The organism is Arthrobacter sp. 10N418 (genome assembly GCF_056394725.1).
In genome coordinates this window covers 1-56,113 of record NZ_JBFTIK010000015.1, presented here as the reverse complement: position 1 = coordinate 56,113, position 56,113 = coordinate 1, and the positions used below count along the sequence as shown (strand labels likewise).

General features: G+C 66.1%; 57 protein-coding genes. 32 read left to right on the top strand and 25 right to left on the bottom strand.

The features are described from left to right. Window positions 1-53: 53 nt before the first annotated feature. Complete coding sequence (lepA, locus tag AC1DCZ_RS13350; RefSeq protein ID WP_476975013.1) at window positions 54-1,907, top strand: translation elongation factor 4; 1,854 nt, start codon at window positions 54-56, stop codon at window positions 1,905-1,907. Between the two features lie 45 nt (window positions 1,908-1,952). Further along, the gene (hemW, locus tag AC1DCZ_RS13345; RefSeq protein ID WP_476975012.1) at window positions 1,953-3,191 is read left to right on the top strand and encodes a radical SAM family heme chaperone HemW; all 1,239 of its coding nucleotides are present in this window, start codon (window positions 1,953-1,955) and stop codon (window positions 3,189-3,191) included. 78 nt (window positions 3,192-3,269) lie between these two features. Here the strand turns inward: hemW and AC1DCZ_RS13340 are convergent, their stop codons facing one another. Beyond that, window positions 3,270-3,689 (bottom strand): DUF4870 domain-containing protein, encoded by a 420-nt coding sequence (locus AC1DCZ_RS13340; RefSeq protein WP_476895575.1) that lies wholly within the window; start codon window positions 3,687-3,689, stop codon window positions 3,270-3,272. A 128-nt stretch (window positions 3,690-3,817) separates the two neighbouring features. Beyond that, window positions 3,818-4,669: a DUF3097 domain-containing protein gene (locus AC1DCZ_RS13335; protein ID WP_476975011.1), complete on the bottom strand. Its 852-nt coding sequence runs from the start codon at window positions 4,667-4,669 to the stop codon at window positions 3,818-3,820. 310 nt (window positions 4,670-4,979) lie between these two features. Here AC1DCZ_RS13335 and hrcA point away from each other — a divergent pair, with 310 nt between their 5' ends. The 3 genes from hrcA (at window position 4,980) to AC1DCZ_RS13320 (ending at window position 7,996) form a co-directional block, all read left to right on the top strand. Next, a complete protein-coding gene (gene hrcA, locus AC1DCZ_RS13330; RefSeq protein WP_476975010.1) occupies window positions 4,980-5,993 on the top strand; it encodes a heat-inducible transcriptional repressor HrcA in 1,014 nt (337 codons plus the stop codon). 87 nt (window positions 5,994-6,080) lie between these two features. Further along, window positions 6,081-7,211 (top strand): molecular chaperone DnaJ, encoded by a 1,131-nt coding sequence (dnaJ, locus tag AC1DCZ_RS13325; RefSeq protein ID WP_476975009.1) that lies wholly within the window; start codon window positions 6,081-6,083, stop codon window positions 7,209-7,211. 2 nt (window positions 7,212-7,213) lie between these two features. After that, complete coding sequence (locus AC1DCZ_RS13320) at window positions 7,214-7,996, top strand: 16S rRNA (uracil(1498)-N(3))-methyltransferase (RefSeq protein ID WP_476975008.1); 783 nt, start codon at window positions 7,214-7,216, stop codon at window positions 7,994-7,996. A gap of 78 nt (window positions 7,997-8,074) precedes the next feature. Here AC1DCZ_RS13320 and AC1DCZ_RS13315 read toward each other — a convergent pair whose 3' ends face one another. Next, window positions 8,075-8,950, bottom strand: coding sequence for a GerMN domain-containing protein (locus AC1DCZ_RS13315; protein WP_476975049.1), 876 nt, complete (start codon window positions 8,948-8,950; stop codon window positions 8,075-8,077). Window positions 8,951-9,461: 511 nt separating this feature from the next. On the opposite strand from AC1DCZ_RS13315, the gene AC1DCZ_RS13310 reads away from it, so the two are divergent. From AC1DCZ_RS13310 to AC1DCZ_RS13290, 5 genes are all read left to right on the top strand, one after another. After that, complete coding sequence (locus AC1DCZ_RS13310) at window positions 9,462-10,550, top strand: PhoH family protein (RefSeq protein ID WP_476975007.1); 1,089 nt, start codon at window positions 9,462-9,464, stop codon at window positions 10,548-10,550. Next, entirely contained in the window at window positions 10,547-11,020 is a 474-nt protein-coding gene (gene ybeY, locus AC1DCZ_RS13305; protein ID WP_476895569.1) for an rRNA maturation RNase YbeY, read from the top strand. Before AC1DCZ_RS13310 ends, ybeY begins: the two co-directional genes overlap by 4 nt. Further along, window positions 11,017-12,360: a hemolysin family protein gene (locus tag AC1DCZ_RS13300; RefSeq protein WP_476975006.1), complete on the top strand. Its 1,344-nt coding sequence runs from the start codon at window positions 11,017-11,019 to the stop codon at window positions 12,358-12,360. Before ybeY ends, AC1DCZ_RS13300 begins: the two co-directional genes overlap by 4 nt. After that, window positions 12,344-13,303 carry a GTPase Era gene (era, locus tag AC1DCZ_RS13295; protein ID WP_476895567.1) on the top strand — a complete coding sequence of 320 codons (960 nt, stop codon included), beginning with the start codon at window positions 12,344-12,346 and terminating at the stop codon, window positions 13,301-13,303. Before AC1DCZ_RS13300 ends, era begins: the two co-directional genes overlap by 17 nt. Before the next feature lie 120 nt (window positions 13,304-13,423). Beyond that, on the top strand, window positions 13,424-14,992 hold the full coding sequence (locus AC1DCZ_RS13290; protein WP_476975005.1) for an LCP family protein: 1,569 nt from the start codon (window positions 13,424-13,426) through the stop codon (window positions 14,990-14,992). A gap of 39 nt (window positions 14,993-15,031) precedes the next feature. On the opposite strand, the gene AC1DCZ_RS13285 is transcribed toward AC1DCZ_RS13290, so the two are convergent. Beyond that, window positions 15,032-16,984 (bottom strand): M13 family metallopeptidase, encoded by a 1,953-nt coding sequence (locus AC1DCZ_RS13285; protein ID WP_476975004.1) that lies wholly within the window; start codon window positions 16,982-16,984, stop codon window positions 15,032-15,034. Between the two features lie 252 nt (window positions 16,985-17,236). Here AC1DCZ_RS13285 and leuA point away from each other — a divergent pair, with 252 nt between their 5' ends. The 3 genes from leuA (at window position 17,237) to AC1DCZ_RS13270 (ending at window position 20,693) form a co-directional block, all read left to right on the top strand. Further along, complete coding sequence (gene leuA, locus AC1DCZ_RS13280; RefSeq protein WP_476895564.1) at window positions 17,237-18,976, top strand: 2-isopropylmalate synthase; 1,740 nt, start codon at window positions 17,237-17,239, stop codon at window positions 18,974-18,976. A 98-nt stretch (window positions 18,977-19,074) separates the two neighbouring features. Next, window positions 19,075-19,827: a DNA repair protein RecO gene (recO, locus tag AC1DCZ_RS13275; RefSeq protein ID WP_476975003.1), complete on the top strand. Its 753-nt coding sequence runs from the start codon at window positions 19,075-19,077 to the stop codon at window positions 19,825-19,827. A 62-nt stretch (window positions 19,828-19,889) separates the two neighbouring features. Next, window positions 19,890-20,693, top strand: coding sequence for an isoprenyl transferase (locus AC1DCZ_RS13270; RefSeq protein WP_476975002.1), 804 nt, complete (start codon window positions 19,890-19,892; stop codon window positions 20,691-20,693). A 22-nt stretch (window positions 20,694-20,715) separates the two neighbouring features. Here the strand turns inward: AC1DCZ_RS13270 and AC1DCZ_RS13265 are convergent, their stop codons facing one another. Continuing rightward, the gene (locus AC1DCZ_RS13265; RefSeq protein WP_476975001.1) at window positions 20,716-21,708 is read right to left on the bottom strand and encodes an alpha/beta hydrolase; all 993 of its coding nucleotides are present in this window, start codon (window positions 21,706-21,708) and stop codon (window positions 20,716-20,718) included. 9 nt (window positions 21,709-21,717) lie between these two features. Next, window positions 21,718-23,424 carry an FAD-binding dehydrogenase gene (locus tag AC1DCZ_RS13260; protein WP_476975000.1) on the bottom strand — a complete coding sequence of 569 codons (1,707 nt, stop codon included), beginning with the start codon at window positions 23,422-23,424 and terminating at the stop codon, window positions 21,718-21,720. 116 nt (window positions 23,425-23,540) lie between these two features. On the opposite strand from AC1DCZ_RS13260, the gene AC1DCZ_RS13255 reads away from it, so the two are divergent. After that, complete coding sequence (locus AC1DCZ_RS13255; protein ID WP_476974999.1) at window positions 23,541-24,614, top strand: quinone-dependent dihydroorotate dehydrogenase; 1,074 nt, start codon at window positions 23,541-23,543, stop codon at window positions 24,612-24,614. A gap of 105 nt (window positions 24,615-24,719) precedes the next feature. Here the strand turns inward: AC1DCZ_RS13255 and AC1DCZ_RS13250 are convergent, their stop codons facing one another. Then, entirely contained in the window at window positions 24,720-25,319 is a 600-nt protein-coding gene (locus tag AC1DCZ_RS13250) for a DUF3043 domain-containing protein (RefSeq protein WP_476974998.1), read from the bottom strand. Window positions 25,320-25,424: 105 nt separating this feature from the next. On the opposite strand from AC1DCZ_RS13250, the gene AC1DCZ_RS13245 reads away from it, so the two are divergent. From AC1DCZ_RS13245 to AC1DCZ_RS13225, 5 genes are all read left to right on the top strand, one after another. Next, window positions 25,425-26,855 carry a M20/M25/M40 family metallo-hydrolase gene (locus tag AC1DCZ_RS13245; RefSeq protein ID WP_476974997.1) on the top strand — a complete coding sequence of 477 codons (1,431 nt, stop codon included), beginning with the start codon at window positions 25,425-25,427 and terminating at the stop codon, window positions 26,853-26,855. A gap of 181 nt (window positions 26,856-27,036) precedes the next feature. Further along, the gene (locus AC1DCZ_RS13240; protein ID WP_476895556.1) at window positions 27,037-27,426 is read left to right on the top strand and encodes a HesB/IscA family protein; all 390 of its coding nucleotides are present in this window, start codon (window positions 27,037-27,039) and stop codon (window positions 27,424-27,426) included. A gap of 198 nt (window positions 27,427-27,624) precedes the next feature. Further along, the gene (gene ctaC, locus AC1DCZ_RS13235; RefSeq protein ID WP_476974996.1) at window positions 27,625-28,497 is read left to right on the top strand and encodes an aa3-type cytochrome oxidase subunit II; all 873 of its coding nucleotides are present in this window, start codon (window positions 27,625-27,627) and stop codon (window positions 28,495-28,497) included. A gap of 10 nt (window positions 28,498-28,507) precedes the next feature. Continuing rightward, complete coding sequence (gene ctaD, locus AC1DCZ_RS13230; RefSeq protein WP_476974995.1) at window positions 28,508-30,229, top strand: aa3-type cytochrome oxidase subunit I; 1,722 nt, start codon at window positions 28,508-28,510, stop codon at window positions 30,227-30,229. Beyond that, window positions 30,226-30,627: a cytochrome c oxidase subunit 4 gene (locus AC1DCZ_RS13225; protein WP_476895553.1), complete on the top strand. Its 402-nt coding sequence runs from the start codon at window positions 30,226-30,228 to the stop codon at window positions 30,625-30,627. Before ctaD ends, AC1DCZ_RS13225 begins: the two co-directional genes overlap by 4 nt. Before the next feature lie 135 nt (window positions 30,628-30,762). Here AC1DCZ_RS13225 and AC1DCZ_RS13220 read toward each other — a convergent pair whose 3' ends face one another. Further along, complete coding sequence (locus AC1DCZ_RS13220) at window positions 30,763-31,068, bottom strand: HPr family phosphocarrier protein (RefSeq protein WP_476974994.1); 306 nt, start codon at window positions 31,066-31,068, stop codon at window positions 30,763-30,765. Window positions 31,069-31,248: 180 nt separating this feature from the next. On the opposite strand from AC1DCZ_RS13220, the gene AC1DCZ_RS13215 reads away from it, so the two are divergent. Next, complete coding sequence (locus tag AC1DCZ_RS13215; protein ID WP_476974993.1) at window positions 31,249-32,040, top strand: GntR family transcriptional regulator; 792 nt, start codon at window positions 31,249-31,251, stop codon at window positions 32,038-32,040. Window positions 32,041-32,210: 170 nt separating this feature from the next. Here AC1DCZ_RS13215 and qcrB read toward each other — a convergent pair whose 3' ends face one another. From qcrB to ctaE, 4 genes are all read right to left on the bottom strand, one after another. Next, window positions 32,211-33,890, bottom strand: coding sequence for a cytochrome bc1 complex cytochrome b subunit (gene qcrB / locus AC1DCZ_RS13210; protein WP_476974992.1), 1,680 nt, complete (start codon window positions 33,888-33,890; stop codon window positions 32,211-32,213). Further along, window positions 33,868-34,938: a cytochrome bc1 complex Rieske iron-sulfur subunit gene (gene qcrA, locus AC1DCZ_RS13205; RefSeq protein ID WP_476895549.1), complete on the bottom strand. Its 1,071-nt coding sequence runs from the start codon at window positions 34,936-34,938 to the stop codon at window positions 33,868-33,870. Before qcrA ends, qcrB begins: the two co-directional genes overlap by 23 nt. A gap of 98 nt (window positions 34,939-35,036) precedes the next feature. Then, window positions 35,037-35,825 (bottom strand): cytochrome bc1 complex diheme cytochrome c subunit, encoded by a 789-nt coding sequence (gene qcrC, locus AC1DCZ_RS13200; RefSeq protein WP_476895548.1) that lies wholly within the window; start codon window positions 35,823-35,825, stop codon window positions 35,037-35,039. Window positions 35,826-35,908: 83 nt separating this feature from the next. Next, window positions 35,909-36,547, bottom strand: a complete 639-nt coding sequence (gene ctaE / locus AC1DCZ_RS13195) for an aa3-type cytochrome oxidase subunit III (RefSeq protein WP_476974991.1) — start codon at window positions 36,545-36,547, stop codon at window positions 35,909-35,911. A gap of 148 nt (window positions 36,548-36,695) precedes the next feature. Between ctaE and trpD the strand changes: the two genes are divergently transcribed. Next, window positions 36,696-37,757, top strand: a complete 1,062-nt coding sequence (gene trpD / locus AC1DCZ_RS13190; protein ID WP_476974990.1) for an anthranilate phosphoribosyltransferase — start codon at window positions 36,696-36,698, stop codon at window positions 37,755-37,757. Between the two features lie 97 nt (window positions 37,758-37,854). Here trpD and AC1DCZ_RS13185 read toward each other — a convergent pair whose 3' ends face one another. Together AC1DCZ_RS13185 and AC1DCZ_RS13180 are read right to left on the bottom strand one after the other, a co-directional pair. Beyond that, window positions 37,855-38,136, bottom strand: a complete 282-nt coding sequence (locus tag AC1DCZ_RS13185) for an Lrp/AsnC family transcriptional regulator (protein WP_476895544.1) — start codon at window positions 38,134-38,136, stop codon at window positions 37,855-37,857. A gap of 99 nt (window positions 38,137-38,235) precedes the next feature. Beyond that, window positions 38,236-38,673: a DUF3054 domain-containing protein gene (locus tag AC1DCZ_RS13180; protein ID WP_476974989.1), complete on the bottom strand. Its 438-nt coding sequence runs from the start codon at window positions 38,671-38,673 to the stop codon at window positions 38,236-38,238. A gap of 125 nt (window positions 38,674-38,798) precedes the next feature. Here AC1DCZ_RS13180 and AC1DCZ_RS13175 point away from each other — a divergent pair, with 125 nt between their 5' ends. After that, window positions 38,799-40,979, top strand: a complete 2,181-nt coding sequence (locus AC1DCZ_RS13175; protein ID WP_476974988.1) for an elongation factor G-like protein EF-G2 — start codon at window positions 38,799-38,801, stop codon at window positions 40,977-40,979. Window positions 40,980-41,006: 27 nt separating this feature from the next. Here the strand turns inward: AC1DCZ_RS13175 and AC1DCZ_RS13170 are convergent, their stop codons facing one another. Next, the gene (locus AC1DCZ_RS13170) at window positions 41,007-41,486 is read right to left on the bottom strand and encodes a DUF6278 family protein (RefSeq protein ID WP_476974987.1); all 480 of its coding nucleotides are present in this window, start codon (window positions 41,484-41,486) and stop codon (window positions 41,007-41,009) included. Between AC1DCZ_RS13170 and AC1DCZ_RS13165 the strand changes: the two genes are divergently transcribed. The 5 genes from AC1DCZ_RS13165 to AC1DCZ_RS13145 all read left to right on the top strand — a co-directional run bounded on the left by AC1DCZ_RS13165 (window position 41,485) and on the right by AC1DCZ_RS13145 (window position 44,210). After that, window positions 41,485-42,285 (top strand): glycoside hydrolase family 16 protein, encoded by an 801-nt coding sequence (locus tag AC1DCZ_RS13165; protein WP_476974986.1) that lies wholly within the window; start codon window positions 41,485-41,487, stop codon window positions 42,283-42,285. The two genes, AC1DCZ_RS13170 and AC1DCZ_RS13165, sit on opposite strands and share 2 nt — an antisense overlap. Before the next feature lie 183 nt (window positions 42,286-42,468). Next, window positions 42,469-42,996: an META domain-containing protein gene (locus AC1DCZ_RS13160; protein WP_476974985.1), complete on the top strand. Its 528-nt coding sequence runs from the start codon at window positions 42,469-42,471 to the stop codon at window positions 42,994-42,996. Between the two features lie 169 nt (window positions 42,997-43,165). Then, entirely contained in the window at window positions 43,166-43,798 is a 633-nt protein-coding gene (locus AC1DCZ_RS13155; protein WP_476974984.1) for a cation efflux transmembrane domain-containing protein, read from the top strand. After that, window positions 43,795-44,013, top strand: a complete 219-nt coding sequence (locus AC1DCZ_RS13150; protein ID WP_476975052.1) for a hypothetical protein — start codon at window positions 43,795-43,797, stop codon at window positions 44,011-44,013. Before AC1DCZ_RS13155 ends, AC1DCZ_RS13150 begins: the two co-directional genes overlap by 4 nt. After that, window positions 44,004-44,210, top strand: coding sequence for a YkvA family protein (locus AC1DCZ_RS13145; protein WP_476975048.1), 207 nt, complete (start codon window positions 44,004-44,006; stop codon window positions 44,208-44,210). The genes AC1DCZ_RS13150 and AC1DCZ_RS13145 overlap by 10 nt, the downstream gene beginning before the upstream one ends. Window positions 44,211-44,342: 132 nt before the next feature. On the opposite strand, the gene AC1DCZ_RS13140 is transcribed toward AC1DCZ_RS13145, so the two are convergent. The 4 genes from AC1DCZ_RS13140 to AC1DCZ_RS13125 form a co-directional block, all read right to left on the bottom strand. After that, window positions 44,343-45,149, bottom strand: a complete 807-nt coding sequence (locus AC1DCZ_RS13140; RefSeq protein ID WP_476974983.1) for a phosphotransferase enzyme family protein — start codon at window positions 45,147-45,149, stop codon at window positions 44,343-44,345. Beyond that, complete coding sequence (locus AC1DCZ_RS13135; RefSeq protein WP_476974982.1) at window positions 45,142-45,807, bottom strand: cysteine hydrolase family protein; 666 nt, start codon at window positions 45,805-45,807, stop codon at window positions 45,142-45,144. Before AC1DCZ_RS13135 ends, AC1DCZ_RS13140 begins: the two co-directional genes overlap by 8 nt. 271 nt (window positions 45,808-46,078) lie before the next feature. Beyond that, a complete protein-coding gene (locus AC1DCZ_RS13130; protein WP_476974981.1) occupies window positions 46,079-46,672 on the bottom strand; it encodes a TetR/AcrR family transcriptional regulator in 594 nt (197 codons plus the stop codon). Next, window positions 46,665-47,489, bottom strand: a complete 825-nt coding sequence (locus AC1DCZ_RS13125) for an alpha/beta fold hydrolase (protein ID WP_476974980.1) — start codon at window positions 47,487-47,489, stop codon at window positions 46,665-46,667. The genes AC1DCZ_RS13130 and AC1DCZ_RS13125 overlap by 8 nt, the downstream gene beginning before the upstream one ends. Window positions 47,490-47,629: 140 nt before the next feature. Between AC1DCZ_RS13125 and AC1DCZ_RS13120 the strand changes: the two genes are divergently transcribed. Beyond that, entirely contained in the window at window positions 47,630-48,184 is a 555-nt protein-coding gene (locus tag AC1DCZ_RS13120) for a cysteine hydrolase family protein (RefSeq protein ID WP_476974979.1), read from the top strand. 53 nt (window positions 48,185-48,237) lie between these two features. Here the strand turns inward: AC1DCZ_RS13120 and AC1DCZ_RS13115 are convergent, their stop codons facing one another. From AC1DCZ_RS13115 to AC1DCZ_RS13095, 5 genes are all read right to left on the bottom strand, one after another. Then, window positions 48,238-49,488 (bottom strand): MFS transporter, encoded by a 1,251-nt coding sequence (locus AC1DCZ_RS13115; protein WP_476974978.1) that lies wholly within the window; start codon window positions 49,486-49,488, stop codon window positions 48,238-48,240. After that, window positions 49,481-50,398: a helix-turn-helix transcriptional regulator gene (locus AC1DCZ_RS13110; protein ID WP_476974977.1), complete on the bottom strand. Its 918-nt coding sequence runs from the start codon at window positions 50,396-50,398 to the stop codon at window positions 49,481-49,483. The genes AC1DCZ_RS13115 and AC1DCZ_RS13110 overlap by 8 nt, the downstream gene beginning before the upstream one ends. Window positions 50,399-50,503: 105 nt before the next feature. After that, the gene (locus AC1DCZ_RS13105) at window positions 50,504-52,954 is read right to left on the bottom strand and encodes a phosphoketolase family protein (protein ID WP_476974976.1); all 2,451 of its coding nucleotides are present in this window, start codon (window positions 52,952-52,954) and stop codon (window positions 50,504-50,506) included. A 134-nt stretch (window positions 52,955-53,088) separates the two neighbouring features. Continuing rightward, window positions 53,089-53,511, bottom strand: a complete 423-nt coding sequence (gene arfB / locus AC1DCZ_RS13100; protein ID WP_476974975.1) for an alternative ribosome rescue aminoacyl-tRNA hydrolase ArfB — start codon at window positions 53,509-53,511, stop codon at window positions 53,089-53,091. 81 nt (window positions 53,512-53,592) lie between these two features. After that, window positions 53,593-54,015, bottom strand: coding sequence for a hypothetical protein (locus AC1DCZ_RS13095; RefSeq protein ID WP_476974974.1), 423 nt, complete (start codon window positions 54,013-54,015; stop codon window positions 53,593-53,595). A gap of 195 nt (window positions 54,016-54,210) precedes the next feature. On the opposite strand from AC1DCZ_RS13095, the gene AC1DCZ_RS13090 reads away from it, so the two are divergent. Continuing rightward, the gene (locus AC1DCZ_RS13090; RefSeq protein WP_476974973.1) at window positions 54,211-54,429 is read left to right on the top strand and encodes a hypothetical protein; all 219 of its coding nucleotides are present in this window, start codon (window positions 54,211-54,213) and stop codon (window positions 54,427-54,429) included. 172 nt (window positions 54,430-54,601) lie between these two features. On the opposite strand, the gene AC1DCZ_RS13085 is transcribed toward AC1DCZ_RS13090, so the two are convergent. Next, the gene (locus AC1DCZ_RS13085) at window positions 54,602-55,243 is read right to left on the bottom strand and encodes a GntR family transcriptional regulator (RefSeq protein ID WP_476975047.1); all 642 of its coding nucleotides are present in this window, start codon (window positions 55,241-55,243) and stop codon (window positions 54,602-54,604) included. Between the two features lie 4 nt (window positions 55,244-55,247). Here AC1DCZ_RS13085 and AC1DCZ_RS13080 point away from each other — a divergent pair, with 4 nt between their 5' ends. From AC1DCZ_RS13080 to AC1DCZ_RS13070, 3 genes are read left to right on the top strand one after another with little or no spacing between them, the layout of a single operon-like run. After that, window positions 55,248-55,421, top strand: coding sequence for a hypothetical protein (locus AC1DCZ_RS13080; RefSeq protein ID WP_476974972.1), 174 nt, complete (start codon window positions 55,248-55,250; stop codon window positions 55,419-55,421). Then, complete coding sequence (locus tag AC1DCZ_RS13075; RefSeq protein ID WP_476974971.1) at window positions 55,402-55,761, top strand: beta/alpha barrel domain-containing protein; 360 nt, start codon at window positions 55,402-55,404, stop codon at window positions 55,759-55,761. The genes AC1DCZ_RS13080 and AC1DCZ_RS13075 overlap by 20 nt, the downstream gene beginning before the upstream one ends. Further along, window positions 55,676-55,960: a bifunctional 4-hydroxy-2-oxoglutarate aldolase/2-dehydro-3-deoxy-phosphogluconate aldolase gene (locus tag AC1DCZ_RS13070; RefSeq protein ID WP_476974970.1), complete on the top strand. Its 285-nt coding sequence runs from the start codon at window positions 55,676-55,678 to the stop codon at window positions 55,958-55,960. Before AC1DCZ_RS13075 ends, AC1DCZ_RS13070 begins: the two co-directional genes overlap by 86 nt. Window positions 55,961-56,113 lie beyond the last annotated feature (153 nt).

Genomic DNA, 56,113 nt, shown 5'->3' with positions numbered 1-56,113 from the left:
GGCGGATCGCCGCCCGCGCAGAGCCGTGGAAATGCCAACAGTAAGGACCCTGCGTGTCTCCCATGGCCCGCACCGCCCCGGTGCCCGCCGCAACAGATCCGGCCATCATCCGGAACTTCTGCATCATTGCGCACATTGACCACGGCAAGTCCACGCTGGCGGACCGGATGCTCCAATTCACCGGCGTCGTCCAGTCCCGTGACATGAAGGCCCAGTACCTGGACCGCATGGACATTGAGCGCGAACGCGGCATCACCATTAAATCCCAGGCCGTCCGCATGCCATGGGAGCTCGACGGCACCAGTTACGCGCTGAACATGATCGACACACCCGGGCACGTCGACTTCACCTATGAGGTCTCCCGCTCACTCGCGGCCTGCGAAGGTGCGATCCTGCTGGTTGACGCGGCCCAGGGCATCGAGGCCCAGACCCTCGCCAACCTGTACCTGGCGATGGAAAACAACCTCACGATCATCCCGGTCCTGAACAAAATCGACCTCCCGGCAGCCCAGCCCGAGAAGTACGCGGCGGAGCTCGCCAACCTGATCGGCGGCGACCCCGACGACGTGCTCCGTGTCTCCGGCAAGACGGGCATGGGCGTCGAAGTCCTGCTCGACAAGATCGTCCGCGACCTGCCGGCCCCCGTGGGCGACCCGGACGCTCCGGCCCGGGCCATGATCTTTGACTCGGTCTACGACACGTACCGCGGTGTGATCACCTACGTCCGCGTAGTCGACGGAATGCTGCACCCCCGCGAACGCATCCAGATGATGTCCACCCGCGCCACGCACGAGCTCCTCGAGATCGGTGTCAGCTCCCCGGAGCCCACCCCCTCCAAGGGCCTCGGCGTCGGCGAAGTCGGCTACCTCATCACCGGTGTGAAGGACGTCCGCCTGTCCAAGGTGGGCGACACCATCACCAATCTTGCCAAGCCGGCCACCGAGTCCCTTCCCGGCTATGCCGACGCCAAGCCGATGGTCTTCTCCGGCCTGTACCCGCTGGACGGCACCGACTACCCGGTGCTCCGGGATGCGCTGGAGAAGCTGATGCTCAACGATGCCGCGCTGGTGTATGAGCCCGAGACGTCCGCCGCGCTGGGATTCGGCTTCCGGGTCGGATTCCTAGGCCTGCTGCACCTGGAAATCACCCGCGAGCGGCTCGAGCGCGAGTACAACCTGGACCTGATTTCCACCGCCCCCAACGTGGAATACGAGGTGACGCTGGAGGACAAGAAGGTTGTCCACGTCACGAACCCCAGCGAATACCCGACCGGCAAGATCGCTGAAGTGCGAGAGCCGATGGTGGCCGCCACCATCCTTGCGCCGAACGAGTTTGTCGGCGCCATCATGGAGCTGTGCCAGAGCCGGCGCGGCGTCATGGGCGGCATGGACTACCTCTCCGAGGACCGGGTGGAAATCCGGTACCGCCTGCCGCTGGCGGAAATCGTCTTCGATTTCTTCGACATCCTCAAGTCCAAGACCCGCGGCTACGGGTCACTGGACTGGAAGGCCGACGGCGAGCAGGTCGCCGACCTCGTCAAGGTGGACATCATGCTCCAGGGCGAGCAGGTCGACGCCTTCTCAGCCATCACGCACCGCGACAAGGCCTACGCCTACGGCGTGATGATGACCGGCAAGCTGCGCGAACTGATCCCCAGGCAGCAGTTCGAGGTGCCCATCCAGGCCGCCATCGGCTCCAGGATTATCGCCCGTGAAAGCATCCGCGCCATCCGCAAGGACGTCCTCGCCAAGTGCTACGGCGGTGACATCACCCGAAAGCGCAAACTGCTGGAAAAGCAGAAGGAAGGCAAGAAGCGCATGAAGATGGTGGGCCGCGTCGAGGTGCCGCAGGAAGCCTTCATCGCCGCCCTCACCACGGACGAGTCCAAGGACAAGGCCAAGAAGTAGCGGTGCCAGCAATGATTGTTGCCACAACACCGGCGGGCCGGGCCCGTGCCTAGCGTTCTTCCCCTGGGAGACCCGGCGCCGCCGGACGGGCTGCTGCCAGCGCAGGCGCGCGAGGGCGCCGGTCAACGTGCCTTCGGGCTGTACGTGCACATCCCGTTCTGCGCGGTCCGCTGCGGGTACTGCGACTTCAACACCTACACCGCCACCGAGCTGGGCGGCGGGGCCTCCCAGGACGCCTACGCCGCCACAGCGATCGCGGAAGTTGCTTTCGCTGCCCGGGTCCTGAAGGAAACTGGCCTGCCCGAACGGCCGCTCAGCACAGTCTTTTTCGGCGGTGGCACGCCCACGCTGCTCCCAGCCGAGGACCTCGCCGGCATCCTCACCGCCGCCATCGCGGCGTGGGGACTGCAGCCCGGCGCCGAGGTGACTACGGAGGCCAACCCGGATTCCGTCACCCCCGAGTCCCTGCAGCTGCTGGCTGACGCCGGATTCACCCGGGTGTCCTTCGGCATGCAATCGGCCGTTCCGCATGTCCTGAAGGTCCTGGACCGCACCCACACCCCCAGCCGGGTGCCCCAGGTGGTCCAATGGGCGCGGGACGCAGGGCTCGCAGTCAGCCTCGACCTGATCTACGGGACCCCGGGGGAGTCACTGGCCGACTGGCGCTGCTCGCTCGAGACCGCCCTGTCCTACAACCCGGACCACATCAGCGCCTACGCCCTGATTGTCGAGGACGGCACCAAACTGGCCGCGCAGATCCGCCGCGGCGAAGTCCCGGGAATCGACGACGACGACCACGCCGCCAAGTACGAGCTCGCCGACGAACTGATCACCGCGGCCGGGCTCGCCTGGTACGAGGTCAGCAACTGGTCGCGGACGCCCGGGCAGGCCTGCCGGCATAACCTCGCCTACTGGCGGGGGGACGACTGGTGGGGCATCGGGCCGGGTGCGCACTCCCACGTCGGCGGCGTGCGCTGGTGGAACGTCAAGCACCCCACCGCCTACGCCAACCGGCTCGGCGCCGGCGTCTCGCCCGCCGCGGGACGCGAAACGCTCGACAGCGAAACGCGCAACGTGGAACGGGTCATGCTTGAGGCCCGGCTGAACACGGGACTGGACATCCCGAGCCTCGGCGGCCTGGGCGACACCGGCAGGCACGCCGTGGCGGGGCTGATCGCCGACGGACTCGTGGACCCCGCCGCGGCTTTCAAGGGCCGGCTGGTCCTCACGCTCAAGGGCCGGCTGCTGGCCGACGCCGTGGTCCGCAGGATCCTGCCGGACTAAGGCGCAAAGAACCGGCCGTTGCCCCCGTGGGGGCAACGGCCGGCTCTTGCCTTGGGAGCGGCGCCGTGGAGTCCGCCCCTACTTGATCCAGCGCAGGTTGAACTCGTAGCGGTGCGGCTGCCCGCGGTTGACGTGGATGCCCGCGGCCACCGAGAAACAGGTGACGGCGATCCAGATCACCGTGGCGAGGACCGCGAACAGGTTGCCGACCACGGGGATGAAGACGAGGAGATTGGCGAGCACTGCCGCGATCGTCGGGGGCAACGTGAAATTGAGGGCTTCCTTGGACTCCTGCGCCGTGAAAGGCCCGCGGTCCTTGAAGATCAGGTAGATCAAGAGCGAGGGAACACAGCCCAGGATGCCGCCGAAGTGTGCCAACGTGGCCCACTGCCGGTCCTCGCTGGCCGTCAGCGGCAGCGCATTTGCGGGAACGCCATGGTACGGGGGCTGGCCATGGCTGGCCTGGTTGCCCGTGCGTTCGCGTTCGTTCTCTGCCACGGTAAGTCCTTCGGATTGCGGTGATGCGTTGCTGCCTGGAAGCGCCGGTGCCGCGCAGGATGTACGGCTCCGTTTCAAGAATACTTGCTCTGGCCCCTAAATGATGTTCGGTGCCGCGTCGTGGATCCCTACGGCACGGTGAGGAAGTCGATGACCTCTTCGACCCGGCCGAGCAGGGACGGCTCCAGGTCGGCGTAGCTGCGCACGGCGCCCAGGAGTTTCTGCCAGCCGAGCCCGATGTCCTCCTTTGTGGTGTGCGGCCAGCCGAACGCCGTCAGGATGCCGGTCTTCCAGTCCATCCCGCGGGGAATAACCGGCCACTCCCCGATGCCCAGGATCGCGGGCCGAATAGCCTGCCAGACGTCCACGTAGGGGTGGCCCACGATCAGCACATTGCCCGCCGCGCCGGGGGAGGCCATGACGGCGTCGGCAATCCTGGATTCCTTCGAATTCGGGACGAGGTGGTCCACCAGGACGCCAAGCCGGCGCCCCGGGCCGGGCCGGAACGCTGCAACCGCTGCAGTGAGGTCATCAATGCCGTGCAGTGGCTCGACCACGATGCCCTCGACCCGGAGATCGTCGCCCCAGACCTTCTCTACGAGTTCGGCGTCGTGCTTGCCTTCCACCCAGATCCGGCTGGCCTTGGCCACCTGCGCACGCTGGCCCTCCACACGGACCGAGCCCGACGCCGTGCGGCCTGCTCCGGCGCCCGGTGCCGCACCCCGTGGAGCCGGCGGCATGAGCCGCACGGGCTGGCCCTCCAGCAGGAAGCCGAAGCCCAGGCGGAAGGACCGCGACTTGCCCCGCCGATCCTCGAGCGCCACAACATGCATGCCGCCGGACTTTTCGACCCGGGTGACGGCCCCGACCCACCCGGACTGCACATCCTCGAGCACCATGCCGCGTTCCACAGGGACCTCCGGCAGCTGGGTCTTGGCGGGGGCGGACATGTCCTGGGGTCCCCAGTTCTGGTACGACATCTCTTACACACAGCTTTGCACTCGGAATGTACGGCGGTCAGTGAAACCATCCGGGGACGCGCGGCGTACGCCGCGCGACGGGATGCGCTGCCAGCGCCGCTGCGTCCCCCGTGCCCGGAGCGCTGTGCCCGGAAACACGGATCCGGGAGCAACGCCTGGAGCGAATCCAATGCTAACAACGCGGCGAGTCATATTAGACTGGTTAGCACTTAGGCATGTCGAGTGCTAACCGTAGGCCGCCCGCCAGGTGCGGCGCGGGGCAGGCGCCGCACGCCAGACCGGATGCTGGACCGACGATTGGAGGCGGAGCGTGAGCGAACCACGCAAACTCGAAGTGCTGCGCGCAATCGTGGAGGACTACGTCCATTCCCGTGAACCCGTTGGCTCCAAGGCGCTGGTTGAACGGCACCACCTTGGCGTGTCCAGCGCCACGATCCGCAACGACATGGCGGCGCTGGAAGATGAGGGCCTCATCACAGCACCGCACACGAGTTCAGGGAGAATCCCTACGGACAAGGGCTACCGGCTCTTTGTCGACCAGATTTCGGCCGTCAAGCCCCTCTCCCATGCGGAACGCCGCGCCATCCAGGCGCTGCTCGAGGGCTCGGATGACCTCGACGACGTCCTTGACCGGACTGTGCGGCTCCTGTCGCAGCTGACCAACCAGGTCGCCGTCGTGCAGTACCCGCTGCTCAGCCGCGCCAAGGTCCGGCACGTCGAATTCGTGCTGCTGGCCCCCAGGAAGGTGCTGGCGGTTTTGATCGCGGACACCGGGAAGGTCGAGCAGCGGGTCATCGACGTCGGCCAGGACCTCCCCGACGAGGCGCTCTCGGAGCTGCGTACCCGCTTCCTGGGCATCCTGTCGGGGCTGCCGCTGAACCTGCTGCCCCAGTCCCTGCAGGCCGTCGTCGCCAGCTGCCCGCCAGTCCGGCGCGGCGCCGCCCAGGCCCTGGCCCGAGGCCTGGAGGCCCTCGCCACGAGCAGCCGCGAAGAGCGCATGGTCATGGCCGGCACCGCCAACCTTGCCCGCTCCAACGTGGATTTCCCGCTGAGTATCGGCCCGGTCCTGGAAGCACTCGAGGAGCAGGTGGTGATGCTCCGGCTGCTCAGCGAAATGGCCGAGGATCCGCGCGGCGTCACCGTGAGCATCGGACGGGAGAACCCCTACGACGGCCTTGCCGAGGCTTCCGTGGTGGCCACCGGGTATGGCCCGGACGCCACAGCCAAGGTCGGCGTGCTGGGGCCCACCCGGATGGATTATCCGACCACCATGGCCGCGGTCCGCGCGGTGGCCCGCTACCTTTCGAGGATCCTCGGGCCCTGACCGGCCATTTGACCGACAGCCGGCCCCCGGGCTTCGGCACCAGACTTCTTGCCCCACAGGCAGTACTACAAGGAAGAGATACGAACTTTGAGCAGCCATTACGACGTTCTTGGAGTCTCCCGCGAAGCAACGGGTGAAGAGATTAAGAAGGCTTACCGCAAACTGGCGCGAACCCTGCACCCGGATGTGAACCCGGGGGAGGACGCCTCGGACCGGTTCAAGGCCGTCACCCACGCCTACGAGGTCCTCTCCGATCCGCAGAAACGCCGCGTCTACGACACCACCGGCAATGAGAACGGCACCGACAACGGCTTCGGCGGCGGCAGCTACGCCGGCCAGGGGTTCGCCTTCCAGGACATCTTCGACACGTTCTTCGGCGGCGGAGGCGGCCAGGGCGGCCCGGCGTCCAGGGTCCGCCGCGGCCAGGACGCGCTCATCAGCGTCCGGATCGACCTCCGTGACGCCGTGTTCGGCGTCAACAGGAAGCTTGAGGTTGACACTGCCGTCACGTGCCCGACCTGTGAAGGCTCCTGCTGCCGCGCAGGCAGCCACCCGGAACGCTGCGACATCTGCGGCGGCTCCGGACAGGTCCAGCGCGCCGTCCGGTCCATCCTCGGCCAGGTCATGACGTCGGCCCCCTGCGGTTCCTGCGAGGGCTTCGGGACCGTCATCAAGGACCCCTGCAACGAGTGCAACGGCCAGGGCCGGATCCGCAGCCGCCGTTCCCTGACCGTCAAAGTTCCCGCCGGTGTAGCCACGGGCACCCGCATCCAGTTGTCCGGACAGGGCGAGGCGGGCCCTGCCGGCGGCCCCGCCGGCGACCTTTACGTCGAAATCCGCGTCAACAGTGACGCCACCTACGTCCGCGACGGCGACGACCTGCACGCCAGCCTCAACATCCCGATGACTGCCGCCGCCCTGGGCACGGAGCTGAGCCTGGACACCTTCGACGGGCCGCAGGAGATCGACGTCAAGGCCGGGACCCAGTCAGGGGAGGTCATCACCCTCCGCGGGCTCGGCGTGACGCACCTGCGCGGCTACGGCCGCGGGGACCTCAAGGTCCACCTGCAGGTGGATACCCCCGGCAAGCTCGACGCCGCCCAGGAAGACCTGCTGCGGCAGCTCGCCAAGCTGCGCGGCGAACAGTTCACCGACGGAAAGCTGGCCGCGAGCGGCGGTGTGTTCGCGAAGCTGCGGGACAGGCTCGGTAACCTGTAGCGGTGAGTAACCCGGTCTTCTTCACCCCCGCAGGATCCCTGGACCAGCAGGTCCCCGGGTCGACCTTTGTCCTCGAGGGCTCCGAGGCGCGCCACGCCGTCACGGTGAAGCGGCTTTCTTCCGGGGAGTCCGTGGACATTGCCGACGGCGCCGGCAAGAGGCTCACGGGCACCGTGACAGCCGTGGCGCCCGGAGCGCTGACCGTGGAGTGCTCTGGCATCTCCGCCGAGCCCCGGCCTGCGATCAGCCTTGTCCTCGTCCAGGCCCTCGCCAAGGGAGACCGCGACGAGCTCGGGGCCGAGACCGCCACAGAATTGGGCATCGACGCTGTCATCCCCTGGCAGGCGGAGCGTTCCATCGTCCGGTGGAAGGCCGAACGTGCCGCCAAGGCGCATGCCAAATGGCAGTCGGTGGTCACGGCGGCGGCGAAGCAGGCACGGCGTGCCTGGATTCCCGAGGTGCGTGCCGCCGTCGACGGCGCCGGCCTGCAGTCGGCCGTTGCCGCCGCCGACCTCGCGGTCATCCTGCACGAGGACGCTGTGCGGCCCCTCCGGGAGGTACTGCAGGCGTGGGCGGACACCCAGGAGCCCGACGGCGGGTCCGCCCGGCAGGGCCGCGAAGTGCTCCTGATCGTCGGCCCGGAAGGCGGCATCAGCCCGCGGGAAGTCACGCGGCTCTGCGACGCCGGGGCGGTCACCGCCCTGCTGGGGCACCACGTGCTGCGCTCATCCACCGCCGGCCCGGCCGCGACCGTGCTGGCAAGCGACGTCCTCGGCCGCTGGTAGGCGGCCGGCAGCCGTCACTGGCTGGCCAGCCCGCCGGAACCACCTCAAAGGCCTGCTTGCCGGACGTGTTCGACGGGCTTATTTGACGGTGAAACCGCGGGTGTCGACGTTCAAGTCCTGGACGGTGCCGGCCGGGTCCAGCTGGGACACCCGGACCTCGTAGTTGCCCGGTGCGAGGTTTACGGACAGGTTGAACACACCGGACTGGGCTGCGTCGGCGGAGGCGGTCGTACTGCCGTTGAGGTAAGCGGACTTGGCGTTGCTGCCGTCCACGCGCAGGATCTCCCAGTGCAGCTTCCCGCCCGGGGCAGTGCTCCGCCCGTTGATCTTGACGGTCCCTTCGCCGATTGATGTCCCTTCCTGCGGATCGATGATCCACACGGGAGCGACCATTCCGGCGCTGCGGGAGGTTGGCGAACCGAGCCGGACATGGTTGAACGCCACATAGTCGGTGTGCCCGTCGACGAGGACCACCACCTGGATCTGTTGTCCGGAATCAATCAGCCCCGCGCTGGCGGCCGCCGCCGTCGCGGTGTAGACGAGTTGCTGGATTGCGAGCTCGGCCATTGCCGCATCCACGTTGCTGTTGAACGCATCCGCCGACACGTCCACCGTGATGACGTTCTTTCCGGAGATGGACGTGGCCAGCTTCTTCGGGTTCTGCCAAGGCGTGAAATAGTCCGGGTCGAGGGGTTTCTGGGACATCATCACCCGGAGGGCGCGCGTCACCGGGTTGTCCTGTTCCGGAACGTCACGGAACTCCCGGTACAGGAACACATTCTCATTGCTCCGGCCGATCCAGTAGACCGGGGCCTTGTTGGAGGTCTGGGTGGTTTCGAGCGGAGCGCTGGTGCTCGGGGCCCCGGAGGAGGCGGGGCCCGGGACGACCTGGGACGGGCTGCTGGAGTTTGTGATCCCGGACTGCGGCGTTGCCACACAGCCGGACAGCACCATGGCCGCGGGCAGCAGCAGGAGCAGCACGCCCGGGCGGATGCGCCCGACTGCCGCTGACTGTCCAACTGCACGCTGCCTGATTGCCACTGTCCTTTCGTCGATGCTTCCCCCGGCCAACTGCCCGTTCCCTGCCAGGTCCCAGGGCCCGTTCCCTGCCAGGTCCCAGGGTCCGTTCCCTGCCAGGTCCCGGGGCCCGTTCCTGCCGCCCGCACCCGGGCCGTGGCCGATTTCCAGCATGGCACACCGGTCCGGCGCAGCACCGTGCTTTGCCAGCGGGGGCCGGAACTGCAACGGGAACGATATGAGGCCGATACAAAGTTGATACCTAAATTGGCGAAAAGCGGGCCGGAGACCGTCCGTTCGGCGGCCCCCGGCGTGCGGCGTGCCGTGCTGGCGTAAGATGGAAGGACCTGCTGAACCCGACCCCAAAGGCGAGCACCGCCGTCGGACCGGTTCGGGGGGACAGACCATTTCCGTACTGGAGGGGACCAGAGGCCCGCGGGCCAACACCATGACTGAAGCAGCGAACAGCAAGGCCCGGATGAGCGCCGGAGGGCGCACCGCGGGTGAATTCCCACACTCCCTGCCGGGGCTGCGGACGGAGGTGGTCCTGTTCGACGATTCGGATCAGATGGTCCAGTCGCTGGGCAGCCACGACGAAGCTTTACGGTTCATCGAAAACCAGTTCCCGGCCGTTGACTTCCACGTCCGCGGGAACGAACTCTCGATCAGCGGGCCCTCCGCCGACGTGCCGCGGATCATGCGCCTGCTCAACGAGGTGCGCGGCCTCGTCGCCAGGGGCACCGTCATCACCCCGGCGGTGCTGCAGCAGCTCGTCTCGCTGCTCCGCAGCCAGTCACTGCAGAACCCCGTTGACGTGCTGACCACCAACATCCTCTCCACCCGCGGGAAGACCATCCGTGCCAAGACCCTGAACCAGAAGAACTATGTGGACGCCATTGATGCGAACACGGTGATTTTCGGGATCGGCCCGGCGGGCACCGGCAAGACGTACCTGGCGATGGCGAAGGCCGTCCAGGCCCTGCAGCAGAAGGAAGTCAGCCGCATCATCCTGACCCGGCCTGCCGTGGAAGCGGGGGAGCGGCTGGGCTTCCTGCCCGGTACCCTGAGCGACAAGATCGACCCTTACCTGCGGCCCCTGTACGATGCCCTGCACGACATGATGGACCCCGAATCCATCCCCCGCCTGATGGCGGCCGGAACCATCGAGGTCGCGCCGCTGGCCTACATGCGCGGGCGCACGCTCAATGACGCCTTCATCATTCTTGACGAGGCGCAAAACACCACCCCGGAACAGATGAAGATGTTCCTTACCCGTCTGGGCTTCGGCTCCAAGATGGTGGTCACCGGCGACATCACCCAGGTGGATCTGCCGTTCGGCACCCGATCGGGGCTGCGGATTGTCGAAGAGATCCTGCAGGGCATCGAGGACGTCAACTTCTCAGTTCTGGACGCGTCCGACGTCGTCCGGCATCGCCTCGTGGGCGACATCGTCAATGCCTACAGCATCTGGGACGAGATCCAGCGGAGCCGGGTCAAGCACTCCGTTGCCCGGGAAACGCGGGGAGAGCGCGCATGAGCATCGAGGTAAACAACGAATCCGGCGTCACCGTCGACGAGGCCGAGCTGGTGTCGCTCTCGCGGTTCATCTTCGAACGCCTCTTTATCCACCCCCAGGCCGAACTCTCCATTTTGCTCGTGGACGAACCGGCCATGGAGAAGCTGCATATCGAACTGATGGACGAGCCCGGATCCACGGATGTGCTCTCAGTCCCGATGGACGAGCTCACCCCGGGCACTCCTGACAAGCCAACCCCGCAGGGCATGCTTGGCGACATCGCCATCTGCCCCCAGGTGGCAGAGGTCCAGGCCCGGGACGCCGGCCATTCCACCCAGGACGAGATGCTGCTGCTCACCACCCACGGCATCCTGCACCTGCTTGGCTATGACCACGCCGAGCCGGAGGATAAGGAAGAAATGTTCGGGCTGCAGCGTGAGCTGCTTTCGGCCTTCACCGGCAAAGAGGCCCCCTCAGAGACGATTCAGTGACCCCACTGATCCTTGCCGGCATGGCGCTGGTGTTCCTGAGCTTTGCCGCCGTGCTGACCGCGGCCGAGTCCGCCTTCAATTTTCTTCCCCGGCACGACGCCGAACAGGCGGTCATGCACAGCCGGGGGACCGCGCTCAAACGCATCCTGGCCCAGCCCGTGGCTCACATGCGGGCCCTCAGGTTCTGGCGAATCTGGTTCGAAATGGCCTCCGCCGTCGCCGTGACGGTACTGCTGCACAGCGTCCTCGACAATGTCTGGCTCGCCGGGCTGGCCGCTACCGGCATCATGGCGCTGATCGGATTCGTGATTGTCGGCGTCTCGCCGAGGCAGCTGGGCCGCGTCCACGCCACCGGCCTGGTCCGGTTCAGCGCACCCCTGGTCCGCTCGCTGTACGCGGTGCTGGGACCGATTCCGGGGTGGCTGGTCACCCTGGGCAGCGCTGTCGCGCCCGGTGCGCCGGCTGACAACGAGGCGTTCTTCAGTGAAGAGGAATTCCGCGAACTCGTGGACCGTGCGTCCGAGTCAGACGTAATTGAGGATAACGAAGCCGAAATGATCCAGTCGGTCTTCGACTTCGGGGACACCCTGGTGCGCTCCGTGATGGTGCCGCGCACCGACATCCTCTGCATCGACTCCGGATCCAGCCTGCGGCGCGCGATGTCGCTGTTCCTTCGCTCCGGGTACTCGCGGATCCCGGTGATCGGCGAGAACACGGACCAGATCCTCGGCATCGTGTACCTCAAGGACGTCGCCGCCGTGATCCACAATCTCCGCCCCGGCGAGGAACCGCCCCTCGTGGATGAGCTCGCCCGCGAAGTCCGCTACGTGCCGGACTCCAAACCGGTCAGCGAGCTCTTGCGCGAGCTTCAGAAGGAATCGACGCACGTCGCGATTGTCATCGATGAATATGGCGGAACGGCCGGACTGGTCACGCTCGAGGACCTGATCGAGGAAATCGTCGGCGAGATCGTGGACGAATATGACACCGAGAGCGCCGAGGCCGTCGAGCTCGGTGACGGCAGCTACCGCGTCAGCGCCCGCATGAGCATCGATGACCTCGGCGAGCTTTTTGACATGGAGCTCGACGACGACGAAGTGGACACCGTGGGCGGCTTGCTCGCCAAGGCGCTCGGGCGGGTTCCGATCGTCGGCAGCACCGTCCAGGTCCACGGACTGACGCTCCGCGCCGACCGGCTGGAAGGCCGGCGGAACCGCGTCAGCCACATCATTGCCGCCGCCGTTGCCAAGACCGCCGTTCCGAATGAAACTGACCTTGAAGACCTTATCGACGAGGCCGCACCAATCCAACAGGGAGCCCCACGTGAGCAAGCAGAATAAGACCGACGGCGAAGCAGCCTACGGCGGCTACCGCGCCGGATTCTCAGTACTGGTAGGGCGACCGAACGCCGGCAAGTCCACCCTCACCAACGCCCTGGTGGGCAAGAAGGTCGCGATCACCTCCGCCAAGCCGCAGACGACGCGCCACACCATCCGCGGCATCGTCCACCGGGACGACGCCCAGCTGATCCTCGTGGACACCCCCGGGCTGCACCGCCCGCGCACCCTCCTCGGCAAGCGGCTCAATGAGCTCGTTGCCGACACCCTCGCCGAAGTCGACGCGATCGGCTTCTGCCTGCCGGCCAACGAGAAGATCGGCCCCGGAGACAAGTTCATAGCGGCCCAGCTCGCGGCCGTCGGAAACAAGCCGATCATCGCCATCGTGACGAAGGCGGACCTCGTAGACCGCCAGGCCCTCACCGAGCAGCTGCTCGCCGTCGCGGAGCTCGGCCGCAGCGTCCTGGGCGAAGAGGGCTGGAAAGACATCGTTCCGGTCTCCGCCACGGACGGCTTCCAGGTGGGCACCGTGGCGGACGTGCTGATCAGCCACATGCCGCCGTCGCCCCCGCTGTACCCGGACGGCCACCTGACCGATGAGCCGGAAGCCGTGATGGTCGCCGAACTCATCCGGGAGGCCGCCCTGGAAGGCGTCCGCGACGAGCTGCCCCACTCCCTGGCCGTGGTGGTTGACGAGATCGTGCCGCGGGAGGGCAGGCCCGAGGACAGTCCGTTCCTGGACGTCCGGGTCAACCTGTACGTCGAACGGCCCTCACAGAAAGCCATCATCATCGGCAAGGGCGGCGCCCGCCTCCGCGAAGTCGGCACGACCGCCCGCAAGGGCATCGAGGCGCTCCTGGGCACCCGGATCTATCTTGACCTGCACGTGAAGGTCGCCAAGGACTGGCAGCGCGACCCGAAGCAGCTCGTAAAACTTGGCTTCTGAACAGGGCCAACGGGGGGACTCCGGCCCGCCCCGCCGCTCCCAAAAGGGCGAACACGGGCGTTTTCCCAGATTCGGACACTAAAATAGGTTGACTCCCGTTCGTGAAGGAAGGCTTAACAAGTGGTTCGACCCCGTGAAGACCGTGCAGGCGGCAACGGCTCGCCGGTCCGGTCAGGCGCGGCGGCCCGGCATACGGAAGATCCTTCCGTTGGTCCGGCACGCCATCTCGGCGCTGTCCGACATACTCCCGCCTGGCTGAAGATCGGCACGGCAGTGGTCGCCGTCCTTCTGGTCGGCGTCGTCGCCTTCGGCGCCTATTGGACCATCCGGTTGCAGGGCAACATCAGCAAGGCGCCGCTGACGGCGGGAAGCACCAAGACCGAGGGCGCCGTGAGCGACTCGACAGACCGGATGCAGATCCTGGTCCTGGGCTCCGACACCCGCGACGGCAAGAACTCCCAGTACGGCAGCGCCGACGACTCCACCGGGTATGGGCATTCGGACGTCATGATGCTCCTGGACATCTCGGCTGACAACAAGCGCGTCAATGTCATCAGCTTTCCCCGTGACCTGCTCGTCGACGTCCCCAAGTGCAAGGACGCCAAGACCGGTACTGAGTACCCGGCCCAGAAAAACGTCATGATTAACTCGGCGATGTCCGAGGCCGGCATCGGCTGCGCCGTGGACACCGTCAACAAGATCACAGGGATGGAAATCGATCACTTCATGATGGCCGACTTCAATGCCGTCAAGGAACTCTCCAACGCCGTCGGTGGCGTGGATGTCTGCGTCAGCGATGCCGTTTACGACCCGGATTCCAAGCTGCGGCTGCCCAAGGGGACCTCCCAGGTCCAGGGCGAACAGGCTCTGTCGTTCGTCCGGACCCGCCACGCCTTCGGCGACGGCGGCGACCTTGTGCGCATCAAGGCCCAGCAGGGCTTCCTGTCCTCGCTGACCCGGAAGATCAAGAGCGACGGCACACTCACCAACCCGGGCCGTATGCTGAACATCGCTGATGCCATCACCAAGAACCTGACCATTGACGACGGCCTGGCCTCCGTTCCGACTCTGTTGACGGTGGCGAACCGGCTGAAAGACATCGACGTCAGCAAGGTTGCGTTTGCGGCGGTCCCGACCGTCCCGGCGGCGTCCGATCCGAACCGCCTCCAGATGTCGGAGCCCGGAGCCTCCCAACTCTTCGCCGCGATGCGCAAGAACGTGGACCTGACAGACCCGACGGCGAAGCCGAGTGGTTCGGCGGAGCCGAGCGCCAGCGCAGCGCCGACAGCCACTCCCTCCGCCCCCGCCTACGACAAGGCCTTGCAGGCGGTCACCGTGGCCAACGGATCGGGGGTCCCCGCACGGACCCAGGAAGTTCTGCAGACCCTGACCACCGGGGGCTTCACCCAACTGGGCCAGATCACCGCCAGGCCCGTTGCCAAAACGGCGGTCTACTACGGCGCCCAGTACGCCGACGTGGCCGGGGACGTTGCCGCCCTGCTCGGGATTCCCGCGGGCCAGGTCCTTCCGGCCGCCGGTGTGGCGGGCGTCCAGGTCTACCTGGGCAGCGATTTCGCGAGCAGCCCGGCTACCGGGGATGCGCCGGTGGCATTGCCCACAGACATCGTCAACCAGACGGCCGGGGACACGGTTTGCCAGCAGGCGAACCCGGCGCTGATCACGCGCTGATCAGCTGCGGGGCCGGCCGCCTGCCGGCCCCACCCATGGTCACCAGATGCTGACGCGTTCCTGGGCCGGCATCCACATTCCGTCGTGTTCGGTGACGCCGAAGGCCGCATGGAATGCGTCGAGGTTCTTCGCAATGGCGTTGGTGCGGAACTCGTTGGGGGAGTGCGGGTCGGTGGCGAGCCGTCGGATCGCTTCCTCATTCCTCATAACCTGCCGCCAGCTGGCAGCCCATGACGCGAAGAACCGCTGGTAGCCGGTAAGGCCGTCCAGTACGGGCGGCTCTGCCCCACCGAGGCTGATGAGGTACGCCTTGTACGCAATGGTCAGGCCGCCAAGGTCGCCGATGTTCTCGCCCAGGGTCAGCCGGCCGTTGACATTATGCCCGGGCGCCGCGCTGGGGGAGAGCGCGTCGAACTGCGCCACGAGCTTCGAGGCCAGGGCCTCGAACGCTGCACGGTCTTCCCCGGTCCACCAGTTCCTGAGCAGGCCGCGGCCGTCATACTGCGAGCCCTGGTCATCGAAGCCGTGTCCGATCTCGTGGCCGATCACGGCACCGATGCCGCCATAGTTCACGGCGTCGTCGGCGTCAGCGGTGAAGAACGGCGGCTGGAGCATGGCGGCCGGGAACACGATCTCATTGAGCAGCGGATGGTAGTAGGCGTTGACCGTCTGGGGGGTCATCAGCCACTTCTCCCGGTCCACGGGTTTGCCGACCTCGTCGAGGTGCCGGTCGACGTCGGCGTTGTGCGCGCGCTCCACGTTCCCCAGCAGATCGGCCGGATCGATCTCCACCGCCGAATAGTCGATCCACTTCTCCGGGTAGCCGATCTTGGACCGGAACGACTCGAGCTTCCTGAGCGCCTCCAGCTTCGTGTCCTCGCCCATCCAGGCCAGTCCGGTAATGGACTGCCGGTACGCCTCGATCAGGTTCGCGACGAGCGACTGCATGCGCGCCTTGTGCGTTTCCGGGAAATGCCGGGCGACGTAGATCTGGCCCACCGCCTCGCCGAGGGCGGCCTCGACGACGGCGACGCCACGCTTCCAGCGGTCCTTGTTGCGCGGAGTGCCGCTAAGGGTGGTGCCGTAGAACGCGAAATTCGCGTCCACGAACTCCGCGGAGAGGTACGGTGCTGCCGCGCCGACGACACGCAGGGCGAGCCACTCCTGCCACGTGGCGAGAGGCACCGTGTCGAGCAGGGATGCGGCCCCGGCGAAGAACTCCGGTGTGCTTACGACGATCTCGGCGCGCTTTTCGGCCGCAATGCCGGCCGCGTCGAACCACGTGGCGAGGAGGGGAAAGAGTTGTCCCGCCTCATCGGCGGACTTCAGGTTGTAGGTCTTCTGCGGATCCCGCAACGTGACGTTGTCCCAGTGGTGCGAAGCGAGGGAAGTCTCCAGTTCCACTACACGGCCGGCGGCGGCTCCGGAGTCGGCCACACCTGCCAGGGCTAACATCGCCTGGACGTGTTCGCGGTAGGCCCGGACCACGGGAGCGAACTTCTCCTCCCGGTAGTAGGATTCGTCCGGAAGACCGAGGCCGCCCTGGCCGGTGTACAGCAGGATCCGGTCCGGGTTGCCGGCGTCCGGGGCCGGGTAGATGTAGAAAAGTCCCGGAACATCGGCACGGAACAGGCGGCCTGCGAGCATGATCAGTTCAGTCATTGACGTCGTGGCGAACACCTCAGCAAGACGGTTCCGGATCGGCTCCGGCCCCTTGGCCTCCACAGCCGCTTCGTCCATGAAGCTGTTGTAGAGGTCGCCGATCTTCCGCTCGATTCCCGTGGCATCGTTACCTTTTCCGGCGGCCTGTTCGATGATGTCCTTCACGGCCAGCTCCGAGGCATCGCGGAGGGCGGTGAAGGCGCCCTCAACTGCGCGGTCGTCGGGAATCGCGGAGCTCTTGATCCAGCCGCCGTTGACGTTGAGGTACAGGTCGTCCTGCGGCCGGACGGTGGCGTCAATATAGGACAGGTCGATCCCCGAAAGTGGCACGGATTCTCCTTTGAGAGGCGGGCCGGCACCGGGCCGGTGGCGGTCCGAGGTCTGCATGGTGGACGTTGCGGTGGTATGGCTCCTTCATCTTACGCACCCGTGTTACTGTGAAAAGGTGCGCGCAGAACTGCTCCTTCTTAGCTGCCGCGGCGAGGCTTTAGACGCGATCTAGCGCAAGGCCCACCCTCGCTGCGGAGTTTGTGTTGCCCGGCCACCCTTTTAGCAGGAATCACAGAAAAGGCCCCGATAGTAATGCGAAACGCACAAAAACCCTCAGGAATGCCGGTCCACCGCTACGTCCCGTTCCAGGACATGATCACGGTCGACGTCCCGGACCGCACCTGGCCTGACAAGGTCATCACGAAGGCTCCGCGCTGGTGCGCCGTAGACCTGCGGGACGGCAACCAGGCCCTGATCGACCCCATGAGCCCGGCCCGCAAGATGAAAATGTTCAAGCTGCTCGTCCGTATGGGCTACAAGGAGATCGAGGTCGGCTTTCCCTCGGCATCCCAGACTGACTTCGACTTCGTCCGGCTGCTGATCGAGGGCAACCACATCCCGGACGACGTCACCATCCAGGTCCTGACCCAGGCCCGCGAGCACCTGATCGAGCGGACCTATGAGTCCCTCGTCGGCGCCAGGCAGGCCATCGTCCACCTGTACAACTCAACGTCGGTCCTGCAGCGCCGTGTGGTCTTCAACCAGGACGAGGACGGCATCCTGGATATCGCGCTCCAGGGCGCCCGGCTGTGCAAGAAGTACGAGGAGACCCTCGCCGACACCCACATCACCTACGAGTACTCGCCGGAATCTTTCACCGGGACCGAACTCGAATACGCAGTCCGGGTCTGCAACGCAATCGCCGACGTCTTTGAGGCATCCGCCGACAGCCAGGTCATCATCAACCTGCCCGCCACAGTGGAAATGGCCACGCCCAACGTCTACGCCGATTCCATTGAGTGGATGAGCCGCCACCTGCACCCGCGCGAGGGCATCATCCTGTCCCTGCACCCGCACAACGACCGCGGCACCGGGGTCGCCGCCGCCGAGCTGGGGTACCTGGCCGGGGCGGACCGGATTGAAGGCTGCCTGTTCGGCAACGGCGAGCGGACCGGCAACGTGGACCTCGTAACGCTGGGCCTGAACATGTTCGTCCAGGGCGTGGACCCCATGATCGACTTCTCCGACATCGATGAAATCCGCCGCACGGTGGAGTACTGCAACCAGCTGCCGGTCGCCGAGCGTTCGCCCTACGGCGGTGACCTCGTCTTCACCGCCTTCTCCGGCTCGCACCAGGACGCCATCAAGAAGGGCCTGGAAGCCCTCGAAAAAGATGCCGCCGCTGCCGGCAAGGACGTCGCCGATTACACCTGGCAGGTCCCGTACCTGCCGGTCGATCCGAAGGACCTCGGACGCAGCTACGAGGCCGTCATCCGTGTCAACTCCCAGTCCGGCAAGGGCGGTGTGGCCTACCTGCTCAAGAACGAGCACAGCCTGGACCTGCCACGCCGCGCCCAGATCGAGTTCTCCGGCGTCATCCAGAAGCGGACCGACACGGTCGGCGGCGAAGTCAGCGGCGCCCAGCTCTGGCAGGTCTTCCAGGACGAGTACCTGCCGTCCGGCTCCGCGGACCAGCAGTGGGGGCGGTACGCCCTCGGCGCCGTCAGCACCGAATCCGATGAGGACGGCACGATGACCCTGACCGCCGCTCTGAAGGTGGACGGCACCCAGGTCCGCCGCTCCGGAACCGGAAACGGGCCCATCGCGGCACTGCTGGGCATCCTCCGTGAAGACGGCGTCGACGTCCGGGTGCTCGACTACACCGAGCATGCCCTGTCCGAAGGCGGCAGCGCCCTCGCCGCGGCCTACGTCGAATGCGCGGTCGGGGAACGGGTGCTGTGGGGCGTCGGCATCGACGCCAACACCACCACGTCCTCGCTCAAGGCCGTCATCTCGGCCGTGAACCGGGCCATCCGGGACGTCCGCGGCTGACCGCCGATTGAGACTCCGCGCGCTGCGCCGGCGGCACGTCCCGGCGGCGCAGCGCGTTCCCTTGCCGTGTTTCCCGAAAGACAGTGCGAAGATTAACTGTGGCCCAACAATCCTTTGCAGCGCGCACCTACCGCGACGACGCCGTTGTGCTGCGCACCCACAAGCTGGGCGAGGCGGACCGCATCATCACATTGCTGACCAAGCACCACGGCCAGGTCCGGGCAGTCGCCAAAGGGGTGCGGCGCACCAGTAGCCGCTTCGGCGCCCGGCTGGAGCCCTTCATGGTTGCCGACCTCCAGCTGCTTTCCGGGCGCAGTCTGGACATCGTCACCCAGGCCGTCGCCAAGGGAGTCTATGGCGGCAACATTGCCGCCGACTACGGCCGCTACACCGTGGCGGCAGCGATGACCGAAACTGCCGAGAAACTCACCGACGTCGACGGCGAATCCGGAACCGCCCAGTACAACCTGCTCGTGGGCGCGCTGGCGTCGCTGAGCCGGGGCGACCACGCGCCGGAGCTGATCCTGGATTCCTACCTGCTGCGTGCCCTGTCCACCGGAGGCTGGGCCCCGAGCTTCACGGACTGCGCGCGCTGCGGCGCACCCGGGCTGCACAACGCCTTCTCTGCCCCGCTTGGCGGCATGGTATGCCCCGAGTGCCGTCCGCCGGGTTCCCCGGCACCCGCCGCGGAAACAGTCCTCCTGCTGGGTGCGCTGCTGACGGGAAACTGGACGGCGGCGGATTCCTCCGAGCCGGTCCACCGCCGCGAAGCAGCCGGCCTCGTCGCCAGCTACCTGCAATGGCATCTTGAACGTGTCCTGAAATCCCTCAAACATGTGGAGCGAACCTAACTGTGGCCCTGGGAAGAAATTTAGGCAGGAACCTGGAAAAGAATCCGGGAAAACAGGGCCCGGTGCGGCAGCGCAGCACCCCGGTGGCCGCCCCCTACCCGCACCCCTCCGGCGAGGTGCCCCCCGCCATCCCCGCTGAGTTGATTCCGCGGCACGTCGCGATCGTCATGGACGGCAACGGCCGGTGGGCAAACCAGCGGGGACTGCCACGGATCGAAGGACACAAGGCCGGTGAGCCGGCCCTGCTGGACGTCATGGCCGGGGCGATCGAGCTCGGAATCCAGCACGTCAGCGTCTACGCTTTCTCGACCGAAAACTGGCGCCGCTCTCCGGAAGAAGTCCGCTTTCTGATGGGATTTAACAAGGACGTGCTGCGTCGCCAGCGGAACCAGCTCGATGAGTGGGGCGTCCGCATCCGATGGTCCGGCCGCCGCCCGAAGCTGTGGGGCTCGGTGATCCGCGAACTCGAAGAAGCCGAGGACTACACCCGGGGCAACACCACCTGCACGTTGAACATGTGTGTTAACTACGGGGGACGTGCCGAGATCGCCGACGCCGTGTCCGCGATCGCCGGGGAAGTGGCAGCCGGGCGCCTCAAGCCCGGGGCGATCACCGAAAAGACCATCCAGAAGTACCTGGACGAACCCGACCTTCCGGATGTTGACCTGTTCCTGCGCAGCTCCGGCGAGCAGCGGTTGTCCAACTTCATGCTGTGGCAGTCCGCCTACGCCGAATTCGTCTTCCTGGATACGCTCTGGCCGGACGTGGACAGGCGCACCTTGTGGGACGCCGTCGAGATCTACGCGAAACGGGACCGCCGCTATGGCGGGGCGATCGACGCCGCGGCCGGCAGCCCGGTGGCCTAATCCAGATCCTGGTCCCGGACCATCAGCCTACGTCGCTGCCGTCCGCGACGTAGGCCCGGATCCAGCGGGCGAGCCGGGCATAGGCGTCGGCGCGCACGCGTGGCGCGGACAGGAACACGTCATGCAGCGCGCCGTCGATCCGCTCCAGCGTCACGGTGCGGCCCAGGCTGAGCGCGCGGAGGGCGATGGTATTGACATCCAGGACTGCGTCCATGCGGCGCATCGACTCCCTCCAGAACATCCCGTTGGCGCTGGCGCCCGAGATGAGCACGAGGATCGGGACGTCGATGTTGAGCCCGCGCGCCACCTTGGCCTGGCCGGCGAGCACGGCACTGAGCCAGCCGGCGCGGACCGGGAAGGCATGCGGCGGCCGGTACTTGTCATCCAGCGCCCATTCGCCCTCGGCCGAGCTGCTGATGCTGCGCCAGTAGAACGCCCGCTCAGGGAGGCGGATGACGGATTCGGGCCAGAGCCGCGCGAAGGGCTCCACCATCGTCCGGGCGGCGCGGCGCAGCGCGGGGCTGCCGTGCACCTCCAGCCACGGGCTGTCGAGGACCAGCTGGGCGGCCTTCCCCGGGTGCCGGCTCGCCCACAGCGCCGCAATGAGGCCGCCGGTGGAATGTCCCATGAGGGTCAGGAACGGCGAGGGTGACCCTTCCGTGCGGAGCGAACCGATGATGCCCAAGGCCGCCGTGATCTCGGCGTCGTAGTCGTCAAGATCGGCGACGTAGCCGCCGTGGGTGCCCGGGCGCAGGCTCCGCCCGTGGTTGTGCATGTCCAGGGCGAAAAACCCGAATCCCTGGCCCGTCCAGAACTCTGCGAGCTCTTCGTTGAAGAAGTAATCGCTCCAGCCATGCAGGAACAGCACCGCCCGCCGCGGGAATCCGCCCGGGTGGTCACGCCCGCCGGGGACATGCCGCACGAGGGTGGCCGTCCGCTGGACGCCGTCCGGTCCGGCTGCCTGAAACGCGCAGGCCTGGAAATCCTCGCCCAGGATGTCCGTCTGCCAGTCCATGGTGCCCACCTAGACGGCCGACGCCGCAGCGCGGCCGGCCGAGCGGCCGGAAAAGAGGCATCCGCCGAGGAACGTACCCTCGAGCGCGCGGTAGCCGTGGATGCCGCCACCGCCGAACCCGGCAGCTTCACCTGCGGCGAAAAGTCCGGGCACGGGCTGCCCGGTGGCGTCCAGGACCCGCGACTGCAGATCCGTCTGGATGCCGCCCAGGCTCTTGCGCGTCAGGACGGAAAGCCGGACCGCGATCAGGGGGCCGTGGCGGGGATCAAGCATCCGGTGCGGAGGTGCCACACGCATGATCTTGTGGGTGGCAAAGCGGCGGGCGGCGCGGATGGCAGCCAGCTGCGGGTCCTTGCCGAGCCCGCTGACTACTTGCCGGTCGCGGGAGCGGAGGAGCCGGTCCAGCGCCGCCGGATCAATCAGCTGCGCGCCGGTAAGCCGGTTCATCCGCTCCGCCAGTTCCGCAGGCGTGCCGGCCTGGAGGAAGTCCACCCCGCGATCCAGGAACCGCTGCAGTGGCGTGTCGCTGCCGCGCCGGAGCCGTGAGGCCAGCAGCCGCACGTCCTTGCTCGTGAGATCGGGGTTCTGCTCCGAACCCGAGAGGGCGAATTCCTTCGTGGCGATGGTCTTGTTGAGCACAAACCACGAATAGGAGTGGCCGGTGCCCACGATGTGCCGGAGGGCGCCCAGGGAGTCGAAGCCCGGAAAGAGGGGAGCGGGGAGCGTGCGCCCCGTTGCGTCCAGCCACAGGGCGGACGGGCCGGGCAGGATCCGGATGCCGTGCCGCGGCCACACCGGGGAATGGTTGTGGATGCCCTCCGGATAGTGCCACATCCGGTCACCGTTGATGAGCCTGCCACCGGTCCGGGCTACGGCGGGCAGGAAATCCCCGTCCACGGAGGCCGGCACGCCGCTCAGCATGGCCTCCGGCGCTCCGTGGCCCGTCGGCTGTCCCGGCCACTGCTTCCGCACAGTCCCGTGGTTGCCGCCGATGCCTCCGGTCGTGACCACGACGGCCGATGCCGAAGCTTCGAAGCCGCCTGCGATGCCCCGCGACGACTCCTCGCCGCGTGCCGCGCCGCTGCGCTCAAGGACCTCGCCCCGCACGCCGCTTACGCGTCCCGCCGTCGTCACGAGTTCCGTCGCGCGGTGCCGGAAATGGAAGGCCACTCGGCCGGCGGCCTCGCCTTCGCGCAATTTTGCCAGGAAGGGGGCCACGAGGGCCGGTCCGGTGCCCCATGCGACGTGGAAGCGCGGCACGGTGTTGCCGTGGCCGTCGGGACCGTAGCCGCCACGTTCTGCCCACTGCACGAGAGGGAATAGCCGCACGCCGAGCGAGGAGAGCCACGCGCGTTTCTCCCCGGCCGCGAAATTGACGTAAGCCTCAGCCCAGTCCCGCGCAAGCTCATCTTCCGGCCGGTCAAATCCGGCAGAGGACAGCCAGTCGGCCAGGGCCAGTTCCTCACTGTCCCTGACGCCCAACCGGCGCTGCTCCGGGGAATTGACCAGGAAGAGTCCGCCGAAGGACCAGTGCGCCTGGCCGCCCACGGACGCCTCAGGCTCCTGGTCCAGGACAGCCACCCGCCGGCCGGCCGCATAGGCCTGCGCCGCGGCCACAAGCCCGGCGAGCCCTGCGCCCACGACAACCACATCAGCTTCGATCAGGGGCCCTGGAGTGCTGCGGATATCCGTCGTGACACCATCATTGCTGGTCATGGCTTCATGCTAACGCTCCGCCACCAGGGCGGCTCGTTGCGCCGCCGGGCGGTCACACAGGCGGGGGACCGGAGTGCGGGTTTGGTCTGGGCGGTCCGAACGGCAAAACTAGAGCCATGCGCGTATACCCGACATTCTTCAGGCTGGCCTTTTCGTGGATGGACGCCGAACGCGCCCATAGGATCGGCTTCAAGGCCATCCGCCTGGCCCACAGCTGCGGCGCCGGACGGGTGCTGCAAAAGTTCACGGCCCCCGCGGCCTCGCTTCAGACGCAGGCCTTTGGCCTGACGTTCCCGTCACCCTTCGGGCTGGCTGCCGGCTTCGACAAGGAGGGCCACGGCATCGAGGCGCTGACCGAGCTCGGCTTCGGCCACGTGGAAGTCGGAACCATTACCGGCGAAGCCCAGCCGGGAAACCCGGCACCGCGGCTGTTCCGCCTTGTCGAGGACCGGGCCGTCATCAACAGGATGGGGTTCAACAACGACGGCGCCGCCGCAGTTGCGCCGCGCCTCAAGTCCGCACGGGCTGCCCTGCAGCGCCGCCACCCTGCCGTCCGTCCGGTGATCGGGATCAACATCGGCAAGAGCAAGGTCGTCGAGCTTGAGGATGCGGTCGCGGACTACCTCGTCAGCGCCCGCAGCCTTGCACCAGCCGCGGACTACCTCGTTGTCAACGTCAGCTCCCCGAACACTCCCGGACTCCGGCTGCTGCAGGACGTCCAGACGCTGCGCCCCTTGCTGATGGCAGTGGGGGAGGAAGCCGACAAGGCCGCCGGCCGCCACGTGCCGCTGCTGGTGAAGATCGCGCCGGATCTGAGCAACGAGGACATCGACGACGTCGCACGCCTCGCCCTGGACCTGAAGCTGGACGGCATCATTGCCACCAACACCACGATCGCCCGCACCGGACTCGTCTCGAGCCCGGACAAGGTGCAGGCCTGCGGTGCGGGCGGCCTCTCCGGGGCGCCCCTGAAGAAGCGATCCCTGGAAGTGCTGGCCCGGCTCAAGGCCGCCTGCAACGGTGACCTCGCCCTGGTCTCCGTCGGCGGCGTCGAGTCCGCGCAGGACGTCCAGGAACGGCTCGACGCCGGTGCCACCCTGGTGCAGGGATACACAGCGTTCCTTTACGAGGGGCCCTTCTGGGCTGCACGCATCAACCGCCTGCTGGCGAAGCATCCAAGCCGGCGCTGAGGCGCCACGGCACGAAAAAGCCCCGGCAGTTGACTGCCGGGGCTTTCTGTTGGCGGTCCGCACTGGTGCAGGGCCGCCCGGGGACGTCGGGTGTGGGGTGCCGGGTCAGGCGGGAAACTCGCCGCGCTTGACCAGGGGCTTGGGCAGCCGGAGGCGGCGGAACTGGAGCGAGCGCATCGAGCCGTACCAGACAGTGCCGCGCTCGACGTCGCCGAACTTCCCGGCGAGGCTCTTCTTGAGCTTGCGGGAGAGGATAAAGACGTCCACGAAGACGGCCAGGAACATGACCCAGAAGGCGCCCAGTACATAGATCATCTGGTCGCTGGAGGCCGGGACGAGGAGCGAGACGACCACGAAGACGAGGGCGCCGAACATGAGGTACTCGCCCAGGCTGAAGCGTGCGTCGACGAAGTCGCGGGCGAAGCGCTTCTGCGGGCCCTTGTCCCGCAGCGGCAGGAACTTCTCATCCCCGGTGTCCATGGCCTGCCGCATCTTGAGCCGCTGGTCCTGCATGGCCGTGCGTTCCGCGGCCTTGGATGCCTTGCGGTCTTCCGGCACGAGCGGGCGCTTGCGGGCGGCCACCTGCGTACTGCGCTTTGGCGTGGGTGCTCCCTTGCCGATGGCGGCGCCCCGGGCTGTTGCCCCGGCGGCCTGCTGGTCAACTACGTCCTGCGCCGATGGCGCTTCCTTTTTACGTCCAAACACCCCTAAAGAATACCCCGCGCCGGCGGGCGCGAGACCCAGCCCACACCGCGTCAGGCGGCCGCGGGGCTGTTTGCGGTGATTCCGGACGCGGGTAGTCTTTTCGCCATGACTTCATCAACCGCGGGGAACCCGCAGTCCACCACCGCCCACGTCGGAAACTTCGACGCCGGGGCCCTCCGTCACGCCGTCACCGAATCGTTCGATGAGACGATCAGCCAGTTGAAGGACCTCGTCGCGATCCCGGGCATCGCCTGGCCGAGCTTCGACCAGGCCCCTCTGAACCGAAGCGCCGATGCCGTCGCCGAACTCGTGCGAGCCAGCGGTTTCGACGACGTCCGGATCCTCCGTTGCGACAAGGAGGATGGCACCCCCGGCGGGCCGGCCGTGGTCGCGCGCCGCCCCGCCACCGAGGGCAAGCCGACCATCCTTCTCTATGCCCACCACGACGTGCAGCCCACCGGCGATCTTGCGCTGTGGGAAACCGGGCCGTTCACCGCCGTCGAACGCGACGGACGCCTCTACGGCCGCGGTGCCGCGGACGACAAGGCCGGCATCCTGGCCCACATTGCAGCCTATTCCGCAGTGACCCGGGTGCTGGGGGATGAGCTGGGCCTTGGAGTGACGTTCTTCTTCGAAGGAGAGGAAGAAGCCGGATCGCCGACGTTCCGGACCTTCCTTGAGACCCACCGGGAAATGCTGCGCGCGGACGTGATCGTCGTCGCCGACTCCAGCAACTGGAAGGTCGGAGTGCCGGCCCTGACTACGAGCCTGCGCGGCCTCGTGGACGGCACCATCGAGGTCAGGGTCCTGGATCACGCCGTGCACTCCGGGATGTTCGGCGGCCCCGTCCTGGATGCTCCGACGCTCCTCGCCCGCCTCATCGCGACGCTGCACGATGACGAGGGCAGCGTAGCTATTGAAGGCCTGGTTAGCCGGGACGACGTCGACGTTGACCTCACCGAAGCCGAATATCGCGCGGATGCCTCCGTGCTCGACGGCGTGAAGCTCGCCGGTACCGGCAGCATTGCCTCACGGATGTGGACCAAGCCCGCACTGTCCATCATCGGCTTTGACGCCCCCGCGGTGGATGTCGCCTCGAACACGCTGCTGCCGCGGGCCCGTGCCAAGTTCAGCATGCGGCTGGCCCCCGGCCAGGATCCGGCGGCCGCCATGGAAGCCGTCCGGAAGCACGTTCAGTCCCACGCGCCCTTCGGCGCTGAGGTGGTGTTCACCCCGGGGGAGAGCGGCAACTCGTTCCTGACAGACACGGCCTCCAAGGCCGCGAGCCTTGCCATGTGGGCCCTCGGGGAAGCCTGGGGCGTACCGGCGGTCGAGATGGGGATCGGGGGTTCCATTCCCTTCATCGCCGACCTGACAGATCTGTACCCTGACGTGCAGATCCTGGTGACCGGGGTGGAGGACCCGGATTCCCGCGCGCACAGCGCCAACGAATCCCTCCACCTGGGCGACTTCCGGAACGCCATCATCGCTGAGGCGCTCCTGCTGGCACGCCTGAACGAGGAAGGCGCGGCCTGACCGGCCCGGCCGGCCGGGCGGGCGTGTATTCCGGGGGAACATCCAGCCGGCTGCGACGGTTACGTCAGGAGTTAGAGCTACAGAGCTGATCGACGTAGCATGTAGCTGTAGCCCATACCGTTTAAGTAGGGGCGGGCGCCGTAAGAGCGGAGCCGCCACCACCGTTGCAAGAAGGTAGGCCATGAGCACTACAACCAATGAAAACAGCGCCGACAGCACCGTCACGGCGGCCGGTGACCTGGCCACCCACGAGGTCCAGTTGACCGATGTCGCGGCCGGCAAGGTCCGCAGCCTCCTCGAGCAGGAAGGCCGCACTGATCTGCGCCTCCGCGTCGCCGTGCAGCCCGGCGGTTGTTCCGGCCTGATCTACCAGCTCTACTTCGATGAGAGGCTCCTCGACGGAGATGCCGTCCGCGACTACGACGGCGTCGAAGTCGTCGTCGACAAGATGAGCGTCCCCTACCTCAGCGGCGCCAGCATCGACTTCGAGGACACCATCTCGAAGCAGGGGTTCACGATCGACAATCCGAATGCCGGCGGCTCCTGCGCCTGCGGTGATTCCTTCCACTAAGGCCGGGCATACTGCCCGGCCTTAGTGCCGTCCGGATTCCGGTTGCGGGGACCCAAAAAATGGGTCCCGACGCACGGTGCGGACATGTGGGCGAAAACTCCCGGGGAGCGGTAAGCTCTACACCGAGTAGTAAAACTTTTCGTGTGCCCTGGCCGTCAATGGCGGCGGGGCGACAGCAACAAGTAGGAAGGGCCGTCTGTGAGTTCGCAGAACCGAACCGGCAGCCGACGCAAACAGATCACTACGATCACTGGCTTGGCACTAGCCGGCGCGTTGGCTTTGACTGGATGTTCACCAGAGGTACAGAAGGGGTGGCTGCCCACCGAGCGTGACACCACCAGCAACACTGGCACCATCATGGACCTCTGGGTCAACTCATGGATTGCCGCGCTGGTCGTCGGCATCATCACCTGGGGCCTGATGATCTGGTGCATCGTCGCGTACCGGCGCCGGAAGGGCACCGTAGGATTCCCCCGGCAGAGCAGCTTCAACCTGCCGCTGGAGGTCTTCTACCTCACCATCCCGCTGTTCATGGTCCTGGTGTTCTTCTACTTCACCGACCGTGACGTCCAGTCAATCGATGACCGCTCCAAGCCCGCCGACGTCACGGTCGACGTCCGTGCAAAGCAGTGGGCGTGGGACTTCAATTACAAGAAGGGCGACGTCATCACGGACGACGTCCACGAAGCCGGCGTCCAGGCGCACCTGACCGGCAACGACGTGGACAAGGAAAAGCTTCCCACGCTCTACCTCCCGGTCAACAAGTCGGTCGACCTCGAACTGAACTCCCGCGACGTCATTCACTCCTTCTGGGTTCCGGCGTTCCTGCAGAAGCGCGACGTGATCCCCGGAAAGACGAACTACATCAGGTTCACCCCCACCAAGGAGGGGACCTACGACGGCAAGTGCGCCGAACTCTGCGGCGAGTACCACTCGGAAATGCTGTTCCGCGTCAAGGTTGTCTCCCAGTCAGAATTCGACACCCACCTGAACCAGCTGCGCCAGGACGGGAACACCGGCCTGCTCGGTGACGAGTACGACCGCAACCCGGTCCCGACCGAAACCAAGTAAGGGGAGCGACGTGGCAACTTACACTCAATCCGCCGGGATCCTCGAGGCTCCCGTAGTACCCAGGTCCAAGGGACGCATCGTCGTCAACTGGATCACCTCAACCGACCACAAGACGATCGGGTACATGTACCTGATTGCATCCTTTGTGTTCTTCTGCCTCGGCGGCATCATGGCGCTGCTGATGCGCGCCGAGCTCTTCGAACCGGGCATGCAGATCCTGCAGACCAAAGAGCAGTACAACCAGCTCTTCACCATGCACGGCACGGTGATGCTCCTGATGTTCGCAACGCCGCTGTTCGCCGGCTTCGCCAACGTCATCATGCCGCTCCAGATCGGCGCGCCCGACGTCGCCTTCCCACGCCTGAACGCCCTCGCCTTCTGGTTCTTCCTCTTCGGCTCCACCATCGCCGTCTCCGGGTTCATCACACCCCAGGGCGCGGCGTCGTTCGGCTGGTTCGCCTACGCCCCGCTGTCCAACACGACGTTCAGCCCCGGCATCGGCGGCGACCTCTGGGTCTTCGGCCTGGCCCTGTCCGGCTTCGGCACCATTCTTGGCGCGGTCAACTTCATCACCACGATCATCTGCATGCGGGCCCCGGGCATGACCATGTGGCGCATGCCGATCTTCACCTGGAACGTTCTCGTGACGGCAATCCTCGTCCTCATGGCCTTCCCGCCGCTGGCCGCCGCACTGTTCGCACTCGGCGCTGACCGCCGCTTCGGGGCGCACATCTTCGACCCCGCCAACGGTGGCGCCGTCCTCTGGCAGCACCTGTTCTGGTTCTTCGGCCACCCCGAGGTTTACATCATCGCGCTGCCGTTCTTCGGTATCGTCTCCGAGATCTTCCCGGTGTTCAGCCGGAAGCCGATCTTCGGCTACAAGGGACTCGTCTACGCAACGATCTCCATTGCCGCGCTCTCCGTCACCGTGTGGGCACACCACATGTACGTCACCGGCTCGGTACTGCTGCCGTTCTTCTCCTTCATGACGATGCTGATCGCCGTTCCGACCGGCGTGAAGTTCTTCAACTGGATCGGCACCATGTGGGGGGGCTCCATCACCTTTGAGACCCCCATGCTCTGGAGCATCGGCTTCCTGGCGACCTTCCTGTTCGGCGGCCTGACGGGCATCATCCTGGCCTCGCCGCCGCTGGACTTCCACGTCTCCGACTCCTACTTCGTGGTGGCACACTTCCACTACGTCGTCTTCGGCACCGTGGTGTTCGCCATGTTCGCAGGCTTCTACTTCTGGTGGCCGAAATGGACCGGCAAGATGCTCAACGAACGCCTCGGCAAGATCCACTTCTGGATGCTCTTCCTGGGCTTCCACGGCACGTTCCTGATCCAGCACTGGCTCGGCGTCGAGGGCATGCCCCGCCGTTACGCCGACTACCTGCCGCAGGACAACTTCACCTGGATGAACCAGTTCTCCACCATCTCCTCGTTCGTTCTCGGCGCCTCGATGATCCCGTTCCTCTGGAACGTGTACATCACCTGGCGCAGCAGCGAACGCGTTGAAGTCGATGACCCGTGGGGCTTCGGCGCCTCACTGGAGTGGGCTACATCCTGCCCGCCGCCGCGGCACAACTTCACCTCACTGCCGCGCATCCGCTCGGAGCGACCTGCCCTGGACCTCCACCACCCGGAGCTCTCCCTGTCGTACACCGCAGACTCTCCTTCCCCGGCAGCAGCAGCGCTCGGTAACGCCGACCAGAAGGACACCGCAAAGTGAAGATCGAATCAAGGATTTTTGGCCTCGGCGCCTTCTTCTTCGTCCCGATGGCGTTCATCTATGGCTACCTGACCCACTGGTCGGAATGGGTCGGCGCCCTGGCGATCCTGCTGGTTGGCGGACTGGTCGGCATGATCGGCGCCTACCTCGGGTTCACCGGCCGACGCGTCGGCATGCGTCCCGAGGACCGCAGCGACGCCGAGATCCACGAAGGAGCCGGCGAGCAGGGCCACTTCAGCCCGTGGAGCTGGTGGCCGATGGTCCTGGGCCTGGCATGCGCCGGTGGATTCCTCGGCCTCGCCGTGGGATTCTGGATCACGTTCATTGCCGGTGGCCTCGCTATCGTCGCACTCGTAGGCTGGGTCTACGAGTACAGCCGCGGGGACCACGCACACTAGCGTCCTGCAGGACTTAATTTCATAGCACAAACGACGGCGGGCCCCACCAATGGTGGGGCCCGCCGTCGTTTGTGCCGCCTGCCGGACGACGCCGGCAGCCTCGCCGGGCGTTTGCCACGCCGCCGCGGGGGCCTCCTACGCGGACGCCGGGAGGGTGCCGGGCGACTCCAGCAGGGTGCCCAGGTCCTCGAGGGCACGCACGGCGTCAGCGGGGCTGTAACGGGCCGGCAGGGCGTCGAGGGCCACGGCGAGTACGACTTCGCAGCCGCAGTGGAAGTCTTCCGTCATGACCTCCAGCAGCGAGCGGGCGTCGACGCCGGGCTTTCCATCCTTGCTGATGGTGACCGGGATCCCGGTGGCCGTGACGGCCCGGACAAACACTGCGGCGGGCCGCGCGTGCAGGCCTACGGCCGCCCGGACGGTAGCCTTTCGTGTCGGCAACGGGCCTCCTCTGTCATCACATATGTTGAGGGTTGTGGCGGCGCTTCAGCGCGCGGTCCCTCCATTCCTTCAAGGGTAGCGTCGGGGAGCAGCAGGGACGACAGCCCCGGCCGGAGTGGTCTAGACCTGCCCTGGGCTTGCCCTACCCTTGATATATGAGCGAATTCTCCGGGCGGAACCATGGCGTCCAATAACGCGGCACGGATGGCCGGCGAGATCGACCGGCAAAGCGGCGTGCCCATCTACGTCCAGCTGCGGGAAATTCTTCGGTCCCACATCGTGGCTGCCTGTCCGCCCGGTTCTGCCTTGCCGTCCGAGCGCGATCTCGCGGAGCGGTTCGGGCTCGCCCGCATGACCGTCCGGCAGGCCATCGACGCCCTTGTGGGCGAGGAGGTGATCGAGCGTGTGGTGGGCCTTGGCACCTTTGTCCGCAAACCCAAGCTCGACCTCCAGGTCAAACTGACGTCCTACAGCGAAGAGATGCAGCGACGCGGAATGGTCCCGGCCGCCAAAGTCCTCAGCTTCGAACAGATCGGGGCGAGTGCCTTCCTGGCCCGCGAACTTCAGTTGGAGGAGGGGACGCCCGTTGTCCGGTTTCGCCGCCTGCTGCTGGCCGACAACGAGCCCATGAGCGTGGACGAGAACTTCATTCCGGCGCACCGGGTCCCCGGACTGCTCGACGGCGAGCCGCCCACGTCGCTCTATAACGTGCTGAGTGAACGGTACGGGCTCGTGATGGAATGGGGCGAGGACATGATCGAGGCGACGGCCTCGTCGCCTTCGACTGCGCGGTTGCTCAACGTTGAGGTCGGTTCGCCGCTGCTGAAGATTCAGCGCCACGCGTTCGTCGCCCGGGCCATGGTCGACTATTCGGTGTCCTATTACCGGGCCGACCGCTACAAGCTCTGGGTGCCGCTGCAGCGCCCCGGCGTGCGTCCCACCCGCAACTATGCCACGGGGTACCGCCCCTGAGTCAGGCAGGGCTTCTCCGGGCTACGCGCCTGTCCAAGCAGCGCGGGGCCGCCTACGGCCCAGCCCGCGGACGAAATATGGACGCGAAGGATCCCGCGCCGGCTCGGGAAACGCAGTAGGCCCGGTCCCACCGGGACCGGGCCTACTCGTTGTACTGACCGAAGAGCTACTTAGTGGCTGAGGGTCTTCTGGGACTCTGCAGACTCGATAGCCTCGTGGCCGCCGTGGTGGCCATGGGCCGTCTCAAGCTCGGCCGGAGTGGCCGGAGCGACACGGTCCTCGAAGAACATGCGGGACAGCATAGCGCGGCGCTTCTCCTTGCGGTCCACCACGCCGTGTTCGTTCGGCACTGCGGGGAGCGGAACCGGCGAGTCGAAGCCGACCAGCTTGTAGCGCTTGTACTCGTCCAGCGGGGCGTGGACCTCGATGAACTCACCGTGCGGCAGGCGCACAATGCGTCCGGTTTCACGGCCGTGAAGGGCGATTTCGCGGTCCTTCCGCTGCAGGGCCAGGGCTACTCGCTTGGTGACTGCGAAGGCGATGAAAGGGCCGATGAAGAACAAGGTACGCAGCCAGTAGGTCACGTCGTTCAGCGCGACATGGAAGTTCGTAGCGATCAAGTCGGAGCCGGCGGCGGCCCACATCACGCAGTACCAGGTGAAGCCGGCAACACCGATTGCGGTGCGCGTGGGAGCATTCCGGGGACGATCCAGCACGTGGTGTTCGCGGTTGTCCTTGGTGATCCAGCGTTCCAGCCACGGGTACGTGAACAGCACCGTGAAGATGATGCCGGCCGGAACCAGCGCCGGCAGCAAGACGTTCAGCGTCAGCACGTGGCCGAAGATCACGTACTCGAAGTGGAAGTTACCGATCACGCCCGGCATCAGGCGCAAGGCACCGTCAACGAAACCGATGTACCAGTCAGGCTGCGTGCCCGCGGACACGGGTGAGGGGTCGTACGGCCCGTAGTTCCAGATCGGGTTGATGGTGAAGAACCCTGCCATGAGGGCAATGACGCCAAAGACGATGAAGAAGAAGCCGCCGGCCTTGGCCGCGTAAACCGGGCCGAGCGGGTAGCCCACGACGTTGCCGTCGTTGCGTCCCGGACCGGGGTACTGGGTGTGCTTGTGCACGACCACCATGAACAGGTGCATCACGATCATCAGCAGGATGAGCGCAGGCACCAGCAGGATGTGGAGCGTGTACAGGCGGCTGATGATGGCCGTACCGGGGAACTCGCCGCCGAAGAGGAAGAACGAGATGTACGTGCCAATCACGGGAATGGACTTGATGACGCCGTCGATGATGCGCAGGCCGTTACCGGAGAGCAGGTCATCGGGGAGCGAGTAGCCCGTGAAGCCGGCAGCCATCGAGAGGATCAGCAGGACGCCGCCCACTACCCAGTTCATTTCGCGGGGCTTGCGGAAAGCACCCGTGAAAAACACGCGCAGCATGTGGACCGAGACTGACGCTACGAACAGCAGTGCCGCCCAGTGATGCACCTGGCGCATGAACAGACCGCCGCGGACATCGAACGAGATGTTCAGCGAAGAGTTGTACGCGGAGGACATTTCGACATTCCGCAGCGGCGTGTAGGAGCCGGCGTAGTGCGTCTCGGCCATTGACGGGTCGAAGAAGAATGTCAGGAAGGTGCCCGACAGGAGCAGGATGACGAACGAGTACAGCGCGACTTCGCCGAACATGAACGACCAGTGGTCCGGGAAGACCTTGCGGCCAAATTCACGGAGGATGCCAGATCCGCCGACGCGCTCGTCAACGAAGTCGGTGATGCGGCCGCCCTTGGTTTTGGCGACGAAGGCGGGGGCATTAGGCGTTGTTGTTGCGCTCATGCTCATCACGCTCCCAGTAACTCGGTCCTACAGGTTCATGGAAGTCGCTGGTAGCGACCAGGTAGCCCTCGTCGTCGACTGCGATAGGCAGCTGGGGGAGAGGCCGGCTGGCCGGGCCAAAGATAACCTTGCATTCCTGGGTCAGGTCGAAGGTTGACTGGTGGCACGGGCACAGCAGGTGGTGGGTCTGCTGCTCGTACAGGGCAACAGGGCAACCAACGTGGGTGCAGATCTTCGAGTAGGCGACGATCCCGTTGTAGCTCCAGTTTTCACGGCCCGCGGAGGGCGTGAGGGAGTCCGGGTTCAGGCGCATGAGCAGGACGACGGCCTTGGCTTTCGCGTTCAGCTTGCCTTCCTGGAGCTCGTTCAGGCCTTCCGGAATCACGTGGAAGGCGGAGCCGATGGTGACGTCCGTGGCCTTGATGGGGGTGCCATCAGGGTCCCGGGTGAGCCGCTTGAGCTTGCCGCCCTCAGGCGCCCACATCGTGTGCGCCAGTTTGTCGTCGGGACGGGGACCGAGATCACCGAAGACGGCCAGTGCCGGCAGGGGAGCGAGTGCGACGGCGCCCAGAAGGGTGTTGCGGATCAGTGGACGGCGCTTGATGCCGGTTTCCTCCACGATGTCGTCCACAATGCGGACGGCAGCAAGGCGGTCTTCCTCGGTGCGGATCGCGTGGCGCTCTTCCGAAACCTCATGGTCAGGCATGAGTGCCTTGGCCCAGTGGACGATTCCGGTGCCGATGCCGAGCATCGCGAATGCGGTGCCGACACCCAGAAGTATGTTCTGGAGCCGAATGTCGGCGATCGTGGAATCACTTCCAAGGTCGATGGCGAAGTACGCCACCAGGAATATCAGGGTGCCAACGACCGAGGTCCCGAAAAGAAGGGCTACCTGCCGTTCTGCTCGCTTAGCGGCCCTCGGGTTCGTGTCAGCCAGGCGCAAACGGTGCGGGGGAATTCCAGGATCCTGGAACTTCTCCACCTCATTCTGACCAGCCGTAGCTACGGTGCCCGAGTGGCTCGGACTGCCGTCACTATGGTTGCCCATAATTCGCCTCATCCTTCTCTCGTCCCGGCGTGTGCCGAGTTAGTTTTCAATTCAAACTGCTGACGCATCAGCAGAAATTCTTACAGGTGCAAGTCCGGTTAGGACGACCGGGACGTCAGCCAGATGGTGAAGGCGATGATGACGCCCAGGCCGGCGATCCAGACAAAGAGGCCTTCGGAGACCGGTCCCAAAGCGCCAAGATCGTTGCCGCCGGGTGAACCGTTGGCTTCAATCTGCTTCAGGAAGGTGATGATGTCGCGCTTGCCCTCAGGAGAGACGTTGGCGTCATTGAAGACCGGCATGTTCTGCGGGCCGGAGACCATGGCCTCGTAGATGTGCTTGCCGGAGACGTCCGCCAGGGCCGGGGCGAACTTGCCCCGGGTCAGAGCACCGCCAGCAGCGGCGGCGTTGTGGCACATGGCGCAGTTGGTGCGGAACAGCTCGCCGCCCTTGGCAGCGTCGCCCTTCTCATCGAGGACACCTGCTTCGGGGATGGACGGGCCGGGGCCGAGCGAGGCGACATATGCGGCCAGCTGCTGGGTCTGTTGGTCGTTGAACTGGGCGGGCTTCTTGTAGGCCTGCGGGCCATTCATCTCCATGGGCATGCGGCCTGTGCCGACCTGGAAGTCAACGGCGGCTGCACCGACGCCGACCAGGGAAGGTCCGGACTGCGAACCGCTGGCACCCATGCCGTGGCATGTGGCGCAGTTGGCCGCAAAGAGCTTGCCGCCTTCTGCTACGTCACTTGCGCTGGCGCTCGTGGTGTCGGCCTTGGCCTGGTTGACGGTGGTCGCAACGGCGTACAGCCCACCAGTGACCAAGAGGCCCAGCAGCAGCAATGCAATGGCTGCCAGTGGGTGACGTCGCTTCTGCGAGAGTGCCTTCACGTGGTGGTTCCTTTATTCGATCCTGCGTTGGCTCCGGGAGCCGATTCTGAAATTCTACCTCTTGTAAAAAAGGGTGGAGCAGCCTACTTGAGGACGTAGATGACCAGGAAGAGGCCGATCCAGACAACGTCCACGAAGTGCCAGTAGTACGAGGTGACGATCGCCGACGTTGCCTCAAAGTGGCCGAACTTCTTCGCAGCGAAGGAGCGGCCGATAATGAGCAGGAACGCGATCAGGCCGCCGATGACGTGCAGGCCGTGGAAGCCCGTCGTGATGTAGAAGGACGAGCCGTAGGCATTGGCGGACAGCGTGACGTGCTCGGAAACAAGCATGGCGTACTCGGTCGACTGGCCTGCCACGAAGAAGGCGCCCATGAGGAACGTGAGGATGAACCATCCGTTCATCCCCCAGCGGGTAAAGCTCAGGCGTCCTCCGGTGCGGCGCGGCTGGAGCCGCTCGGCAGCGAAGACGCCCATCTGGCAAGAGAAGGAACTTGCCACGAGGACGATGGTGTTTACGAGCGCAAAGGGAAAGTTGAGCTTGGCTGTCTCATCGGCCCACATCTGTCCGGAAGTCGAACGGAGTGTGAAGTACATGGCGAAGAGACCGGCGAAGAACATCAACTCACTGGACAGCCATACTACGGTTCCAACAGAAACCATGTTCGGGCGGTTCAGCGTCGGGTGCGCCGGGGTACTGGGGGCATGGGTCGCAGATGTCACATAGACATTATGTCTATAAAACTCTGTCCTGCCCAACGCAAACCGCGTTTTCGGAGGACTTTTTCTACAAAGACGCGAATTCGCGCGGAAAAGTTCCCGGCACCGTTCACATTGGTCTTTGCGCCGCCCACCTCGATAGCATCAGGAGGTGACTTCTCAGGCATCTGCACAGGCGGCAGGCAACACCTGGCCCCGGCTCATCAACGCACTCATCAACGGCACTGACCTTACGGCCGGGAACACCGAGTGGGCGATGAATTCCATCATGTCGGGTGAGGCCACTCCCGTGCAGGTGGCCGGATTCCTCGTGGCGCTGCGCGCCAAGGGCGAGACGGTGGATGAAGTAGCGGGACTGGTCGAGGCGATGATCGCGAACGCCAACCCCATCGATATCGCAGGCGAAAAGCTTGACATTGTCGGAACCGGCGGAGATCAGCAGAACACCGTCAACATCTCCACTATGGCGGCCCTGATCGCTGCCGGCGCTGGGGCTAAGGTGGTCAAGCACGGCAACCGTGCGTCGTCCTCCACGTCGGGCTCCGCCGACGTCCTTGAGGCCCTGGGCGTCAGGCTGGACCTGCCGATTCCGCGTGTAGCACTGAACGCGGAGGAGGCCGGGATCACGTTCTGCTTCGCGCAGGTGTTCCACCCCTCGATGCGCCATGCCGCGGTCGCCCGCCGCGAGCTCGGGGTGCCGACCGCGTTCAATTTCCTGGGTCCCATGATTAATCCCGCCAACGTGCAAGCGTCAGCTGTCGGCGTCGCCAATGAAACAATGGCCCCGCTGGTGGCCGGTGTGCTGGCCAAACGGGGCAGCCGCGGACTCGTGTTCCGCGGCAACGACGGGCTCGACGAACTGACCACCACGGGCCCGTCCCGGGTGTGGGAAATCCGGAGCGGCGGGGTGACGGAGCAGATGTTCGATCCGCGCCGGCTCGGCATCCGCCAGGCGACGCTCGATGAGTTGCGGGGCGGTGACGCGGCGGCCAACGCCGCCGTCGTGCGTGCCGTCCTGGCCGGCGCTCCGGGGTCCGCCCGCGAAGCTGCGATGCTGAACGCTGCCGCCGGTCTGGTGGCCTACGACCTCGACGCCGCCGGTCCGTTCGCGGACCGCATGGCTACTGCTTTGAAGCGTGCCGAGGAGTCCATCGAGTCAGGCGCCGCCAAGGCCGTGCTGGACAGGTGGGTCGCCCTCTCGCAGGCTGCCTAAGGGTAACGCGGCCGGGGACTTCTCCGGCAGGAAGACGCAAACAACGCACGGCCCGGCATTCTGCCGGACGATGCGTTCTGTGTCCGTGGCGGCGCGGTTACTCCTCGAACCCGAGCGCGAAGGCCGCGTCGAGATCGTGCTGCGAGTAGGCCCGGAAGGCGATCTGGGTGGTGGTGTGCACGACGCCGGGCACCTTGGAGAGCTTGTCCGCGATGGCATCCGCCAGGTCCTCATGCTTGGCAACCCTGGCGATGGCGATGAGGTCCCATTCACCGGTCACGGAATAGACCTCGCTGATGCCCTGAATGGCGGAGATTTCCTCCGCGGTCTCCGGGATGCGGGAGGCATCTGTCTTGATCAGGACGAAAGCGGTGACCACGTGTGAACCTTTCCGGATCTGTTGCGCCGTTGCTCGCCCGTTTCCGGGCGCTTGCCGGGCCCTTGGCGGCCCGTGCCATGCTCCTGCAAGCCTAGTACATCAGGCCTGACGGCGGCGTGTCCTGAAGCGTCTCACGCCGGCCGTTCCCAGCCGGTAGCCGAGCAGGAATACTCCGAGACTGATCAATGCCACGATCACGAACGGCACGACCACGACCTGGCCCGTGACTGCCCGCAGGAGCATGCCCACAACCACGGTGCCGAGCCAGACACCGACGCCAGCCGGCCAAGGCGCCAGGGGAGCGTGCCACAGGCGCAGGGCCAGCCAGGCCACGGCCGCTCCGGCGAGGAACGGCCAGGCCGTGGCGAAAACGCCGGTGATGATGTCCCCGCGCTGGTGGGCGTCGCGGCCGATGGCGGCGAAGAGGAGGATCAGGAGCGCATCGGCGCTTGCGGCGAGCACGGCCGGCCGTTTGGGGTTGAATGTTTTGGTGGACCCGTCGGCTGACGGGCGGGGGAGCGGTGATGACGAAGGCATGCCTCCAAGCCTAGTCCGGCCGGGCCGGGGCTCTTGCTGTCGGGTCCCCGCAGGGTGTCAAATCCTTAACAGGATGCGCCTACGAGGCACGATGCTGATGATGGATACGACTCCAGGAGGTACTCATGCCTGCGAAAGGCGCAAAAGTCCCCGCGAGAACCCCTGGCCGGGGCGCATCTGATCTCAGGCGCGCCGACGCGTCTGACGGGCCGCCCCCTGAGCGCCCGGAGAAAATCCGAAACGTCGCGCTCGTGGGTCGTTCCGGGGCGGGCAAGACGATGCTGGTCGAGGCACTTCTGGCCGCCACCGGTGCCATTACGCGGATGGGGTCGATCGCCGACGGCACCACCGTGAGCGATTCGGATCCGTCCGCTATCCATCAGCAGCGTTCCGTGACGCTCTCGGTGGTGCCTGTCGTGGTCGGGGACGTCAAACTGAACCTCCTGGACACCCCGGGGTACACGGACTTCATCGGCGAATTGCGCGCCGGACTCCGCGCGGCGGACGCCGCGTTGTTCGTCGTGTCGGCGGTCGACGACGTCGACGCCGCGACCGCAGCCGTCTGGAGCGAGTGTGCCCGGCTCGGGATGCCCCGCGCGGTCGTGATCAGCCGGCTCGACCATCCGCGGGCGGACTTCGACGCGGCCCTCGCCCGATGCCGGTTCGCCTTCGGCGACTCCGTGATGCCGCTCTACCTTCCCGTCGGCTCGGCCGGCGCGGTTACCGGATTGCTCGGGATCCTGTCGGGGACTGTTGCAGGACCTGCTCCGACAGACACGGGGCCCGCCCGCCGGGACGCGACCGACGTCGAACGTGCCGCGTCGGAGACCGCACGGACGGCGCTCATCGAAGGAATCATCGGCGAGAGCGAGGACGAGACGCTGATGGACCGGTACCTCGGCGGCGAAGAGATCGCGCCCGAGTCGCTGGCCGACGATCTGGAGACAGCAGTGGCCCGTGGATCCTTTTATCCCGTGCTCGCCACTTCGGCGGAGACCGGCGTCGGCATGACCGAGCTCCTGGAGGTCCTCACCCGTGCGTTCCCGGCACCGATCGAGCGGGAACTGCCGAAAGTGTCCGACCTTGACGGCACGCCGGCCGGACGGCTGGACTGTGATCCGGCCGGCGCGCTGGCAGGCGAGGTGGTGCGCACGACCACCGATCCGTTCCTGGGCCGCGTCTGCCTTGTCCGCATCTTTTCCGGCACGCTGCGGGAGGACACCGAAGTGCATGTGGCCGGGCACGGGCTGGCGGACCGGGGCCATGAAGACCATGACAGTGACGAGCGGATCACCCACCTCTACTCCCCGCTCGGTGCCAGCCTGCGGCCGGTGCCCTACTGCGTGGCGGGCGACATCTGTGCGCTCACCAAACTGGGAACCGCCGAGACAGGTGACACCATTTCGGCCAAGGAGATGCCGCTGCTGATCCAGCCCTGGGAGATGCCGGAACCGCTGATGCCTGTAGCGATTGAGGCTGCCTCGCACGGAGATGAGGACGCCCTGGCCAAGAGCCTGGGAAAAGTTACCGCCGGCGACCCGACCCTCCGGGTGGAAAGGAACGTCGAAACACATCAGCTGATTTTGTGGTGCATGGGTGAGGCGCACGCGGACGTCGTGCTGGGCAGATTGCGCGACCAGGGCGTGAACCTGCAGACAGTCGGAGTTATGACGCCGCTCCGGGAGACGTTCGCTGCACCGGCCGCCGGCCACGGACGGTATGTGAAACAATCCGGAGGCCACGGGCAGTACGCCATCTGTGACATCGACGTCGAGCCTCTCGGCCGCGGTGCCGGGTTCGAGTTCGTGGACAAGACGGTGGGCGGCGTGATTCCCGGGGCGTTCATCACCTCCGTGGAGAAGGGCGTGCGGTCACAGATGCAAAAAGGCGTGTCCGCGGGATTCCCGGTAGTGGACATCCGCGTGACGCTGGTCGGCGGAAAGACGCACAGCGTCGACTCCTCTGACGCGGCATTCCAGGCGGCCGGGGCACTGGCCCTGCGGGAGGCCGCGGCCGCGACCCGCATCCAGCTGCTGGAACCTGTCTCGGCCGTCACGATCAGCGTTGCAGACGAATACGTCGGGTCGGTGATGAGCGACTTGTCCTCCCGCCGTGGGCGCCTGACCGGAACCTCGTCCGGCGGGGGAGGCGGCACCGACATCAGTGCCGAGGTCCCGGATCAGGAACTTTTGCAGTACGCGCGTGACCTGCGTGCTCTGACCGCGGGCAGCGGCCGCTTCCGCCGGACCTACCTGCGGCACGAACCGGTGCCCCCAACCGCTGCTCCCGCGGCGAAGAAGGTGTGACGGCCGCGGCGCGGTTGAACTTCGGGATCAAACCTCGCCGGCGAGCAGGTCACGGACATGTGAGTAGTTCTGCACCAGTGTCGGCGTACCGATGCCGATCCGCCGTTCGGCGACTCCGACGACGTCGACGGATGTCTTCCGCGTGACCCTGACAGCCGGCCTGCCTTCGACAATGACCTCCCAGTGTGCCCCGGGAATCGTGCGGGTCAGGACATCGCCGTAGAACATGCCGACCGCCCTGGCGAGCCCGGCCAGGGCTTCACTGCCGCGGGCCTCCTCGATGAAAAGGTCGACGGCGGCCAGGCCCCGGGGCGAGCGCGGGAGTTCCCGGCCCCTTACCCGAAACTCCCTTCGTAGGTCTTCATAGCCGCCGACATTGGTGGGGGGTGCTTTCGTTACGGCGTGGGAATCAACCTTCTTGTACTCGGCAAAGTATCGGCTCGTGCCGGGCGGGAGGTCCTCCAGCGGCTCCGGATCGTCAGCGACACCGTCGGCAGTATTGTCCATGGCGGCAGACTACTCTTACGGGTATGTTCAGGGCTTCAGCGCGGCCATCCGCACCGTCGGCAGCGGTCCAACGACGATCGACGATCTCCTTGCCGGCAGTCGAAACATGGCCGGGACGAGGATCACCGTGAACCGCGCCCCATCAGCGGACGGTACGCAGGCCGCCGTCGTTTTCGGCTGGGGTCCGGTAATTGCCGGGGACGAATTTTCCTATACGGGCGCGCCGGACCCGTTGAAGTGGAACGTCTACAACGGTCCGGGGCATGCGGGCAACGGGAACCGGAGCCCGCTCGCCTGGAACGTGGACGGCAGCGTCGCTACTGTCAGTGGTGACCTTTCCGGCACTACCGGCGGCATGTCAGCCAAGTTTGCCCGGCAGCGATACGGCCGCTGGGAAACCCGGATGAGAACCAGTGTCCGGGATCCCAAATACCACCCCGTCCTAATCCTGTGGCCGAACAACAACACGTCCTCCAACTGTGCCGAGGTTGACTACGCCGAAGGAACGTCCGACACGGGCAGGGTCAAGTTCTTCTTGCACTACGCATGCAGCGGCTCGAGCTTCCAGACTCAGGCAGCGCAGCCGGTCGATACCACCGAGTGGCACAACTACGCGGTCCAGTGGACCGCTTCCGGCATCACCGGATACGTCGACGGCGTGCAATGGTTCACCGACACGAACCCCGCACACCAGCCCACGGTCGGGATGCACCAAACGGTCCAGCTCGACTGGTTCCCGGACGGGACTGCCACCGTGCCAAGTCAGATGCAGGTCGACTGGATCCGCGTCTACAACTGACGCGATGTTCACCGCGCCACTCAACCCCTGCAGCCTGGAGCGGCCCGCGGGTTCGCGGGTTGCGCAGGGCTGTCAGGAGGCCACCCTTGGAGCCCGACCCAGGGTGAAAACGTTGTGCCGCTTCGTGACAGGTCCCGCGCCCACGGATATGCTCCGATCAATATCGGCCTTCAAGGGAGCAGGATGAAGCGCACTCCGCTGTGGCGATGCGTGCCTTCCATCCTTTTCGTCGGCCTTCTGATGACCTCTTGTGCCGCGACGATCACGGGCGAGCCCGGAGCGGCCGTGCCAGCCCCGCCCCCGGCTTCCCGGAATTCGCCGTCCCAGTCCGCGCCCCCCGGCGAAACCTGTGCGACGTTCCTGCCGTTAGCACCTTGTTCCCCGTACGTCAGCATTTCCGGCACGGCAAGTGGGAAAGATCTGTCCTGGCCGGCCTCGGGCGTTGTCACCGTGCAATTAACCACGGTGGAAGGGTCCCTCCAGCTGGCCGTTAAGACTCTGTGCAATCCGATGGGCGGACCCGCGACTATCACCGGGCGTACGCTCCAGGTCGGGAAAATTGCCGTCGGCGCAATGGGGTGTGCCGGCGAGGCGGCAGTCCAGGAACAGTGGGTCCTGCACTTCCTGCAGCGCCCCATCGAGATGACATTCACCGACGGCATGCTCCACTGGACGAGCGGCCCAGACACGCTGACGCTTAGAGGCACCTAGCCACGACCGTCCTAATCTGAGGTCGGGCACTTTGAGTGCCGGGGCCTTTCGTGTCGGTCCGCCGCCAGCGGACGACGCCTTTCCTTCAACGCAACTACGCTGTACTCAACTCCCGGGGCACCAAGGAGGGCCCCGCATGAGCAGTGCAGATCCACGATCAGGAAAGTGAATGATTATGGCCAGTATTGACGGCACTCCCACGAGGCTGCACCACGAGGCCCTGCTGCGCCGCGGGCTGCGTCTTGAATACGCGACCCTGGGCTGGAACGTGATTGGCCTCGGCGTCCTGGCCGCCGCCGCCCTTGGCGCCGGATCGCCGGCTTTGGCCGGGTTCGGTCTGGATTCCCTGATCGAGGTCTTCGCTTCACTGGTCGTGGTCTGGCAGCTCAAAGGCATCCACAACTATCGCGAGACCCGGGCGATGCACCTGATCGGGGCGGCCTTCGCGGTCCTCGCCGCGTACCTTGTCATCCAGCTGGTCATTGTCGTTGCCGCCGGACTGCGCCCCGCCACCTCCGGCTTGGGTATCGTGTGGACGGCCCTGACCTTCGTCATCATGCTCGCCCTGTCCCTGGGCAAGATACGCACCGGGGAGGCCTTGGGCAATCCGGTGCTGCGCGCCGAAGGGAAAGTGACCCTGGTCGATGCGTACTTGGCGGGTTCGGTCCTGGCCGGGCTGGTCCTGAACTCCCTCTTCGGATGGTGGTGGGCCGACCCGCTCGCCGGGGCCGTCATCGTCTACTACGCCGTCCGCGAGGCACGCCACGCCTTGACGCACACTGCCGACGAGGCAGCGGCATGAACTGGTGGGATACGGGGATCGCCGTCATCGGCGGCGTGGTCCTGATCTACGCCGTGCTGCTGGTTCTGTTGGCCCTCTACGCCCGGAAACACCCGGAGACGGTGAGCATGAGGGAAGCCCTGCGGCTGCTGCCGGATCTGCTGACACTGCTGCGCCGGCTGACCGCCGACCGCACCCTGCCTCGCAGCACCGGGTCCGGCTACTTCTGCTGCTGACCTACCTTGCCTCACCCATCGACCTTGTCCCGGACTTCATTCCGGTCATCGGGTATGCCGACGACGCCGTCATCGTGGCGCTGGTCCTGCGCTCGGTCATCCGCACAGCGGCCCGCGGCCAACTGGATCGTCACTGGCCCGGAACACCGGCCGGACTCGCCATCATCCAACGGCTCGCCGGTGCGGCCGCCGCATGAGCGCTCCTGGGCATGCAGTGATCCCGACGCCCAGCCGAGTAGGTTGAGCACATGCTGATTTCCAAGCTGCACCACGCGGAGCCCGACATCGACGTCGAGCAGGTCACTCTGATGATCAGCGACCAATTCCCCTCATGGGCCAGGCTGCCTCTGGAGCCCGTGCCGTCCAGCGGGACGGATAACGTCATGCACAGCCCGCCACTTCCCATCAGCCAGCCCGGCTGCCTTGTCGCGATCGCGGCGGTACATGGCGGAGTGGTCAAGGAAATCTGCCCGTCCGGTCGCCTCCGCGCGGCGGTCCGTGAATTCCGCTAGTTCATCCAGCCTGGTTGCGAGGGTTTCAAGGACCTCACGGGGCTCGAAAGGGAGGCCATAGGCCTTGGTCAAGGCATCGAGCCGTGACCATCTCTCATTTCCGCCTGGAGCCGCCCCGCCGCCATTTTCTCCCAACGGCACAAGCCGGTATGCCAGGTAGGCGAAGTCCCAGACTCTTGGGCCCGGCGATGCTGTATCGAAGTCGATGAGCCCTGCAAGTTTTCCGTGCCGGAAGACCATGTTGTAGGGTGCGACGTCGTTGTGGCACACGACCTCTGCCGGTTGATGGGTCGGCAATTGCCATTGGAGATCCGCTCGGGCAAGCCCAACGCTGGCGTCGTGGATGCGTCGCAGGAGAGTCCCGGCGTCGTGCAGGATCGACGGATCCCACACCCACGGCGGAAGCGGATAGTGCGCTGCCTCGCCCGGCATGAAGGTGAGGACTTCACGGCCATGGTGGTCCATGCCGAGTGCTTCGGGGACTTCGGTGATGCCCGCGGCCCGGAGGGCGTCGAGGAATGCATGTACGGCTGGTGTCCATGGCCCGGCGCCCCGCCGAACGGTCTGGCCAATGCGCGTTACGACAGACGAATTACCGCCGGCAAGATCCTCTTCCTCATCCACCGATCCAATCTAACGCCCCCCGGGCTGTCGAGGCCGCGCCACTCGCGGCGGCGTCGCGCGCGGCCTGGGTGCTGGCGAAGATGTCCGGCTTCGGCACCGCCGTGCCGTGCGCCAGGGCGTCGATCCATTGATCTGTGGTCAGCACGGAGGCGAAACGTGATTGCAGAACGATGAGGACAGCTTTGTGCAGCCCTTCCGCCGTCAGCGCGCCGGCGCGGTTCGCCATATCGAGCGTTCCGGTGGCGTCGGAGAGGAACTCAACGCCAAGGCCCCGGTGTACGGCGTCCCGGGCAGTGGATTCATCGCAATTCTGGGTCATGTACCCGCAGATGACGACCGTATCGACGCCGTGTCCGGCGAGCCACCCGGCCAGGTCCGTGCCTGCGAAGCAGGACGGCAGGGTCTTTTGGATCAGATGGTCGTTCGGGCGGCCCGCGACCGTTGGGTGAAGGGCAAATCCGTGACTGCCCCGCGCGAAAATGGGCGACGTTTCGGGGGCCGTCTGTTGGACGACGACCACAGGGATGCCTGCGTCCCGTGCCGCGTCCATCGCTGCGCCGATTTTCACCAGGCTCACGGCAAGGGGCGGGTAGCTGACGGGGAGATTGCCGGAAATATATTCGTTCTGCACGTCGATGACGAGGAGGGCGCGGTTCAATGGGATCGATTCCTTCCTCTGTCGCTGCCACTAGGCCGGGCAGCCTTGCCACGGGCTGCCGGACCGCTATGCAGGGCCACGAGTGCGGCCCTGGCCGCGCGGTGGACATGCCGGTGAACTCGATGGCCACCGGGTGGAGGCCATCCGGCGGCCAGCTCGGCGCGATGCCGGGAGTCCAGCCGCAGTAGGTCTTCGGCTCCTAAAACGTTCATTGTTCTTGCCTCTCAAGGTGCGGGGTCGTTGCGGGCATGGGGGTTTCGGCTGCGGCTGGCTAGTCCGCCGCCGAGGATCGCGGCAGCGGGCGCGACCACGAGGAAAGAATGATGTCGAAACTGTCGACCATCCGGTCGAAACTCTCGTCAACATCGCGGGGCATGCCGAATCCGTGGGCGGCCTCCAGGCCGGCCCACCCGTGGAGTGCCGCCCGGAGGGCGCGGACCGCGTCAACGGCATCGTCGCCGGTCAGGTTGTAGCCGCTGAGTGCGGCCGTCACGACGTCGAGCACGGCCGCCGCCGCGGCGAGGTGTTCGCCGTCGTCCGCTTCGGGTGCGCGAACGCTGAATGCGTAGCGGCCCGGATGTTGCCTGGCGTAGCTGCGGTAAGCGGACGCCAGCGCGCGGAGTGCGGCCTCACCGCTACGCCCCACCGCGGCGGCCGCTAGGTCAGCGGCGAGTTCGCGCAGGGCCAGGAGCGATAATTCCCGATGCAGCGCGTCGAGGCTCGCGACGTGGTTGTAAAGACTCGGGGTTTTCACTCCGAGCTCCCTTGCAAGGGTGGCCAGACCGAGCGGCCCCAGACCATGGGCGTCGATCAGGGTCGCGGCGGCCTCCACTACCCGCGCCTGGGTCAGTCCTGCCCTAGCCACCGGCCGGGAGTCCCTTCAGGAACGACACGACGGCGGGGGATACGGCCCCGGCTGCCTCCGCCTGGGGGTAATGACCCGCATCCGGGACCAGGAACACCTTGCCGTGGAGTCGATCGGCGACATGTGCGGCCTCCGCCTTCGGATCGGCGAAATCCGGATCCTTCTCGCCCATGATCACCAGGCTCGGTACGTTCACTTCGGCCAGTCGCGCCTCGACCGGCGCATGGGAGGTATGAGTGGTCCTGGTGAAAGCCTGCCAGTAGTCGGGCCGTCGCAGGCTGTCGTCCGCCGCCTTGGCATGCTCCGCGAAACCAGCTGGCTTGCGCCCTGGATAGAGGCTCTTGAAGTAGCCGCGCCACATCAACCGACCCCATGGCCGGAGTAGCGCCAGCCTGAAAATAGCGGCCATGACGGGGTTCATGGCCGGGTTGCGGACAAAGGGACCGATCAGGACGAGCGCGGTGATGAGGTGCGGCGCTTCGGCAGCCGCCCACGCTGCGGCCCCCGCGCCCATGGAGTTGCCGATGACCGCTGCCGGCCCGCCAAGCTCCGTGACCAGGGCAATGATGTCGTTTCCGGTGGCGACGTCGTCGTACTCGGCAAAAGTCGCATCGCTCCCGCCATGCCCCCGCAGGTCCATGACGGCGACCTTGTAGCCGGACTGGGTGAGCGCTTCAGCCAGAAAGCGGTAGACCGTCCGGAGGTCTCCCATACCCGGCACGCATACGACGAGGGGGCCTTCGCCTTGAAGGTCGTACGCAATTCGGCCGCCCGGGCGGGCCAAGTAGTGCCGGTGGAGTGTGGTGGGTTCATGCATGGTGCTACCTCCTTGGATGTACTACGCTGTGTAGCTAAAATACTAAGGCTATTAGTTTTAGATTACAAGAGGTTCCCGGGAAAGTCCGAGGGCACTAATATTTGTCGCCAGGGTGTGCCCCAAGCCAACAGGAGGACCTCATGACTACGCTGTTCGATCGGCCCAACGCGGCCTTGCTGGTGATCGACGTCCAAAATGGCGTGGTTGCCGGCACGCATCAGCGCGACGCGGTGGTCGCCAACATCGGAACTCTCATCGGCAAGGCCCGCGACGCAGGGGTCCCGGTCGTCTGGGTGCAGCACTCGGACGAACAGCTGGAGAAGGGGAGCGGCGCATGGGAGATTGTGCCGGAGCTGGCGCGCCAGGACTCGGAAGCGCTCGTTCACAAGAAATACAGCGATTCCTTCGAGGACACCGACTTGGAAGCGGTCCTGGCGAAAGCCCACGTAGGACGGGTTATTGTCACGGGCGCCCAGACGGATGAGTGCATCCGGTCCACAATCCATGGCGCTTTTGTGCGGGGATATGACGTGACGCTCGTCGGCGACGCACACACGACGGAGGACCAGAGCGCATGGGGCGCTCCGCCGCCGGACCAGGTTATCGCGCATACGAATCTGTATTGGCGGGGGCAGTCGGCGCCGGGCCGAACCGCCCGGGTCGCAGCGACGAAGGACGTGACGTTCGGCTGCTGAGCAGGTTGCCACGTGGCCGGGTCAGGCCAGGTTGCAAGAGGCCGGTGAAAAGGTCAAGGACGTCCGGTAGGGAACGCTGTGCGGCGTCCCGCCAAAGCGATGACGAGGGCGGTGAGGGCGAGCCCGATCATGGCGACGGGCAGGACCATGCCGTTGTAGCTGCTGATCAGGACGGCGCCGGTGACACCGGCAGCGAAGATGGCGAAGTTGAAGGCGACGCCGAGCATGGAGTTCGCGACGTCGGCGTTCTCGCCGCTTGCTATGCCGATCGCGGTCTGCAGCTGGGCTGCCGCACCTCCAAAGGCGATGCCCCAGAGGGCGATTGCGATGAGGACAGCGGCAACTGACTCGTGACCGACAACGAAGATCACGCCGGCGGTGATAAACAGGGCGATGCTGAGGACGACCAGGGCCCGGAGGGCGCGGTCAATCACGGCTCCGGTGATGCCGATGCCGATCAGCGCGGCGACGCCGAAGGTCACGAGGGCGAGGTCGACCGGGAGTTGAAGGCCGGCGGAGCGGAGATAGGACGCGATGTACGTGTACACGATGTTGTGCGCAAGCATCCACGTGACGATGACAGCGAGGATGACCGCGACGCCGGGAATGGCGAGGACGCGGATCAACGGGACGCGGAACGCGGGACGTTGACCGGCGGCATCGGGGACCGCGGCGGCGGCGAGTATGGCCGTGATGATCGTCAGAACCGAGAGCACGCCGAAGGACCAGCGCCAGTCGAATGTTGTCCCCAGCCAGGAACCGAAGGGAGTTCCGAGTGCCAAGCCGATCGGGGTGCCAATCGACGCGACCGCCAGAGCCCGGCCGGCGAGTTCGGGAGCCGTGATGCGGCGTGCATATCCGGCCAGCATCCCCCATATCAGCCCGGAGAAGGCGCCGGCGAGGATCCGCGCCCCCAGAGAGAGCGCCAGGTCACTGGAAACCGCGGTGATGATGTTGGCAGCAAGGAATCCCAGGATGCCGACGACGAAAACTGGCTTTCGGCGCATGCCGCGGGTCAGGGCAACCGCGGGCATCGTCGCGACCACTGTTCCCAGGGCATAGGCGCTGACGAACTGCCCCGCGGTGCCCTCGGTGATGTTCAGGCCCGCTGCGATTTGCGGCAGCAGGCCGGCGGGCATCGTTTCAGTGGCGATAAGGATAAACCCCATCAGGGCCATGACCAGCAGTGCAGCCCAGGGCAGCCGGTCCCGGCGGGCAAGGACCGGCGCTGGGGCAGAAGCTGTCGGCTCCTCAACAGCACCCGGGTCCTCGTGGGGCAAGGCTTCCGGGCGCACGTCAGTCACGTCCCCGGTGACCGCCGTCGTCGGCCCTCTCACGGTGGGCAGGGGCCATTCGGCCTTCACAGGCTTCTCTGGCGGTTGCCGCCCAGCTGGCCAGCAACCGTAAACCATCCTCGGAAGGCGAGGCTGGCTCGGCAGTGTAGGTAATCATGGTCAAACCCGGTGCGGCCGGCAGTTCCAGGGCATCGAAGTGTACTTCCAGGACGCCCACCACCGGGTGCCGGAACGACTTGATCCCGTGCAGGTGCAGGCGGACGTCGTGCTGTGCCCACCGTTTGCGGAAGTCTTCGCTGCGGGTCGACAGTTCCCCGACGAGGTCAGTCAGGCCCTTGTCGAACGGGTTGCGGCCGGCCTCGGTGTGCAGCATCGCTACAGACGTGTCGGCCGCCAGGTTCCAGTCCGGATACAGGTCTTTCGAGCGGGGGTTAAGGAACGCGAACCGGGCGAAGTTCACGGGCCGTGCCGGATCCTCGAATGCTGACGAATACAAGGCACGGCCAAGGTCGTTGATGGCGACGATGTCCAGACGGCCGCTTTGGACGAATGCGGGAATGCCCGTCATGCCGTCGAGGATGCGCTGCACGCTCGGGTGGATCCCCTGCGCGGGCTGTCGCCGCTTACGGGCGGCGGGGCCCGCGGCCCGGGCGAGGTTGAACAGGTGCTCGCGTTCGGCCTCGTTCAGCTTCAGCGCCCGCGTGATAGCCTCCAGGACCGAGTCGGACACGCCGGCAAGGCTGCCGCGCTCCACCCGGGTGTAATACTCGACGCTCACGCCGGCCAGCAGCGATACCTCTTCCCGGCGCAGCCCGGGTACGCGGCGCACCCCACCGAAGTTGGGCAGTCCCGCCTGCTCGGGCGTGAGCTTGGCCCGCCGGGAGGCGAGGAAATCCCGAATCTCATTCCGGTTGTTCATGCACACCACGGTACGTCCCGAAAGGGACACCGAGGCAGTCCCTGTCAGGGCCTGCCTCGTCAGAACCCCCATGGCGAGGACCGTCATGGGCGGCGTTTGGGAACGTCAGTCCAGGGCCCAGTTGCGGATCTCTTCAGGGTCCTCGCCGTGCTGGCGGGTGTAGTTCCGTGCCCGGAGTCTGCGGTCTTGAAGGGATTGGTGCAGACCCGGATGACGCCCGCGCAGCCCCGGCACCCGGTCAAGAACGTCGAGGGCGAGTTGAAAGCGGTCTATGCCGTTCAGCATGGCCATGTCGAATGGTGTTGTGGTGGTGCCCTCTTCCTGATAGCCGCGCACATGCAACCGTTCCTGGCTGCCATGCCGGTACGTGAGCCGATGGATCAGGGCGGGATAGCCGTGGTAGGCGAAGATGATCGGCCGGTCTGCCGTGAAGGTGCCCTCGAAATCCGGCGTTGAGAGTCCGTGCGGGTGCTCGCCGGCCTCCTGAAGCCGCATGAGGTCCACCACATTGACGACCCTGATCTTGAGGCCGGGCAGTTCCCCGGCGAGGAGCCGGGCCGCAGCGACCGTTTCGATCGTGGGAACGTCCCCGGCGCAGGCCATCACCACATCGGGTTCTTCGCCCGGAATTTCCGAGCCGGCGAAGTCCCAGATGCCCAGTCCCCGCCGGCAGTGGAGGGCAGCCTCGTTCGGGCCCAGCCACGTGGGAGAGGGCTGTTTGCCGCTGACCACAATGTTGATGTAGTCCCTGGATTCCAGGCAGTGTTCCATGACGGCAAGAAGGGTGTTCACGTCCGGTGGCAGATAGACACGGATGACCTCGGCCTTCTTATTCACGGCATGGTCAATGAACCCGGGGTCCTGGTGGGAGAAACCGTTGTGGTCCTGCTGCCAGACATGGGAGGAGAGGAGGTAGTTCAGCGACGCGACCGGCCGCCGCCACGGCAGTTCCCGGTGCACCTTCAACCATTTTGCATGCTGGTTGAACATCGAATCGACAATGTGGATGAAGGCTTCATAGCAGTTGAAGACTCCGTGCCGTCCGGTGAGGAGATATCCCTCGAGCCAGCCCTGGCACAGGTGCTCGCTGAGTACTTCAAGGACCCTTCCTGCCCGGGCCAGATGCTCGTCGACGTCGTCGATCCTGGACTGCCACACCTTGTCCGTCACCTCGAAAACGTTCTGCAGGCGGTTCGACGCGGTCTCATCCGGGCCGAAGAGGAGGAAATTGTCCGGGTTGCCGGTGATGACCTCTCCGAGCCAGGATCCCAGAGTGACCATCGGGCTGATCCGCTCGACGCCGGGCCGGGGCACCGGGACGGCATGATCGGCGTAGTCGGGAAGTGCGAGGGAACGCAGCAACGTACCGCCGTTGGCATGGTCCGTGGCGCTCATGCGGAGCCTGCCCGAGGGCGCGTTGGACGCGACCGCGGTGCGCAGCCGGCCGTCTTCGTCAAAGAGTTCATCCGGCCGGTAGGACTTCAACCAGCTTTCGAGCTGGGCGAGGTGCTCGGGGTTGGTGCGGACTTCGGACAAAGGCACCTGGTGGCTGCGCCAGGTGCCTTCGACCCGGAGACCGTCCACCGTCCGGGGACCGGTCCAGCCCTTGGGCGAGCGCAGGACGATCATCGGCCAGCCCGCCACGGCGGGGGAGACCCGTCCAGCCGAATCCTCGGTGCGGTCCGCGGCGCGGTGCCGGTCCTGGATGGTTCGGATTTCGGTCAGGCAGTCGTCGAGCGCCGCGGCGAAATCTTTGTGTGCGGCGGCAGTCGCTTCCGGATCGGGAACTGTCACGAAATGTGGCACATGGCCATAACCGCGTAAGAGTTGCTCGAGCTGGGCTTCCGGCATCCGGGCCAGGATGGTGGGGTTAGCGATCTTGTAGCCGTTCAGATGCAAGATGGGCAGCACCGCCCCGTCCGCGACCGGGTCCAAAAAGGTGTGCGAGTGCCAGCTCGCAGCCAGCGGCCCCGTCTCCGCTTCGCCGTCACCAATCACGACGGCGGTGATCAGGTCCGGGTTGTCAAAGACCGAGCCGTAGGCGTGGGCCAGCGAGTAGCCGAGTTCCCCGCCCTCGCTGATGGACCCTGGCGTTTCCGGGGCGGCATGGCTGGGGATCCCGCCAGGGTAGGAGAACTGCCGGAACAGCTCTGCCATGCCGGCCTCATCGGTTCCCACGTGGTTGTAGATTTCGGAATACGTGCCCTCCAGCCAGCCGTTGGCAACCACTGCGGGGCCTCCATGGCCGGGGCCGGCGATGAACAGCATGTCCTGCCGATCCCGGCGGATGACACGGTTGAGGTGCGCGTAGAGGAAGTTCAGTCCAGGGGTTGTTCCCCAGTGCCCCAACAGGCGTGGCTTGGTGTCCTCCGCGCCAAGGGGACTGCGCAGGAGCGGGTTGGAGCGCAAATAGATCTGTCCGACGGAGAGGTAGTTGGCGGCACGCCACCAGCGGTCCACTAAGGCCAACTCGTCGTCGAGAGCTGGATGTCCCGGTTGCTGGTCCTTGGCAGAATCGTCTCCGGTGCTGGCCGGGACCTGATCCAGGTGGCTCATTGGCAAGACCTCCGTTGTATGGGGACTCATTCGGGGCATGGTCAGTGACCATAGCAACACCTTCAGCCCTTGAGGGCAACTCATTCGGAAAGGACACTGACGTCGGCCTGCTCCGGTGATATCGACTGTGGGCGCTATTCGGCGGACGGCCGCTTTCGCTGCTGTTTCGTCGCCGACCGCTGTTCCTTTGCGGCGAGGCGCCGACGGTTTGAGCCCCGGGTGGGTTTGGTCGCCCGGCGGCGGGCCGCTTCGGGGGCGAGCCCCTCGGCCACGAGGTCGGAGAGTTTGGCCAGGGCGATCTCGCGATTGCGCAGCTGAGAGCGCCGTTCGGAGGCGGTCACGGTGATCACCCCGGCGATGAGACGTTGTCCGAGGCGCCTGACCAGCATCTGCCGCTGGCCATCCGAAAGCGCGGCCGAGGTGGTGACGTTCCACGAGAGTTCGACGCGGCTGTCCGAGGTGTTGACGTGTTGGCCACCCGGCCCGGATGAGCGAGAGAACCGCCAGCCGAGTTCCGACGCGGGAATCGTGAGTGCGGGCGAAACCTCCAGATCCATGCACCAAGCGTTGCACGATCCGGGCCCCCGTCCCAGGCAGCTCGCATGTTGCCTCCGGGGTCGCACCGCGGCGAGCCTGGCCTAGGCGTACCTGAGGCTGAGCAGAAGGGCCTTTAGCTGGGCGTACTGCTGACTCGCCATCCAGGCCCTCGCTGCGTCAGGCGTTGCGAAGACAGGCTGTTTAGCAGGGTCGAAGACAACAAAAGCTGACATGACCCCGTTTGGAAGGGTGACCTGATTGGATCCGGAACTGATCTGCGCCGGCTGGAACTCACCAGCGCGCCGGACATCCATGAAGTAGTACCTGAGGCTGCCATCGGCAGGCGCGGCAGGTTCCCCGGGGTAAGGGGAGGGCGCGGATAAGCCCTGGTCCATGGCGAAGCCGAACTCGACGGGTTCTCCGGCGGCCGCCGTGATCCCTTCCACCGGAACGTGTTCCAGGACAGTCCGCTGCACCCTGCCGGCGGCGCCGTCACCGTACATCCCGCTGAGGACGTGTGCCACACCTCGGATCCGGACGCATCCGAGACGACGGCGTTGACCGCTCCTGCTTTGGTCTCCGGGCTCAGGTACGGTCCCTGTTCGGTGCGAACAGTCCAACCTGCCGGATAGGTGAACGAGATGTGCCCGTCCGGGAAGGTGAAGGTCTGCAGTGCGGCGCCCCGGGGCGGCGCACCGGACGGGGACGGCCCGCCGCGATTGGGTACAGCGCCCGTCGGCGTCGGACCCGGCGTCGCCGTGGTGGCCGGCGGCGGTGTTGTCGCCGGCGTCGAGGTGTCCACCGGTGCCGTAGCGGAAAGCTGTGCCTCCGCCTGCGGATCTGCGCAGGCAGCCCCGACCAGGAGCAACCCGGCCAACAGGGGCGCTACGGCCAGTGAACGAAGCAGGGTGCGCGACTCCAACGTGGCCCCCAAATGATGTTGGGCGGGCGTTGACCGCCCATAGATGGCGAATACTCCGCAGTGACCTGCCCTGACATGGGACGCAGGGAGATGAACTCGGCTCGAGGTGCAAATCCGGAGCAGGCGTATGCCGCCCCCCAGGATGGTCCCTGCCGACCAGCGGTTCAGGATCTCCGCAAGGGGTCCGGTCAGGCCAGGCGGGCGACACTTCGGCGCGTCGGCCGCACGGTGGCACCGTCGGAAAACAGTTGCGGCGTTGCTTGTTGGATCCGTTGAACATCCTCGAAAACGCCGCGCAAGTGCAGGCGGAGGGAGCTGTCGGCGTCGGCCAGGTCGTTGGCTTCCAGGGCGTCCACTACTGCGGTGTGCTGTTGGATGAGCGTCGCGACGGGCCTCGTCTCCAGGAGGCTGAGGCGTCGTGCGCGGTCGAGGTGCGCCTTGGCGGAGTTGACGGCGGCCCAGGCGGATTCGTGCCCTGCCAGCCGGAGGAGCTCGCGGTGGAATTCCTCGTCCAGGCGGAAGAACTCCTCCACGTCGCTGCTGGCATCCGCGTCGGCCTGGCCTTGAAGTATCACGCGAAGCCCGGCAATGCCTGCATCGTCGACCGAGAGTTCGCGCAGGGAGGCGCATTCGATGGCCTCGCGGACGAACTGCGCTTCTGAGACCCTTCCCAGATCCACGAGCGAGACGAAGGAACCGATTTGCGGGTACACCTGCACCAGCCCCTCTTCCCTGAGCAGGATCAGGCTTTCCCGCACCGGCGTACGGCTGACGCCCAGTTCCTGCGCCAGCTCGTTTTCGGAGAGTGGCTCGCCCGGAGGGAGCTGCAGGGAAATGATGCGACGCCGGGAAAATCACGATCAGCGACGCCGTGGGGAGGACGCCGTCCGCACCGCCTGCAGCCGCATGATGGCGGAGGACGCTCTCCCTACGATCACCCTTCCGGCCTGGTATCGCATCATCGACACCCACGGGCTGGACGGCCTGAATGAGATCAACCATGGCTGATGCCACCAGCATCCTGCACGTTTCCCCCGTCATCCCGGTCGTGACCATCGATGACCCGCAACACGCTGTGCCCGTTGCCCGGGCGCTGGCTGACGGTGGCGTCCGCATCATCGAGCTCACCCTCCGGACGGCGAGCGCCCTTACCTCGCTCGAACTCATCGCCAGCGAAGTCCCGGACATTTGCGTCGGGGCGGGCACCATCCTCACCCCCCGGCCAGGCCGACGCTGCGGTGGCAGCGGGAGCCAGCTTCCTAGTGAGCCCCGGGGCGACACCGGGCCTGCTGGCACACATGCTGGCCATCGGACTTCTGGTGCTCCCGGGAGTTGCCACCGCCGGTGAGGTGATGATGGTCCTCCCGCAGGTGCAGTTCTGCCCCACAGGCGGCGTCAGCCTGGCATCAGCACACGGATACCTCGAGTTGCCGAACGTCTCCTGCGTGGGAGGCAGCTGGCTCACCCCAAAAGCGGCCATCGAAAACAACGGCTGGGAGCAGATCACCAAACTCGCCCGTGAAGCCGCCGGCCTCGTGCGGGACTAGGTGTACTCGGCCAGGACGTTGGTTACACGGTGAAAGGGTGAAGACCTCTTAGGTTGGTGGTTACCACACACACCTAACGACTAAGAGGTCTTCATGGTCCACCGTAATGCCCGTCTGACTCCTGCCGGTAGAGGCATCCTTGTCCAGCGCCGC

What these genes read in the sequence shown, in the direction of transcription:
- AC1DCZ_RS13335 (WP_476975011.1), bottom strand. Translation starts at nt 4,669, where the DNA reads ATGTCGTACCAGAACTGGGGACCCCAGGACATGTCCGCCCCCGCCAAG.
- AC1DCZ_RS13315 (WP_476975049.1), bottom strand. Translation starts at nt 8,950, where the DNA reads ATGGTGCTGTCCGGCTGTGTGGCAACGCCGCAGTCCGGGATCACAAAC.
- AC1DCZ_RS13310 (WP_476975007.1), top strand. Translation starts at nt 9,462, where the DNA reads ATGACTGAAGCAGCGAACAGCAAGGCCCGGATGAGCGCCGGAGGGCGC.
- ybeY (WP_476895569.1), top strand. Translation starts at nt 10,547, where the DNA reads ATGAGCATCGAGGTAAACAACGAATCCGGCGTCACCGTCGACGAGGCC.
- leuA (WP_476895564.1), top strand. Translation starts at nt 17,237, where the DNA reads ATGCGAAACGCACAAAAACCCTCAGGAATGCCGGTCCACCGCTACGTC.
- AC1DCZ_RS13265 (WP_476975001.1), bottom strand. Translation starts at nt 21,708, where the DNA reads ATGGACTGGCAGACGGACATCCTGGGCGAGGATTTCCAGGCCTGCGCG.
- AC1DCZ_RS13260 (WP_476975000.1), bottom strand. Translation starts at nt 23,424, where the DNA reads ATGACCAGCAATGATGGTGTCACGACGGATATCCGCAGCACTCCAGGG.
- AC1DCZ_RS13255 (WP_476974999.1), top strand. Translation starts at nt 23,541, where the DNA reads ATGCGCGTATACCCGACATTCTTCAGGCTGGCCTTTTCGTGGATGGAC.
- AC1DCZ_RS13245 (WP_476974997.1), top strand. Translation starts at nt 25,425, where the DNA reads ATGACTTCATCAACCGCGGGGAACCCGCAGTCCACCACCGCCCACGTC.
- AC1DCZ_RS13240 (WP_476895556.1), top strand. Translation starts at nt 27,037, where the DNA reads ATGAGCACTACAACCAATGAAAACAGCGCCGACAGCACCGTCACGGCG.
- AC1DCZ_RS13215 (WP_476974993.1), top strand. Translation starts at nt 31,249, where the DNA reads ATGGCGTCCAATAACGCGGCACGGATGGCCGGCGAGATCGACCGGCAA.
- qcrB (WP_476974992.1), bottom strand. Translation starts at nt 33,890, where the DNA reads ATGAGCGCAACAACAACGCCTAATGCCCCCGCCTTCGTCGCCAAAACC.
- qcrA (WP_476895549.1), bottom strand. Translation starts at nt 34,938, where the DNA reads ATGGGCAACCATAGTGACGGCAGTCCGAGCCACTCGGGCACCGTAGCT.
- AC1DCZ_RS13180 (WP_476974989.1), bottom strand. Translation starts at nt 38,673, where the DNA reads ATGCCTTCGTCATCACCGCTCCCCCGCCCGTCAGCCGACGGGTCCACC.
- AC1DCZ_RS13175 (WP_476974988.1), top strand. Translation starts at nt 38,799, where the DNA reads ATGCCTGCGAAAGGCGCAAAAGTCCCCGCGAGAACCCCTGGCCGGGGC.
- AC1DCZ_RS13165 (WP_476974986.1), top strand. Translation starts at nt 41,485, where the DNA reads ATGGCGGCAGACTACTCTTACGGGTATGTTCAGGGCTTCAGCGCGGCC.
- AC1DCZ_RS13170 (WP_476974987.1), bottom strand. Translation starts at nt 41,486, where the DNA reads ATGGACAATACTGCCGACGGTGTCGCTGACGATCCGGAGCCGCTGGAG.
- AC1DCZ_RS13160 (WP_476974985.1), top strand. Translation starts at nt 42,469, where the DNA reads ATGAAGCGCACTCCGCTGTGGCGATGCGTGCCTTCCATCCTTTTCGTC.
- AC1DCZ_RS13155 (WP_476974984.1), top strand. Translation starts at nt 43,166, where the DNA reads ATGATTATGGCCAGTATTGACGGCACTCCCACGAGGCTGCACCACGAG.
- AC1DCZ_RS13150 (WP_476975052.1), top strand. Translation starts at nt 43,795, where the DNA reads ATGAACTGGTGGGATACGGGGATCGCCGTCATCGGCGGCGTGGTCCTG.
- AC1DCZ_RS13125 (WP_476974980.1), bottom strand. Translation starts at nt 47,489, where the DNA reads ATGCATGAACCCACCACACTCCACCGGCACTACTTGGCCCGCCCGGGC.
- AC1DCZ_RS13120 (WP_476974979.1), top strand. Translation starts at nt 47,630, where the DNA reads ATGACTACGCTGTTCGATCGGCCCAACGCGGCCTTGCTGGTGATCGAC.
- AC1DCZ_RS13110 (WP_476974977.1), bottom strand. Translation starts at nt 50,398, where the DNA reads ATGAACAACCGGAATGAGATTCGGGATTTCCTCGCCTCCCGGCGGGCC.
- AC1DCZ_RS13105 (WP_476974976.1), bottom strand. Translation starts at nt 52,954, where the DNA reads ATGAGCCACCTGGATCAGGTCCCGGCCAGCACCGGAGACGATTCTGCC.
- arfB (WP_476974975.1), bottom strand. Translation starts at nt 53,511, where the DNA reads ATGGATCTGGAGGTTTCGCCCGCACTCACGATTCCCGCGTCGGAACTC.
- AC1DCZ_RS13080 (WP_476974972.1), top strand. Translation starts at nt 55,248, where the DNA reads ATGATGCGACGCCGGGAAAATCACGATCAGCGACGCCGTGGGGAGGAC.
- AC1DCZ_RS13075 (WP_476974971.1), top strand. Translation starts at nt 55,402, where the DNA reads ATGAGATCAACCATGGCTGATGCCACCAGCATCCTGCACGTTTCCCCC.